Origin of the sequence: Bradyrhizobium sp. GCM10028915 (genome assembly GCF_042666195.1) — a bacterium.
Lineage (GTDB): Bacteria > Pseudomonadota > Alphaproteobacteria > Rhizobiales > Xanthobacteraceae > Bradyrhizobium > Bradyrhizobium canariense_D.
In genome coordinates this window covers 112,558-166,343 of the sequence record NZ_JBHTFN010000045.1, presented here as the reverse complement: position 1 = coordinate 166,343, position 53,786 = coordinate 112,558, and the positions used below count along the sequence as shown (strand labels likewise).

Below are 53,786 nucleotides of genomic sequence, written 5' to 3'. Positions count from 1 at the left end.
TGAACGAGGTCATTTTCATGCTTGGCGACTGGCCGGTGCGCACCGTGGACGCGCTGATCGGCTTCGGCGCCCTGGTCCTTATCCTGCTGCTCGTGATTGCCGTCGTGATCGCGCGGTCAGGGCGGCGCGGCGCGGAACTCGCGATGGCCAACGCCATCCGCGCCGACGAGCTCGAGGAGCGCATCAGCCAGATGCTGCACGCCCAGAGCGAAGCTTCGGGGCGAGTCGACGCCATGACCCAGACGCTGGCCGGCCGCCAGGCCGACATGGCGCGCGCGGTCAACGAGCGGCTGGATTCGGTGACCCACCGCGTCGGCCAGTCCATGGAGCACTCGACCCGCAACACCATGGAGAGCCTGCACGCGCTGCACGAGCGGCTCGGCATCATCGACAGCGCGCACAAGAACCTCACCGACCTCACCACGCAGGTGACGACCCTGCGCGACGTGCTCGCCAACAAGCAGTCGCGCGGCGCCTTCGGTCAGGCGCGGATGGAAGCGATCGTCCAGGACGGTCTGCCGAAGGGCGCCTACGAGTTCCAGTTCACGCTCTCGACCGGCAAGCGTCCGGACTGCGTCGTGTTCCTGCCCGACCAGCGTCCGCTCTGCATCGACGCGAAATTTCCGCTGGAGGCGATGACCGCGCTGCATGATGCACGCACCGATGAGGAAAAGCGCATCGCCACGCAGCGGCTGCGCGGTGACGTGATGAAGCATGTCAGCGACATCGCCGAAAAATATCTCGTCGCCGGCGAGACCCAGGAAATGGCGTTGATGTTCGTGCCGTCGGAATCGGTCTACGCCGAGATCCACGACGGTTTCGACGACGTGATCCAGAAGGCGTATCGCGCCCGTGTCGTGCTGGTGTCGCCGTCGCTGCTGATGCTGGCGATCCAGGTGATGCAGCAGATCATGAAGGACGCGCGCATGCGCGATGCCGCCGACCAGATCCAGACCGAAGTGATCAAGCTCGGCGACGACCTCGGCCGCCTGCGCGATCGCGTGCTGAAATTGCAGAAGCACTTTGCCGACGCGAACGAGGACGTCCGCCAGATCCTGATCTCCGCCGACAAGATCGAGAAGCGCGCGGGGCGCATCGAAGAGCTCGATTTCAGCAAGAGCGATGCCCCCGAAGCCCCGCATCTCGTGGCGACCGGCGCTGCCGAGTTGTTCCCGAGGAAGCTCCAGGCAGGGGAGTAGAATATAGAACACACTGTCGTCGCCCGGCTTGACCGGGCGACCCAGTATCCCAGAGACGGCAGATGGGCGGGCGCTGCTACTACGTGTACATTCTCGCCAGCAAGATGGGCGACACGCTCTACATTGGCGTAACGAACGATCTCATCCGCCGTGTGGCCGAACACAAATTGCAGTTAGTCGAGAGCTTCACGAAGGAATAGGGCGTTGTGAAGCTAGTCTATTTCGAGCAATTCGATGATCCCGAGAATGCGATAAAACGCGAGAAGCGCCTGAAAAAATGGACGCGCGCCTGGAAGATTGCGCTGATCGAGAAGGATAATCCCGATTGGAACGATCTCTATGCGGAGATCGCGGGCCCTCCATAACTCCGGCCTCTGGAATACTGGGTCGCCCGGTCAAGCCGGGCGACGACACCTCACTTGTGGCTCTCAGAATCTGCTAACACCACCCCATGACCGCACCCGACGCGACCTCCCCTGCCGGCCCCGGCACGGCCCCCACCTCCTGGCGTGACAGCCTTGCCGTTTACCTGCAGCCGCGGGTGCTGATCGTGCTGTTCCTCGGTTTCGCGTCCGGGCTGCCGCTGGCGCTGTCGGGCTCGACGCTGCTGGTGTGGATGCGGGAATCCGGCGTCGATCTCAAGACCATCGGGCTGTTTGCGCTGGTCGGCACGCCCTACACGCTGAAATTCCTTTGGGCGCCGCTGGTCGATGCGATGCATGTGCCGCTGTTCACGCGCGCCTTCGGGCGGCGCCGCGGCTGGCTGCTGTTCTCGCAATTGCTGCTGATCGCAGCGATCCTGCTGCTGGCGCTGACCGATCCCGCGCGCTCGCCGTTCTACGTCGCGCTCGGCGCATTGCTGGTGGCGACGGCCTCGTCGACGCAGGACATCGTGGTCGACGCCTTCCGCGTCGAGAGCCTGCCGGAGAGCGAGCAGGCCGCCGGCATGGCGTCCTATGTCGCGGCCTATCGCATCGGCATGCTGGTCTCGACCGCCGGCGCGCTGTTCATCGTCTCCGGCTTCGAGAGCACCGGCATCACCCGCACGTCCGCCTGGATGTGGGGCTATGTGGTGATGGCGGCGATGGTCCTGATCGGGACGATCACGGCGCTGGTCGCGACCGAACCCGAGCAGTCATTGCGGGCGGAAGCCGCGACGCAGACGCAGACCGCGCTCGCGCGCGTGCTGCACGCGGCAATCGGCGCCTTCTCGGAATTCCTGACGCGCAAGGACGCGCTTGCGGCACTCGCCTTCGTCGTGCTGTTCAAGTTCACCGATGCCTTTTCCGGCACGATGACCGCGCCGTTCGTGATCGACCTCGGCTTCTCCCGCAACGACTATGCGGCGATCGTGAAGGGCGTGGGCCTTGCTGCGACTCTGATCGGCGGCTTTGCCGGCGGCTTCGTCGCGCGGCGCTATTCGCTTGCGACCAGCCTCTGGATCGGCGGCGTGGTGCAGGCGCTCGCGAACCTCTCCTTCTCCTGGCTGGCCTTCGTCGGCACCAGCCAATGGGCGCTCGCCTTCGCCATCACCTGTGAGAACTTCACCAGCGCCATCGGCACGGTGATCTTCGTCGCCTATCTTTCGGCGCTCTGCCAGAACCCGCTGCACACGGCGACGCAATATGCGCTGCTCACCGCGCTTGCCGCGGTGGGGCGGACCTATCTCTCGTCAGGCGCCGGCTTCGTGGCTGATACCACCGGCTGGCCGCTGTTCTTCGTGATCTGCATGCTGGTGGCGATCCCGAGCCTGGTGCTGCTGGCCTGGTTGCAGAAGCGCGGGCATTTTGATGCGCTGGGGCCGGTGCGGGTTTAGCGCAACGCCGTCATGGCCGGGCTTGTCCCGGCCATCCACGCCTTGCTACGCGGCGCCAAAAACGTGGATGCCCGGGACGAGCCCGGGCATGACGAAAAACAGATGCGCTTATATGTGTGGCGAGCAAACGGGGCGCCCCCTACTGCTTCTTGATCAGGCTCCATTTCGTGATCACGGCCTCGCTCATCTGGCCGGGATCGCTGGCGCAGGCGACTTCGTCGACCTTGACCGAGATCTCCTTGCCGGCAAACGTCTTCAGCTGCGCTGCCTGCGCGTCGCCGCTGGGAACGAGCTGGAAGGTTTCGGGTCCGGTCTCGAGATTGCACAGCCCGCTCGGCGGCGGCAGTCGGCGCGGCTCGGAGGTGATCTGGTAGGTCGCAACCCGCTTGCCGACGTTCTTGACGTCGCGCACTTTCATCGTGTTCAGCTCGCCCGACAGCACCTCCCCGGCATTGATCGGCTTGCCGGGCTTCGACGGCGGCGGAGCCCCGTCGTCCTGTTGCGCGGAGATGGCCGGCGTCGCCAGCATCGTCAGCGTCGCGACCAAAGCCCATCGTGTGGCGAAAAGTTTCGTCATGTCGTCCGTTCCGTAAGTCTGGATGGCTAGAACAGGGTGCGCTGCCGCATCGCGGCCGATAGCGTACCTTCATCGAGATAATCAAGCTCGCCGCCGACCGGCACACCATGGGCGAGCCGGGTTACTTTTACGTTGGCGTCCTGAAGCAGGTCGGTGATGTAATGTGCCGTGGTCTGGCCGTCGACGGTGGCATTCAGCGCCAGGATGACCTCATGCACCTGTGCCTCATGCGCGCGCGCGACCAGCGCCTCGATGGTGAGGTCCTGCGGGCCGACGCCGTCGAGCGGCGACAATGTCGCACCCAGCACGTGATAGCGCCCTTGAGTGGCATTGGCCCGTTCCAGCGCCCAGAGATCGGCAACGTCGGCGACGACGACGATGATCGAGGGGTCGCGCCTCGGATCGGTGCAGACCGTGCAGGGACTTTGCGTGTCGATGTTGCCGCAGGTCTTGCAGACCTGGACCTTCTCGAGCGCGACCTGCATGGCCGAGGACAGCGGTATCATCAGCGCTTCGCGCTTCTTGATCAGATGCAACGCGGCGCGCCGCGCCGAGCGCGGACCGAGGCCCGGCAGCCGCGCGAGAAGCTGGACCAGCCGCTCGATTTCAGGACCCGCAACAGCGCCCATCCTACTGGCCGAACAGCCCCGACAGCCCCGGCGGCAGACCGAGCCCGCCGGTGAGCGACTGCATCTTCTCCTGCATGGCGGCTTCCGCCTTGCGGCGGGCCTCGCCGAAGGCGGTGACGAGCAGATCCTCGAGCACCTCGCGCTCTTCCGCCTTCATCAGCGAAGGATCGATCTTGACGCCCTTGACGTCCATCTTCGCGGTCATGCGCACGGCGACGAGACCGCCGCCGGAGATGCCCTCGACCTCGACGTTGGCGAGCTGGTCCTGCATCTCCTGCATCTTGGATTGCAGCTGCTGCGCCTGCTTCATCATGCCGAAAATATCGACCATCGGTGCTGTCCTTGGTTGGCGCGATGACTCATCGTCGCGCCTTCGCTGATTGTTTTGAGCGTGATCCAGTCGGAAAAGCGCTGCACGCTTTTTCCGGATCATGCTCTAGAGATCGTCGCCGTCGGAACCGTCGGGCGGATCGTCACTGCCATAGTCGGCGTTAATATCGGATTCCGGCGCCTCGGGGGCAAGCCTGCGGACCTCGACGACCTTCGCACCCGGAAACCGCGACAGCACCTCGCGCACGCGCGGATCGGCCTCGGCGGTGCGCGCATGTTCCTGCTTGGCCGCCTGGCTTACCGAGCGCAGCGTCGGCTGGCCCGGCTCGTTGGAGACGATCACGGTCCAGCGGCGCCCGGTCCAGAGCTCGAATTTTCGCGCGAGATCGGAAATCATGGTCTTGGAGGCGTTCGGCTCGAGCGCGACTTCCAGCCGGCCCTCCTCGAAACGAACGAGGCGCATGTCGCCTTCGAGCGCGCCCTTGGTCAGGAGGTCGCGCTTCTGCCCGGCCAGGGCAACGAGCTGGGTGAAGCTCGTGACGCGCAACACGGGCGTGGCAGCTTGCGGATCCGGCGCGGGTGTTGCCATCTGCGGACGAGCACCACCGCCGCCGAACGAGGACGGTGACGAATTCGGCATGCGAACGGGAGCCGCGGACGCCACCGGCCCGGCCGGCGCGTTGCGCGCGGCACTGCCGCCGCTCACGACCGGCGAACCACCGCCGTTCTGCTCCAGCATCTTGATCGCTTCGTCAGGCGTCGGCAGGTCGGCGACATAGGCGATGCGCACCAGCACCATCTCGGCGGCTGCGGCGGGCCGCGTCGCGGCCTGCACCTCGGTGATGCCCTTGAGCAGCATCTGCCACATCCGCGACAGCACGCGCATCGAGATCTTCGAGGCGAAATCCCGCGCGCGCACGCGCTCGGTCTCGCCATAGGCGACGTTGTCGGCGGTCGCCGGCACGATCTTCACGCGGGTGACGAAATTGACGAATTCGGCGAGATCCGAGAGCACGACGATCGGATCGGCGCCGACGTCGTACTGGTCGCGGAACTCCCTAAACGCGGACGCGATGTCGCCACGCGCCAGAGAATCGAAAAGATCGATGACACGGGTGCGGTCGGCGAGCCCCAGCATCTGCCTGACGGCATCGGCCTTCACGGTGCCTGCCGCATGCGCGATCGCCTGATCGAGCAGCGAGAGCGAATCGCGCACCGAGCCTTCCGCGGCGCGCGCGATGATACCTAGTGCTTCGGGCTCGATCTCGACGTTTTCCTTGGCCGCGATGTTGGCCAGATGCTTCATCAGCACGTCGGCCTCGACGCGGCGCAGGTCAAAACGCTGGCAGCGCGACAGCACCGTGACCGGAACCTTGCGGATCTCGGTCGTTGCGAACACGAACTTGGCGTGCTCCGGCGGTTCCTCCAGCGTCTTCAGGAAGGCGTTGAACGCCGCCGTCGACAGCATGTGGACTTCGTCGATGATGTAGACCTTGTAGCGGGCGCTGGCCGGCGCGTAGCGGACGCTGTCATTGATCTGACGGACGTCGTCGACGCCGGTGTGCGAGGCCGCGTCCATCTCCAGCACGTCCATGTGCCGGCTTTCCATGATGGCCTGGCAATGCACGCCGAGCGTCGGCATCTGGACCGTCGGGCCCTTCACCGAGCCATCCGGCATCTCGTAGTTGAGCGCGCGGGCAAGGATGCGCGCAGTGGTGGTCTTGCCGACCCCGCGGACGCCGGTGAGGATCCAGGCCTGCGGAATGCGACCGGTCTCGAATGCATTTGAGACGGTGCGGACCACGGCTTCCTGGCCGATCAGATCGTCGAATGAGGAAGGACGGTATTTCCGCGCCAGCACCCGGTAGGGCGTGCTGGCCCGGCCGGCGCTTTCAGGGTTGGGAGGGGCGCCAGCGTCGGTCATCGGTCGATCCGCAATGAAGTGTCTTTCGGCCGGCTTTGCGGAAAGGAGCGCGCTGGCGGCCCGAGCCGCCGGCGCAATTCGCTCGGAAAAACAGGTAGGAGACTGACGAGCGACCCGATCCGGACCTCGTTAGGGCTGCTTCCTTCCGGACCTGACCCGGTTGGCGAGTGGCTCGTCCACCGCCAATCTCCCGGCCCCTATTTGGGGCCAAAAGGACCGGAAAGCAAGCGGGTATCGGCTTGAACAGGCGCGGCTTCATGGTGGCTTGCCCAGCATCCGGGCAATTCCTGGTCTGCCCAGCCGACAGGCTGTGCTTTCACTGCCGGAGGCGCCTTGGTAAGAACGCTGCCGGAACTTCTTCCAACAGAAAAGCGATTGATCCCAATGGTTACACGTCGTGATGTTGCATCGATTGTCGGACTTGGCGCGATTGGCGCGGCGACGCTGGCCTCCCCTGCCGTGGCGCAGACCGCCGATACCAACGAATCGACCTTCGCCCGCATCCGCCGCACCAAGAAGATGCGGATCGGCGCGGTCGGCGGCGGCGCGCCCTATTACATGAAGGATCTTTCGACCGGCCAGTGGAAAGGCTTTTACGTCGACATCGCCAAGGCGCTCGCCGAGGACATGGAGGCCGAGCTCGAGATCACCGAGACCACCTGGGGCAATTCGGTGCTCGACCTCCAGTCCAACAAGATCGACATCTTCTTCGGCCTCAACCCGACCCCGAAGCGCGCGCTGGTGGTCGACTTCTCGGTGCCGGTCTTCAACAACGCCTTCGGCATCCTCTGCAAGAAGGACTTCAAGCCGAAGAGCTGGGCCGAGCTGAACTCGCCCGACGTCAAGATCGCGGTCGACCAGGGCTCCTCGCACGACCAGGTCGTGAGCCGCCTGACGCCGAAGGCGCAGATCTCGCGGCTGAAGACCGCCGACGACGCCACCGCCGCGCTCCAGACCGGCCGCGTCGACGCGCAGTGCCTGATCACCATGCTGTCGCTCACGGTGCTGAAGAAAAATCCCTCGCTGGGCCAGTTCGTGCTGCCGACGCCGATCTTTGCTACCACGTCGAACGCCGGCTTCCGCCGCGAGACCGACAAGACCTGGCGCGACTACGTCAACACCTGGATCGACTTCAACAAAGGCCTCGGCTTCATTCGCAACGCCATCATCACCAACATGGAGCTGGTGGGCGTGACCGAGGCGGACATTCCGCCGGGCGTTTCGCTGTAGTCTTCCACTGTCATTCCGGGGCGCCCAAAGGGCGAACCCGGAATCTCGAGATTCCGGGCTCGATGCTTCGCATCGCCCCGGACGACAATGCCGGCGGTCAAGGCGTTCGACGAGTAACACACGCATGTATCAGTGGGACTTCGGCATCCTCTGGAGCTATCGCTGGCTCTTTCTCAACGGGCTCGGCGTCACCGTAGGCTTCACCGTGGTCATCGTCGTGCTCGGCCTCGTCTTCGGCCTGTTCGGCGCGTTCGGTACCCTGTCGCGCTTTCGCGCGGTGCGCCTGCTCGCGCTGACTTTCATCGAGGCGTTCCGCTGCACGCCCATCCTGGTGCAGCTGATCTGGTTCTATTACGCGCTGCCGATCCTGGCCGGTGTCGAGATGACGCCGATCACGGCTTCCGCACTGGCGCTCTCGCTCTACGGCGGCTCGTTCTATTCGGAGATCATCCGCGGCGGCATCATCTCGATCGACCGCGGCCAGTCCGAAGCCGGTGCCGCGCTCGGTATGACCCCGGGACAGAGCATGCGGCGCATCGTGCTGCCGCAGGCGATCAAGCGCATGATCCCGGCGCTGATGAACCAGTCGATCATCCAGTTCAAGAACACCTCCCTGGTCTCGGTGCTGGCCGTGCCTGATCTGGTCTATCAGAGCCAGGTCGCCGCCCATGACAGCTACCGTCCGCTGGAAACCTACACCGCCGTCGCGGTCGCCTATGCGGCGATCCTGATCCCCCTGACCATCATGGTCCGGCGCGGCGAGAAGCGACTGGCGGTCGGCGAATGAGCGACACCTCTTCCAAGATCGAGATCCGGGCGCTGCGCAAAAGCTTTGGCAGCAACGAGGTTTTGAAGAGCATCAGCCTGGATGTCGCGAAGGGCGGCGTCGTGGCGCTGATCGGCCCGTCCGGCTCCGGCAAGTCGACGCTGCTCCGCTGCATCAACCTCCTGGTGACGCCCGACGGCGGCAGCGTTCGCGTCGGCGACACCCGCTTTTCGTTCGGCGAGGGTACGAAGCTCCCCGATGTGAAGACGCTGGCCAAATTCCGTACCACCACCGGCATGGTGTTCCAGCATTTTAATCTGTTCCCGCACATGACGACGCTGCAGAACGTGATGGAGGGACCGGTCACGGTGCGGCGCATGGCCAAGGCGGACGCCGAGAAGCTGGCGCGGGCCCAACTCGCGAAGGTGGGCCTTGCAGAGAAGGCCGACCAATATCCGGCAACGCTCTCCGGCGGACAGAAGCAGCGCGTCGCGATTGCGCGGGCGCTCGCCATGGAGCCGGACGTGATGCTGTTCGACGAGGTCACCTCCGCGCTCGATCCCGAGCTTGTCGGCGAGGTCTTGAACGTCATGCAGCAGCTGGCGTCGGAGGGCATGACCATGGTGATCGTCACCCACGAGATCGCCTTTGCCCGCGAAGTCGCCGACCGTCTGATCTTCATGCGCGACGGCGTCGTGGTCGAGGAAGGCCCGGCGCGACAGGTGATCGACAATCCGCAGGAAGGAGCGACTCGCGCGTTCCTCAGCCATTTCCACCGCACCGGCGCGCTGCCGCCGGTTACAACGGCATCGTGATGTCCGAAATCGATCGCGTCTATCTCGTCACCGGCGCCGCCAGCGGCATCGGCCGCGCCACCGCAAAACTGCTCGCGGGGCCCGGCACTGCGCTGCTGCTGCACACGCGCTCCAACGCAGCCGGCCTCGACGCCACGGCGGCGGAAGCCGAAGCGCAAGGCGCGATCGTCGCAAAATGCCTCGGCGATCTCGCCGAGGAGACCGCGGCCACCGACGCCGTCGCCGCTACGCAACGTGCCTTCGGCCGGCTCGACGGATTGATCCTGGTCGGCGGCCATGCCCGGCGCGGCAGCGCCATCGGTACGCCGGCGGATCAGTTCCGCAAGGCAATGGACGAATCGGCGCTGGCGTTCACACGGTTGGTGGACGCCGCGCTGCCGCTGCTGCGTGCAGGGCGAGATTCGCGGATCGTGGCGGTGTCGTCGTTCGTCGCTCACACGATCCGGCCGGAGTTCGCGCCCTTTGCAGCGACGGCCGCGAGCCGCTCCGCGCTCGAAGCGCTGGTGCGGCTCACCGCAGTCGAACTCGCCAGGGAGGGCATCACCGTCAACGCCGTCGCGCCGGGCCTGATCGTCAAGGACAAGCCCAGCGAAAGCCGGCTTACACCCGAGCAGATCGCCGCGACCGAGGCGCTGATTCCGATGGGCCGCCGCGGGCGACCGGAGGAAGTCGCCGAGATCATCGCCTTCCTGGCATCCCCAAAAGCATCCTACGTCACCGGCCAGGTCTGGCACGTCAATGGAGGCCTGACATGACCGAAGCCACCATCGAACGTCTCAGGCTGTTCCTGATCGAGAGCCCGATCAAGATGGCGCGCCTCCAGGGTGTCGGCAACGTCAAGGGTACGGTGAAGCGCGTGCTGCTCGAGCTCACGTCGAGCGACGGCGTGATCGGCTGGGGCGAGGCGGCACCATGGGAAGTGTTCACGGGAACGCCGGAAGCGGCGTTCGCCGCGCTCGACATCTATTTGCGACCAATCGTACTCGGCAAGCCGGTGCGCCGCATTCGCGCACTGATGGCCGAGCTCGATCGCGCGCTGGTCGGACATGCCGAAGCCAAGGTCGCGATCGAAATGGCGCTGCTCGACATCGTCGGCAAGTCGTCGGGACTTTCGGTCGCCGACCTGCTCGGCGGCCGCGTACGCGACACGATCCCGCTGTCGTTCTCGATCGCCGATCCGGATTTCGCCGCCGATCTCGAACGCATGCGGAAGATGGTTCCGGACGGCAATTTGATCTACAAGGTCAAGACCGGCGTGAAGCCGCATCGCGAGGATCTCGATCATCTCGCGGCGATCCGGAAAGAATTCGGCGACAAGGTCGATCTACGCGTCGATTACAACCAGGCGCTGGCGCCGTTCGGCGCCATCAAAATCCTGCGCGATATCGAGCAGTTTGCGCCGACCTTCATCGAGCAGCCGGTGCCGCGCAAATTTCTCGACGTGATGGCGCAGCTCACCGCGGCGCTGGAAACGCCGGTGCTCGCCGACGAAAGCTGTTTCGACCGCCGCGACATGATGGAGGTGGTGCGCCGCGAGGCGGCAGATGCCGTCTCGATCAAGCTGATGAAGGCCGGCGGCCTGTTCGAGGCGCAGGCGATCATGGCGATCGCTGACATCGCGGGCCTGCCCGGCTATGGCGGCACGCTGTGGGAGGGCGGCATCGGGCTTGCCGCCGGCACGCAGCTGATCGCCGCGACGCCGGGCATCTCGCTCGGCTGCGAATTCTACATGCCGCATCATGTGCTGACCGAGGACGTGCTGGAAGAGCGCGTCGCCAATCGCGGCGGCCACGTCGTGGTGCCGGACGGTGCCGGCCTCGGCATCCGCGTCAGCGAAGCCTCGGTCCGCGCCAATGCGCGGGTGTTGGCGGAGGGGTAAAGGCACGCCCCCACCGTCGTCCTGGCGAAAGCCAGGACCCATTGCCCCAAAGAGAAGTTGCGGCACGAGGTCGGTAACCCCGAATCTTCGCCAAACCCAATCCGATGGTAATGGGTCCTGGATCGGCGCTGCGCTTGTCCAGGACGACGATCGCGTATGCCGCCTCTGCGGAGCGCCGTCCTTCCCCAATCAGATTCCGTATCGTATGGTCGCAGCAAATATTCAGGGGTTCCGCCCCGCCATGCCCGATCCCATCGGGCCATCCGGAAACCTTTATGTCCGAACCCGCCTGGTCGCTGCACTCCCGCCTGAAAGAGGACACTATCGACATCGGCGATTTGCCGCTGTGCAAGGTCTTGGTCATCAAGGACGCGCATTATCCCTGGCTGCTGCTGGTGCCGCGACGCGCCGACGCGGTGGAGATCATCGACCTCGACGAGGTGCAGCAGGCGCAATTGATGACGGAGATCTCCCGCGTCTCGCGCGCGCTGAAGGAGATCACCCAATGCGACAAGCTCAACATCGCGGCACTCGGCAACCTCGTGCCGCAGCTTCACGTCCACATCATCGCGCGCCGCACCAGTGACGCCGCCTGGCCGCGGCCGGTCTGGGGCGTGATGCAGCCCTTGGCGCACGACGCCACCGAGGTGCAGAGTTTCATCAGCGCGCTTCGCCGCAAGATCTGGTTGGGTTGAAAGAACAAGAAATGTCAGCATTCGACTCGTTTCCACTGGGACAACCCGCCTTCGTCACCAACATTCTCGACCGCGCCGCGCATCTGCGCCGCGACGACGAAAAGCTGTTCGCGATGGAGCAGAAGCCGTCGTCGCGCGCCTATGTGGTCTATCGCGACTCACTGCTGGTGAAGCGCGAGGGCGACAAAGTGCGCGCGCTGCTCGGAATCGACGAGGCGTTGAAATGCGGCGCCAATCCCGGCACGATCTTCTTAGGCTTGCGCGGCGGCGCCGCGATGTTCGGGATGGGCCTGTCGCAGGCCGCGTCCGAGAAGCTGATCGGGCGCGAGGACTACGCCCTCAGCGAGCTGCGCGGCATGGCGATGCAGGGCGCGGTGCCGCCGCAGGAGCTGTCGGCGATCGCGATGGCGAAGTCGATGGTGAGCTGGCATCAGCGCCACGGCTATTGCGCCAATTGCGGCACGCGTACCGCGATGAAGGAAGGCGGCTGGAAGCGGGAGTGCCCGAGTTGCAAGGCCGAGCATTTCCCGCGCACCGACCCTGTCGTGATCATGCACGTCGCCGCCGGCGACAAATGCCTGCTCGGCCGCCAGAAGCAGTTTCCGCCGGGCATGTATTCCTGCCTCGCCGGCTTCGTCGAGGCCGCCGAAACCATCGAGGACGCGGTGCGCCGCGAGATTTTCGAAGAATCCGGCATTCGCTGCACCGAGGTGCAATATTACATGACCCAGCCCTGGCCCTATCCGTCGTCGCTGATGATCGGGTGCAGCGCGCGGGCGGTGAGCGAGGACATCGTCGTCGATCACTCCGAGTTGGAGGATGCGCGCTGGTTCACGCGCGAGGAGGCGGCCTTGATGCTGACGCGGACGCATCCTGACGGGCTCGCCGGCCCGCATCCGTTTGCGATTGCGCATCACCTGCTCGGCCGCTGGGTGCACGACAAGAGCTGAGACGGAGATGGCTGCACCAGGGATCGCGCCGCGCATCCTCTGCATCGGCATTCCCGTGCGCGACCTGACCTTTCGTGTCGAAACCGTGCCCGCGCGCGGCAGCAAGGCGAATGCCAGGCATCTCGCGGAGATTTGCGGCGGCAACGCACTCAATGCCGCGATCGCTATCGCTCGGCTTGGTGGCCGCGTCGCGTTCGCAGGTCCGATGGGCGATGCGCAGGAGACGTCGAGCGGCTTCATTCTCGACCGCATGACATCCGAAAATATCGACACAAGCCATATCGTGCGCATACCTGATGCGAGCACGCCCGTCTCCGCCATCATCATTGACGCGACGGGCGAGCGAACGCTCACGATCTATCGCGATCCGGCCCTGTGGACAGTCGAGCTGCCCGACGCCGACAAGCTGCTCGCCGATTGCCGGGCGGTTCTCGTCGAAAGCCGCTGCGCCGCGTTCGCAACTTCGCTCTGCACCGAGGCACGCCGGCGCGGCATTGCCGTCATCGTCGGCGTCGACCGCGCGATGTCGTTGCAGGACAGCCTGCTCACGGCCGCCTCACATCTGCTGTTCGCCAGTGACCAGTTGCAGGAGACAGCCGGCATCCCCGATGACGGCGCGGCATTGAAGCGCCTGGCCGCGCTCACGCCCGCCTTCCTCGCCGCCACCCGCGGTCCGTATGGCACGATCTGGCTGAACGAGACCGGCGCATTGGAGCAGACGCCGGCCTTCCCGGTTCAGGCCGTCGATACGCTCGGCGCCGGCGACGTCTTCCATGGCGCCTTCACGCTTCGCTTCGCCGAAGGTGGCGGCGTGCGGCAGGCGCTGCGATTCGCCGCGGCCGCCGCGGCGCTGAAATGCATCCGTCATGGTGGCGGCCTGGCCGCCCCGCAACGCGTTGAAGTTGAAGAGCTTTTGAGCATGTCGCCGGCGGCGACGTTGGAGCGGGCGCCAAGATTATAGACTTGCTATAGAAAGATTTTCTCTATATCAGGGAAAACGTCCCTTGAAATGGAACAAAGTTCTTCAAATGACCGATCTCGCCGTCCCACTCCCCGAGACCAGCCGCCGCCTCGACGCCATCGACCGCAAGATTCTGATGGTGCTGCAGGACGATGCCTCCCTCTCCGTCGCCGAGATTGGCGACCGCGTCGGCCTGTCCTCGACCCCCTGCTGGAAGCGCATCCAGCGCTTGGAGGCCGACGGCGTGATTACCAAGCGGGTGGCGCTGGTCGACCAGAACAAGATCGGGCTCGGCATCTCCGTGTTCGTGTCGGTCGAGAGCTCCGACCATTCCGACGCCTGGCTCAAGAGGTTCGCCGACGCCGTCAGCGCCATGCCTGAGGTGATGGAGTTCTATCGCATGGCCGGCGACGTCGATTACATGCTGCGCGTCGTCGTCGCGGACATGCAGGCCTATGACGTTTTCTACAAGAAACTGATCAGCGCCGTGCCGCTGAAGAACGTCACCTCGCGCTTCGCGATGGAGAAGATCAAGTCGGTCACCGCGCTGCCGATCCCGGCTGTGGTTGCGGCTTAAGGCTCACCACACGCAAACTGTCGTCGCCCCGCTTGACCGGGCGATCCAGTATTCCAGAGACGATGATGGGGTACGGATAAGCCGCGGCGTACTGGATGCCCCGGTCTAGCCGGGGCATGACAGCAGGCGAGACTAGCCTCGCGCCTCAAATCTTCTGATTGTACTCGCCGACTTCGGGATGGATGCGCAGCACGCTGTTCACCATCTCGAACATGTCGTGCATGCGCTGCTCGGAGACCGGGCTCTCGACCACGACAACGAGCTCGGGCTTGTTGGAGGAGGCACGCACCAGGCCCCAGCTGCCGTCCTCGACCGTGACGCGGACGCCGTTGACGGTGACGAGATCGCGGATCGACTGGCCGCCGATCTTGGCGCCCTTGGCCTGCAAGGCCTCGAAGTGCTTTACCACCTTGTCGATGACGCCGTATTTGGTCTCGTCGGCGCAATGCGGCGACATCGTCGGCGACGACCAGGTCTTCGGCAGCGCGTTCTTGAGATCGGCCATCGACTTGCCGGGGGCGCGGTCAAGCATATCGCAGATCGCCAGCGCCGAGACGAGACCGTCGTCATAGCCGCGTCCATACGGCTTGTTGAAGAAGAAGTGGCCGGACTTCTCGAAGCCGGCGAGCGCACCCGTCTCATGGGTGCGGCGCTTCATGTAGGAATGGCCGGTCTTCCAGTAGGTGGTTTTTGCACCCTGCTTCTGCAGCACCGGATCGGTGATGAACAGGCCGGTCGACTTCACGTCGACGATGAACTGCGCGTCCTTGTGGATCGCGGACATGTCGCGCGCCAGCATCACGCCGACCTTGTCGGCAAAGATCTCCTCGCCGGTGTTGTCGACGACGCCGCAGCGATCGCCGTCGCCATCGAAGCCGAGACCCACATCGGCCTTGTGCTGCAGCACCGCGTCGCGGATCGCGTGCAGCATCTCCATGTCTTCGGGGTTCGGATTGTATTTCGGGAAGGTGTGGTCGAGCTCGGTGTCGAGCGGGATCACCTCGCAGCCGATCGCCTCCAGCACCTGCGGCGCGAATGCGCCGGCGGTACCGTTGCCGCAGGCCGCGACGACCTTGAGCTTGCGCTTGAGCTTCGGGCGGCTGGTGAGATCGGCGATGTAGCGCGCCGGATAATTCTCGTGGAATTGATAGGAGCCGCCGGCCTTGTTCTTGAACTCGGCGCCCAGCACGATCTCCTTCAGCCGCGTCATCTCGTCGGGACCGAAGGTCAGCGGGCGGTTGGCGCCCATCTTCACGCCGGTCCAGCCATTGTCGTTGTGTGAGGCCGTGACCATGGCGCAGCAGGGCACGTCGAGGTCGAACTGCGCGAAATAGGCCATCGGCGTCACCGCGAGCCCGATGTCGTGCACCTTGCAGCCTGCTGCCATCAGGCCGGAGATCAGCGCATATTTGATCGAGGCCGAATAGCCGCGGAAATCATGACCGGTGACGATCTCCTGGCTGACGCCGAGCTCCGCGATCAGCGCGCCCAGCCCCATGCCGAGCGCCTGGATACCCATCAGGTTGATTTCCTTCTGGAACAGCCAGCGCGCGTCGTATTCGCGAAAGCCCGTGGCCTTCACCATCGGCTCGGATTCGAAGGCATAGGTGTTGGGCAGCAACACGGATTTCGGCTTGGGGAACATTGAGACGGTCTCGTGAAAAAGAGCCAGGATTTGATGCAGCCTTAGCGAATGCCGGGCTGCAGCGGAAGGCGGGAATGGCAGCTTATGGATGATAATTGCGGCAGTTTGGTAACGGGGAAATCTGTCCGCGAGAGCGATCGAAATAGAGATTTTCTTGAAATATGTGTCGCCGTCGCCTTTGGGAGGACCTTTACTGCTCCAGCACTATCTGACCGTTGGCGTATTCGAAGCGCCTGAGGCGGGAGAGGAAGGAGAGACCGAGCAGGTTCTCGGACAGCGCCTCGTCGGGCAGCACCATGGCATCGACATCGCGCACGACGAGGCCGCCGACATCGAGCATGGCGATGCGAGTGCGCGCGGCCTTGATGGTGCCGTTGGCGGTGGAGACGGTGGCGTTGTAATCGCTGCGCGAGGGACGCAGGCCGAAGCGGGCGGCCGAGGTCTCGTTCAGCGCGACCACGGAGGCGCCGGTGTCGACCATGAAGCCGATGCGCTGGCCTTCGATCCGGCCCTCGGTTTGGAAGTGGCCGCGGCCGTCGCGGGGGATGTTGAGGCTGCGGCCGCCGGCCGGCGCGGTGGACGCGACTGCGACCGTACGCGGCACCGACGTCGCCGAGGCGGAGCTCATCCTGTCCGCCATCTGCGCCATGAAGGTGCCGAGGCCGATCATGATCGCCGCGAAGATCATTATGTTACGCATCACACCACTCGAAGCCGAAGCTCGATTTCACCACGCGGAAGGCCGCTCCGCGAGCGACGCTGCGGCCAGAGCGGTGCTATTTTGACGAAAAGGATGAGCGGACGGTTAATGCGCCGGTGTCGCGGATACGACATATCCTCATCCTGAGGTGCCCGCGAAGCGCGGGTCTCGAAGGGCCCGGCCACCAGCGGGGCCGTCATCCTTCGAGACGCTTGCTACGCAAGCTCGTCAGGATGAGGAATTGGCAACGGCGCCTGGGACTAGAACGGGCTCACCGAGAAATACCGCAGCCACAGATCGGTGTAGCGGCCCTTCTCCCAGACGCGGAACATCGCCCAGTTCAGGGCCTGGCGCAGCACGTCGTTGCCCTTGCGTACGGCGATGCCAATGCCCTCGCCGAAGAAACGGCTCTCGACGAAGGGGCCGCCGGAGAAGGCGCAGCAATCGCCGGAATCCGTGCCGTTGATCCAGAACGCGAGCGCGATGGCGTCGCCGAAGATGAAATCGACCTCGCCCTTGCGCAAGGCGCCGCGCATAGCGTCGTCGTTGGGATACGGGTGCAGCTCGGCGTCGGTGAACAGGGCCTTGAGATAGGCCTCATGCGCGGAGCCGGCGATGACGCCGACCTTCTTGCCTTCGAGATATTCGGGCCGGATCTCCGGCATCACCGCGTCCTTGCGCGAAGCAAAGCGCGCAGGCACGCGGTAATAGGGATCGGTGAAGTCGACCCGGGCGCGGAGCTGCGGACTCACCGCCATCGAGGCGATGATGGCATCGCCCCGGTTGGAGGCGAGCGCATCGACCAGCGTCTCGAAGCGCCGCATCTGCACCGTGCAAGTGACCTTGATCTCCTCGCACAGCGCGCGCGCGAAGTCGACGTTGAAGCCGGCCGGATTACCGTCGGCGCCGGTGTAGTTGAACGGCGGATAGTCGGTCTCGGTCAGGAAACGGATCACGGTCAGGCGCGACAGGTCCGGCCGCTCCGGCCGCCGCCGCGGGTCCCAGAAACCCGGCACCGCCTGCGGGGCGGCTTGCGGCGCGACCTGAGGTGAGGCTTGCGGCGCCGTTGGGGGCTGCTTTGCCGGGGCCTGCGCCTGCGCGGACGGCGCAGCAGCGAGCGCGCAGACGCCGACGATCAGCCCGGTCAGCAAGCCACGGGCGGATTTGGACGATTTCGCCTGTTGCGATGGAGCCATCGGCTGAAATGAACGATTTTCGTTGGGATCGGAGGGCCTTATAGCCCATCCGGCCGGGAACGCGAGCGCGGATTGCGGTCAATAGGGGAGCCTACAGATACCGCTTCAACTCCCCTGCGGCTTCTTCCGGCGTGCGCTTCAGGTTGAACGGCGAGACGAAGCGGCCGTCGCGATCCATCAGATAGATCAGCGCCGTGTGGTCCATGGTGTAGTCGCCGTCCTTGGTCGGGACCTTCTTGGCATAGACCCGGTAGGAGGTGATCACCTTGGCGGTCTCGGCAGGATCGCCGCTCAGCCCTTCGAGGTGCGGGTCGAAGCTCGACAGATAATCCTTCATCGCGGCCGGCGTATCGCGCTCGGGATCGACCGAGATGAAGACGGCATTGACCTTGTCGGCGTCCTTGCCCATCGCGCGCAGCACTTCCGAGATCTCGAACAGCGAGGTTGGGCAGACGTCGGGACAATGGGTGTAGCCGAAGAAGATCAGGGTCGGCTTGCCCTTGAGGTTCTTGTCGGTGACGGTCTTGCCGTTCTGGTCGGTGAGCTGGAACGGGCCGCCGATCGCGGCCGGCTGCGCCACCTTGCCGACCCCGCCCATGGCCCAGAATACGATCAGCAGCCCGAGGACGAGGCTTGCGGCGAAGGCGGTCGCGATCACCAGCGGACGGGCGGTAGGGCTCATGAGCGGAAAACTTCCTGTCGCGTGTCAGAAGCAGGCGGCAAGACCGGTCCTGATCATTTCGAAGAACACCTGGCTGCCGTAGTGGAACCAGAGCGCGAGCGCGCCGAGCACGATCAGGCCGCCGACGCCAGCACCTGCCAACAGCAGCACGACCGGCGTCCGGCTGGCAGTGGGCGAATTGTCCGGTACAGGATGGGCGGGGTGCAGTGGTTGAGCCATGACAACGATCGAGATGAAGGCCGGAGTTCCCTGCCTTTCAAATAGGCGCTGGGACGGGGCCGGGCAAGCGCGGCGGGCGGGCCGGGGATCAATTGGTGCGGAGGATCTCCGTCATGCCCGGGCTTGTCCCGCCTGCGCGGCCGAAGCCGCTTCCGCGAGGCGAAGGCCCGGGCATCCACGGACTTTCCAGCCGGGCCCAAGAACGTGGATGGCCGGGACAAGCCCGGCCATCACGACAGATTAGTGAAAGGCGAATGACTGCCGCGGCCTACCGCGACGATGGCTTGTTGGCCGAGGCCTGCGCGTCGAGGTAGCAAGGCTTGTACATAGCCTGGAGCTGCCGGCCCTTCAGGAAGAGCATATGCGGGGTGAGGCCGCCGCGCTGATTTATCCAGCGCTTCACCTGCGAGGGATACATCGCATAGAGCATCTGGGTCGCTTCGGTATTGGTGACGGCGCGGCCGTTGCTGCCGAAATCCCACGCGGCGTGGAAGCCCAGTGTGGCGTGCGACGTCACGCAGATGCGGTCAGGCGGGATGGCGCCGAGGACGATGGTGCAGGCAGAGGCGCAGAGACCGTCGATGATGACGGTGTCGCCCGACTGCCGCAGGTCCTGGTATTTGTCGACGTAGGTTCCGATCCGGCCACCGCGGTCATCCGCAATCCGAACCACCGCGTGAGAAGCGCCCATGCTCGCGATCAGGAGAACCGCCGCAAGCAACCCCGTCAGAAACTTCATTGGCCCCCGCCCCAGTCGAATTCGAATCTGTGTGTCAGGTGGTGATGCCCTGCTAGGGTCCGTCGTAACCGCGGTTTTGTCTAGGCATGCCGGCTCGCTCAAAACAAATTCAAATCCAGTGTTGCGCCGGCGCTGCACTCAGCCGGTCTTTTTCCCGAAGTGGAACAAGTTAACGATGTCTTACGCGCCGTCCTCTTGATCTCAGTTGCAACCGCCGGCTTCAATCCGGGCAACTACAGGGAGGAACCTGTGGAGGGCGAAACACATGGAGGGGGAAACATATGGCCGAACAGATGGCTGAAGAGACTGACGTCATCGTTGTCGGCGCAGGACTGTCGGGCCTGGTGGCCGCAACCGAGATCGCGGACGCCGGCAAGCGCGTAATCGTGGTCGACCAGGAGGGCGAGCAGTCGCTCGGCGGCCAGGCGTTCTGGTCGTTCGGCGGATTGTTCCTGGTCGATTCGCCGGAGCAGCGCCGGCTCGGCATCAAGGACTCCTTCGACCTCGCGATGCAGGACTGGCTCGGCACCGCCGGCTTCGACCGCGACGAGGATTTCTGGCCGCGGCAATGGGCCGAAGCCTATGTGGCGTTCGCGGCCGGCGAGAAGCGTGCATGGCTGCGAGCGATGGGCCATCGCATTTTCCCCGTGGTCGGATGGGCCGAGCGCGGTGGCTATGACGCGATGGGCCACGGCAATTCGGTGCCGCGCTTTCATGTCACCTGGGGTACCGGGCCCGGCATCGTCGAGCCGTTCGAGCGCCGCGCGCGCGAGGCGGTCAGAAGCGGCCGGCTGAGCTTTCGGTTCCGCCATCGCGTCGATGCGCTCTCGATCACCAACGGTACGGTGGATGGCGTCGGCGGCGCCATTCTCGCCCCCGACAATGTCGAGCGCGGCAAGAGTTCGTCGCGCAATGTTGTCGGCGAGTTTGCGTTGAAGGCCCAAGCCGTGATCGTGGCGTCCGGCGGCATCGGCGGCAATCACGAGCTGGTGCGGCAGAACTGGCCGAAGCGACTCGGCGCGCCGCCGAAATTCATGATCTCCGGCGTGCCCGAGCATGTCGACGGCCGCATGATCGGCATCACCGAGAAGGCAGGCGCGCGGCTGATCAACCGCGACCGCATGTGGCATTATGTCGAAGGCATCCAGAACTGGTCACCGATCTGGCCGCGCCACGGCATCCGCATCCTGCCCGGCCCCTCCTCGATGTGGTTCGACGCCACCGGCACGCGCCTGCCGGCGCCGTTGTTTCCCGGCTCCGACACGCTCGGCCAGCTCCAATACATCATGTCCACCGGCTACGATTATTCCTGGTTCATCCTGACCCAGAGCATCATCAAGAAGGAGTTTGCGCTGTCGGGCTCGGAGCAGAATCCCGACCTCACCGGCAAGAGCTGGCGCATGACCATCAAGCGCGCCACCAACAAGGGCGCGCCGGCGCCGGTGGAAGCGTTCAAAAGCCATGGTGTCGACTTCATCGTGCGCGACAAGATCGAGGATCTCGTTGCGGCCATGAACAAGCTGGCCGGCAGCGACCTCCTCAAGCTCGAGCACATCAGGATGCAGATCGAGGCGCGCGACCGAGAGATCGCCAACCCTTACGTCAAGGATGCGCAGGTGATGAACATTCACAATGCGCGGCGCTATATCGGCGACAGACTGATCCGCACCGCCTCCCCTCACCGCATCCTCGATCCCGCGCAAGGGCCGCTGATCGCGGTCAAGCTCAACATCCTCACCCGCAAGACGCTCGGCGGTTTCGAGACCGACCTCTCTTCGCGCGTGTTCGGCGAGGAGGGCAGCGTCATCCCCGGCCTCTATGCAGCCGGCGAAGCCGCCGGCTTCGGCGGCGGCGGCGTGCACGGCTATCGTTCGCTGGAAGGCACGTTCCTCGGCGGCTGCCTGTTCTCGGGCCGCAATGCGGGCCGGGCCGCGGCGAAGGCCGTGGGCTAGATGATGCGGCCGCGGCTGCGCATCGGGGCGTTTGTTGCGGCATTAGCCGCTGCCTCGGCTGCGTCCGCGGATACGATCGATATTGACGGTGTGAAGCGGTCCTACACTGTGCAACTGCCGTCGAAGCGGCTCGTGCCGCTCGTCGTCCTGCTGCACGGCAAGACGCAGCGCGGCGCCGACATGATGACGCGGACGGCGTGGCCGCAGGTCGCAAAGCGCGAAGGGTTTGCGGTGGTCTTTCCTGATGGCCTCAACCACGCATGGGCCGATGCGAGGACCAAGGCGGGACCGGCGCTCCGTGGCCCGCCCGCAGGCACCGACGACGTCGCCTTCATCGCAAAGCTCGTCGAGAAGCTGGTGGCGAACGGCACCGCCGATCCTCGCCGCGTCTATGTCACCGGCATCTCCAATGGCGGCGCCATGGCAATGACGCTGGTCTGCGCCCGCGCCGATCTGTTTGCTGCCGGCGCGAGCGTGAGCATGAACCTCACTGATGAGACCGCTGTCACGTGCCATCCGTCGCGGCCGTTGCCGATGCTGCTGATGAACGGCACCGCCGATCCGCTGGTCCCCTACGAAGGCGGCCGCGGATCGAGCTATTATGCCGCAGACGGTTTTTGGTCCACCGACGAGACGCTTGCGTTCTGGCGCAAGCTCAACGGCTGCGAGACCGATAATGCCGACATGACCGATTTGCCCGACAGGGCGCCAGCAGACCAGTCCACGGTGACGCGGATCTCCTCGCGCTGTCCTGAAGGGCACGACGTCGTGCTTTATCGCATCAATCAAGGCGGTCATCGCATGCCCGGATTTTTTCCGGATGCCCGCTTCCCGAAGGTCGCCGCCAGCTTGCTCGGGTCGCAGAACGGCGACATCGACGCAGCCGAAACGATCTGGACGTTCTTCGGCCAGTTTCCCTGAAGTGCAACTCAGGCATCGCCGACGACGCATGCGTGCCTGGCAACGCATGCGTGCCCGGCAACGCATGCGTGCCTGGGGTGGCACAGGGCAAGCCGCTGCGCTAGACAGGGCCGCCATTCAAAGGAGACCCGCAATGAGCATTCAGCGTCTTGAAACCGGCCCGCGCATGAGCCAGGTCGTCGTGCACGGTAACACAGTCTATCTCGCCGGTGTCGTCGCCAACAACGCCGCCGGCGAAAGCGTGACGAAGCAGACCCAGGACATTCTGGCGACTATCGACAGCCATCTCGCCAAGGCCGGCACCGACAAGTCCAAACTTCTTTCGGCCACGATCTACATCACCGACATGAAGACGTTTGGCGAGATGAACGCGGTGTGGGACGCCTGGGTCTCGCCCGGCAACACGCCGGCACGCGCCACCGTCGAAGCCAAGCTCGCGGCGGCACAATACACCGTCGAAATCATGGTCACGGCGGCCAAGTAAGTTCGCGACAAACATTTGCGCGCGCTTGTCGGCGCATGATCCGATCGGGAAACCGCTTCACACTTTCCCGCATCATGCGCATGACCTCCGAGGTAATCGATCAGCGCGCGCAAACCTTCGATAATCATGTCAGCCGAACGACACGGCGCCATCGAAGGAGACGACAATGACCGATCCCATCACCATCGCTCGCCGCTACATCGATCTCTGGAACGAACGTGCAGCTGACCGCCGGCGCGAACTGCTGAGCCAGAACTGGACGGCGGATGCGAGCTATGTCGATCCCCTGATGAAGGGCGACGGCCATGACGGCGTCGATGCGCTGATCGCAGGCGTGCAGCAGCGCTTCCCTGATTTCAAATTCAAGCTGATCGGCGAGCCCAACGGCTACGGCGACCATGTCCGCTTCAGTTGGGGCCTTGGTCCTAACGGCATCGACAGCCCGATCAAGGGGACGGATTTCGCCGTGCTGAAGGACGGCCGTATCAGGAGCATCACGGGATTTCTGGACCAGGTGCCCGCCGGCACGTGAGCGCGCGCTGCTCGTTGCTGCGCCCTCTCCCCCGGTAAGGGAGAGGGCACACTTTCGTTCGTCGCACAGGCGCTAGTTATTCGCGCTCGCGGAATCGTCCATCGCCTTGAAGGCTTCCTCCAGCTGCAGCGAGATCGGCACGTTCAGCCGTTCGCCGGTCGGAAGCCGTGCGGTGAACCATTTGTTGTAGAGCGGAACGAGGTCGTGGTTGGAGCCGAGCTTGCGGAAAGTGCGATCGACCACCGCCGCCAGTTGCGGTTCGCCCTTGCGGAACATGATGCCGTAGGGGTCGTAGGACAGGTAATCGCCGGTGACGCGGAACTTGTCCTGTGCCTTGTGACGCACGATCAGGCTGGACAGCAGGATGTCGTCGGTCGCGAACGCATCGGCCTTGCCGTCGACGAGCATCTGGTATGACTGTTCGTGATCGGCACCGACAACGATGTTCAGTCCCAACGATGACTTCTTGTCGGCCGCCTGGATCGCCTGCTCGTTGGTGGTGCCCTTCGTCACCACGACGGTCTTGCCCTTCAGATCAGTCAGTGACTGGACGCTGGACGCCTTCGGCACCATCAGCTTGGTGCCGGCGACGAACATCAGCGGCGAGAAGGCGACGCGCTTGCCGCGCTCGGCATTGGCCGTGGTCGAGCCGCATTCCAGGTCGATCTTGTTCTGGAGCACGGCGTCGATGCGGTCATCGGAGGTGACCTTGACGTAGGCGATCTTCAGATTGGGATCGTCGACCTCGACGCCGATCTCCTCGACAATAGCCTCGCAAAGCTCGAGGCTGTAGCCGATCGGCCGGTTGGCCTGGTCGAGGAAGGAGAACGGCGGCGAGCTCTCGCGATAGCCGAGGCGCACGGTGTGCGCGGTCTTGATCGCCGACAGCGTCGGGCTAAGCCCTTCGCTGCCACCGGTCTGGGCGGAGGCACCCGTGGCCAGCAGGCACGCTGCCAGCAACAGGCCGCCCGATATCGCCATTGAAAGGCGCATGATGCACTCCGATCAATGGCCGGCCATCGCAGGCACTTCGCCGGGGATCATGTTCCCCGGCACGGCATCGCCAGGTTCAAGCTCGTGCTCGGGCCCGAGCTCGCCTTCCCACTTGGCCACGACCGAGGTCGCGAGCGTGTTGCCGATCACGTTGGTGGCGCTGCGGCCCATGTCGAGGAAGGTGTCGATGCCCATGATCATCAACAGCCCCGCCTCGGGGATGCCGAACTGCGAGAGCGTCGAGGCGATCACCACGAGGGAGGCGCGCGGCACGCCGGCCACGCCCTTCGAGGTGATCATCAGCGTTGCCAGCATCGCGAGCTGGGTGCCGAGCGGCATGTCGATGTGATAGCTCTGCGCGATGAAGACGCTCGCGAAGGTGCAGTACATCATCGTGCCGTCGAGATTGAAGGAATAGCCGAGCGGCAGCACGAAGCTCGATATCCGCGACGAGGCGCCGAACTTGTTCAACCCCTCCAGAGTTTTCGGATACGCCGCTTCCGAGCTCGCGGTGGAGAACGCGATCATCAGCGGTTCGCGGATCAGCTTCAGCAGATGGGCGTAGCGCGGCCCGATCACGATGAAGCCCACGACCACCAGGATGCCCCACAGGAGCGCGAGCGAGAGATAGAAGCCACCCATGAAGACGATGAGCTTCCAGAGCACTAGCAGGCCGTTCTTGGCAACCGTCGCGGTGATGGCGGCCCAGACCGCGAACGGCGCGAACAGCATCACATAGCCCGTCACCTTGAGCATGATGTGGCCGATGTCGTCGATCAGCGCCAGGATCGGCTTGGAGCGCTCGGGCATCGAGCCCATCGCCACCGAGAAGAACACGGCGAAGATCACGATCTGCAGGATCTCGTTCTGCGCCATCGCATCCGCGATCGAGGTCGGGATCAGATGGGTCAGGAATTTTTCGATCGAGAAGGCGGAAACCGGCAGGCCGGTCGACTGCGCCTTGTCAGGCAGCGTACCCGGGAAATTCGCGCCGGGCTGGAGCAGATTGACCATCACGAGGCCGAGCATCAGCGAGACGAAAGAGGCGCTGACGAACCAGCCCATGGTCTTGGCGAAGATGCGGCCGAGCTTGGAGCCCGAGCCCATATGAGCAATGCCGCCGACCAGGGTCGCAAATACCAGCGGCGCGATGATCATCTTGATCAGGCGCAGGAAAATCACGGCGATCAGGTTGATGGACGAGGCCCAGTCGCCCCGCGTGTCGGGCAGGAAATTGTAGATCGCCGCGCCCATGATGATGCCGAGCACCATCGCCACCAGAATGAATTGCGTAAACCTGTTCGACATTGAACACCCCCGCTACACCGACCGCTTCATGATGTCGCAGATATGACGACTGCGCAACACGCTTGGCGTGCGATCGTCGGGCGGATGTTCCCGTTGCGAAACTGGCGCCCGCGATCTAGCCTTCATGCAGCGCACAACGAAAGCGGCTTGCACGTTTTTCTTGCGGCCGCTGCATCAATAATCGTCAAACGACCGAGGGGAAACATCATGAGCGGCAGCATCAATCGTCAGATTCTTTTGGTGGAAAAGCCCAGCGGCAAGCTCGGTCCCGAGCACTTCAAGCTGGTCGAAGGTGCGGTGCCCGAGCCGAAGGACGGCGAGGCCTTGCTGCGCGTGCGTTACATCTCGCTCGACGCCGCCAACCGCGCCTGGATGCACGGCGCGACCTATCGTTCAGCGGTGGAGGCCAACAGCGTGATGGCCGGCGGCGCCATCGCCGAGGTCATCAGCTCGAAGGCGCCGGAGCTTGCGCCGGGCGACATCGTGTTCGGCGACACCGGCTGGCAGGAGTTGGCGACAGTGCCCGCCAAGCATCTCACCAAGATGCCGAAGCTCGAGCCGATGACGCATCTGCTCAGCGTGTTCGGCATTGCCGGCCTCACCGCCTATTTCGGCCTGCTGGAGATCGGCAAGCCCAGAGAGGGCGAGACGGTCGTGGTCTCCGCGGCCGCGGGCTCGGTCGGCTCGATCGTCGGGCAAATCGCGAAGATCAAGGGATGCCGGGTCATCGGCATCGCCGGCGGCGCCGACAAGTGCAGCTGGCTGACCTCCGAACTCGGCTTCGATGCCGCCGTCGACTACAAGGACGGCGCGGTGTTCAAGGCGTTGCGCGCGGCGGCTCCGAAGGGCATCGATGTCTATTTCGACAATGTCGGCGGCGACATTCTCGAAGCCTGCCTGCCGCAGATGAACAATTACGGCCGCATCGCCTGCTGCGGTGCGATCTCGCAATATGACGGCGCGCCCTCGGCACACGGCCCGCGCGGCGTGCCCGGCCTGATCGTGGTGAAGCGGCTCGTCATGCAAGGCTTCATCGTGATGGACTACATGAAAGAGAGTCAGCGAGCGCTCGCCGACCTCCAGGCCTGGGTCACATCCGGCAAGCTGAAGGTGCAGGAGGACATCATCGACGGCCTCGAGAACACGCCGAAGGCGCTGGTCGGATTGCTGGCGGGCGAGAACCGCGGCAAGCGGATGATCAAGCTCTGACGACGTAGTTACGTCGCAATTGCAAAGCCAATATCTACTTGCGGTAGAGGTCGCGGCGGCCAATGATGTCGCGCGCGGCATCACCCGCGACGATTGTTTGCATCACATTTGAAAAAATTGTCGGCGTTGCCGACAGGGCAGGAATACTCGGATGTTCAACACGTTGAAACATGCGTCGGCACGCGGGGCGTTGCTGGCGGCGGCTCTCTTCGCAACTGCAGCAGGCGCATTCGCACAAGCGCCGACCGAGGCGCAAAAGAGCGCGATCCGCTCCGCATGCCGCTCGGATTTCATGGCGCACTGCGCGAGCGTCACGCCCGGCGGCGTGGAAGCCTATCAATGCCTGCAGAAGAACATGTCCAGCCTGTCCTCGGGATGCCAAACCGCGGTCCGCGCCGTCGAGCCTGCTGCGGCGCCGAAGACCGAGGCTGCACCCAAAGAGGCTGCACCCAAAGAGGCTCCACCCAAGGCGGAGGCCGCGCCTGCCGCGCCGAAGGCTGAAACCGCCCCCGCCGCAAAGCCGGCATCTGGAGCAGCGCCGAAGGACGCGGCAGCCAAACAGCCGAGCAGCGCGCAGGTCGCTGCCGTCAAGAGCGCGTGCCGCGCCGATTATCCCAAGGTGTGCGCCAGCGTGCCGCCAGGCGGCGCGCCTGCGCTCGAATGCCTCGAGAAGAACAAGGCAAAGGTTTCGCCGGCCTGCGAGAAGGCCGTGAGCGCCGCGGCCGGCGGCGGTGGCACGGCAGCAACGGCGGCACCTCCGGGCGCGGCTCCCGCGGCGGCGGCAGCACCGGCAGCCGCGCCCGCCGTGATCGCGTTGCGCCCGCTGCGGCCGCGCGAAGAGCTGTTCATCGTCCGCTCCGCCTGCGGTGCCGACATCCGCACGCTGTGCGCCGGCGTAGCGCCTGGCGGCGGCCGCATCGTGCAGTGCATCGCCAGCAACGCCGCGTCGCTGTCACCTGCCTGCAAGGACGTGCTGGCGCCGTTCGCGGCACGCTAGAGAAGCGTGCCATCCGGCGGTCCGCTGCACCACCGTGCTCGTGGGCGGCGTACGGGTGAAGCGCTGCGTCTGACGGGGCGGATGGCCAAGCCGCCACGGTTTGGCTATGCTTCGCAAGGTCACTGCTTCGGACACGCGCCAAACGCGCGTCCGGACGTGAGCTGTGGTGTGCCGCGCGGCTTGCCGATAATTCCGCTGGCGCGGGTGGCCGGAGCACATTAGTCTACCCCTAGATAGTAAGTATACTGTCAATTAGGGAGGCAGACGTTGCGGATCGCCGTGATTGGCGGGGGGCCCGGTGGGCTCTACTTCGCCTATCTCTGGAAGAAGCGTCACCCCGAGGATCAAGTCGACCTGTTCGAACAGAACCCGGCCGACGCGACCTGGGGCTTTGGCGTGGTGTTTTCTGATCAGGCCCTGGAATTCCTGCGCGCCGACGACCCCGAGACGGTCGACGCGATCTCGCCGCACATGGAGAGCTGGGAGAACATCACGCTGAACCTGAGCGGCGACAGCGTGGCCATCGACGGCGTCGGCTTCTCCTCGATCGGCCGGCTCGAGCTCTTGCGATTCCTGCAGCAGCGCGCGATCAATGCCGGCGTCACCCCGCGCTTCGACACGCCGATTCATGCGATCGATCAGCTCAACGGGCACGATCTGATCGTCGCTGCCGACGGGCTGAACTCGCTGGTACGCCGCGCCTTCGAGGGCGATTTCGGCACCTCGCTGTCCTACTCCTCGAACAAGTTCGTCTGGTACGGCACCTCGAAGCGCTTCGAGACGCTGTCGCAGACCTTCGTCAAGACCGACCGCGGTGCCTTCAACGCCCATCACTACCGCTACTCGCCGACCATGAGCACCTTCCTGGTCGAATGCGACCATGCGACGTGGCAGGCCTACGGTTTCGCCTACAAGGACGTGGAGCAGTCCAAAGGTGTCTGCGAGGAGGTGTTCGCCGACACGCTCGGCGGCCGCTCGCTGGTTTCCAACAAATCGGTCTGGCGCAACTTCCCCTGGGTCTGGAACGAGCACTGGTCGTTCAAGAACATGGTGCTGCTCGGTGACGCCCTGCACTCGGCGCATTTTTCGATCGGCTCCGGCACGCGGCTCGCGATCGAGGACGCCATTGCACTGGTCAAGGCGCTGGAATCGGACGCCCATCTCTCGACCGCCCTGCATCGCTACCAGGCCGCGCGAAAGCCGGTGGTGCAGAAGCTCGTCAATGCCGCGCGGACCAGCGCTTTCTGGTACGAGCACTTTGCTCAGCACATGCAGCAGGGCCTGATGGACTTTGCCTATAGCTACATCACCCGCTCCGGCCGCATCGACGACTCCCGCCTGCGCGCGATGTCGCCGGGCTTCATGGCGCGCTACGAAGCCGCCAAGAACGGTGGGGACGAGGCATGAGCCGGCAGATTCACGACCAGGTGCCCGCCGACTGCGCGGGCGCGCGCGAGATCGGCTTTTCCGTTCCGCAGGTCTACAATGCCAGCCGCGTGCTGTTCGACAATGTCGGCAAAGGCCACGGTGACAAGCTCGCGCTCATCGGCCCCGCGAGCACGCGCACCTACGCGGAGCTCTGCGCGGAAGCCGGGCGCTGGGGCAACGGCTTTGCCTCGCTTGGCCTCAAGCGCGGCGATCGCGTGCTGTTGTTCCTCGATGACACTCCGGCCTACCCGGCCGCGTTCTTCGGCGCGGTGCGCGCCGGCTTCGTGCCATTGCTGATCAACACGCTGACACCGCCGGATCTGCTGCAATTCTATCTCGCCGATTCCGGCGCGACTGTTGCGGTGGCGGACGCCGAGTTCTGTGCACGTTTCAACGCCGAGGCCTGCAAGGACACGGCCCTGCATACCCTGGTCGTCGTCAATGGCCCGGCGAGCGATCACGCCGCGCCGAACGCCGTTTCCGCCGCCGGCTGGCTCCCCCAGTTTCCGACTGAGCTCGCGGAAGCCGACACGCATCGCAACGAGATGGCGTTCTGGATGTATTCGTCCGGATCGACCGGCCGCCCCAAGGGCATCGTGCATCTCCAGCACGACATGGCCTATAGCGAAGTCGCCTTTGCGCAGAACGTCTTGAAGCTGACGCCGGATGACATCTGCTTCTCGGTGCCAAAAATCTTCTTCGCCTATGGCTTCGGCAACGCGATCACCTTCCCGTTCTCGGCGGGCGCGACGACACTGCTGTTGCCCGGCCAGCCGAAGCCCGTGGCAATCTTTTCGGCGATCGAGCAGTACAGGCCGACGGTCTTCTTCGGCCTGCCGACGCTTTATACATCGCTGACCAAGGCCGAGGGTGCGAACAAGACCGACTTCTCCTCACTGCGCATGGCGCTCTCGGCCGCCGAGGTGCTCTCGGCCGACGTCTTCAACGGCTGGAAGACGCTCACCGGTCTCGAGATCGTGGAAGGCCTCGGCTCGACCGAGGTGCTGCACATCTATCTCTCCAACCGCCCCGAGCGGAAGAAGCTCGGCGCCGCCGGCCTGCGCGTGCCCGGCTACGAGGTCGCGCTGCGCGACAAGGACGGCCGCGATGTCGCCGACGACGAGGAAGGCATCTTGTGGGTGCGCGGCGATTCCAACACGCCGCTGTACTGGAACCGGCCGGACAAATCCGCCGAGACCATCCGCGAAGGCGGCTGGATCTACACCGGCGACCGCTTCGTCCGCGATGGCGATGGCTTTCACTTCTTCCGCGGCCGCGCCGACGATCTCATCAAGATCTCCGGCCAATGGGTCTACCCGCTCGAGGTTGAGCTTTGCCTCGCCGACCACCCGGACATCCGCGAATGCGCGGTGTTCGCCGCCGAGCTGCCGGACCGGCGCATGACGCTTAAGGCAGTGGTGGTGATGAACACCCGCGCGGCGGATCAAAGCGAAACGACCCGGCGGCTGCAGGATTACGTGAAGGGCAAACTGCTTCCTTACAAATATCCGCGCGAGGTGATCTTCATCGACGAGCTGCCGAAGACCGGCACGGGGAAGATCGACCGGCAGGCGTTGCTGAGGATGTGAGCCACCGCTGCCATCGCCCGCGAAGGCGGGCGATGACAACCAGGATTAAGGTGCCTTCCCCAGATGCTCCATCGCGTCCTCCGCCCGGAGCGGCACCCGCGACGCCTCGTTGTTGAGATCGACGAGCTGCGCCAGGAGCCCCATAAGCGCCTTGCGGTCCGCTGGCTTGAGCGGCTCGAGCATCCGCGCCTGGGCGCGTTCGACGGCGGGAATGATGTCGCGCAGGATCGCCGCGCCTGATTTGGTCAAATAGAGCAGCTTGATCCGCTTGTCTTCCGGCGCCGGCCTGCGCTCGACGAAATCCTTGGCCTGAAGCCGCTCGATCACGCTGCCGAGCGTGGAGCGATCGAAGGCGATCACCGCGGACAGCCGCGTCGCGTCGATGCCGGGGTGGGTGTGGATCGCGATCAGCGCCGCGTATTGCACCGGCGTGAGGTCGAACGCCTTGCACTCCTCCATGAAGATCGAGACCGCGATCTGCTGCATGCGCCGGAACAGATAGCCCGGCGCCGCATAGACCGCGTCTATCGTGATTGGAGGGGCAGGCTTACTCGGCATCGGGCTGCTTCTCCGGCGCGGCGTTGACGAACGCCGGCAGGGCCTTGGCCGCAGCTTCCGCTTCAAGCAGGCGCGGATAGGCGGAGACGTCGACGCCGAAGCGGCGCGCATTGGCGAGCTGCGGCACAAGACAGAGATCGGCGAGCGTCGGCACATCCCCGAAGCAGAACGGGCCCGGCTCGTTTCTGATCAGCGTCTCGCACGCCGCGAGCCCCTCGCGGTTGACCCAGGCCGCCCAGTCCTGAACCTTCTCCTCGGCAAGGCCGAGCTCGCGCAGCCGCGCCAGCACCTTCAAGTTCTGCACGGGGTGAGTGTCGCAGGCGATCGCCAGCGCGAACGCCCTCACCTTGGCGCGCTGCAACGCATCCCTCGGCAACAGGGGCGGGTTGGGATGGGTCTCGTCGAGCCATTCGATGATGGCGACCGATTGGGTCAGCACTGCGCCCGCATCGTTCTCCAGCGCCGGCACCAGGCCTTGCGGATTGATGGCGAGATAGGCTGGCGCACATTGCTCGCCCTTGCGAAGATGATGCGGCAGGTGCTCGGCACCGCGGCCTTTGAGGTTCAGCGCGATGCGTACCCGGTAGGCGGCGCTGGAGCGGAAATAGCCGTGCAGCTTCATCGGAACCCTCCCGTTTCGTTCTTGTTCGCACGTTGACGCTACCCAGATCGTAAGTATACTGTCAATCAACAAAGCGACGGGAGCCGCACCATGGAAGCCGTGACCAAGACGCCGGAACGCGAGGCGTTCTACAAGAAGATCGACGGCGAGAATCTCACCGCGCTCTGGACGGTCATGAGCGATTTGATCACGCCGGAGCCGAAGAGCGCCTGCCGGCCGCATCTGTGGAAGTTCGACATCATCCGCGACTACATGACCGAAGCCGGCAAGCTGATCACGGCGAAAGAGGCCGAGCGGCGCGTGCTGGTTCTGGAAAACCCCGGCCTGCGCGGACAGTCGAAAATCACCACGTCGCTCTATGCCGGCGTGCAGATGGTGGTGCCCGGCGACGTCGCGCCCGCGCACCGGCACAGCCAATCGGCACTGCGCTTCGTGCTCGAAGGCAAGGGCGCCCACACCGCCGTGGACGGCGAGCGCACCGCGATGGAGCCCGGCGACTTCATCATCACGCCGTCGATGACCTGGCACGATCATTCCAACGAGACCGACCAGCCGATGTTCTGGCTCGACGGTCTCGACATTCCGCTGGTGCAGTTCTTCGACTGCTCTTTCGCGGAAGGCTCCAACGAGGATCAGCAGAAGATTACAAGGCCGGCCGGCGACAGCTTTGCACGCTACGGCCACAATCTGCTGCCGGTCGACGTGAAGCGGAGCTCGAAGACTTCCCCGATCTTCAGCTATCCCTATGCCTACACGCGCGAGGCACTGGAGAAGGCTCGCGCGAGCCAGGAGTGGGATGCCTGTCACGGGCTGAAGCTGAAATTCAGCAACCCCGAGACCGGCGACTTCGCGATGCCGACCATCGGCACGTTCATCCAGCTGCTGCCGAAGGGCTTCAAGACCGCGCGCTATCGCGCGACGGACGCGACGGTGTTCTGTCCGATCGAGGGCCACGGCCGTACCCGCATCGGGGATGCGACGTTCGAATGGGGCCCGCGCGATTTGTTCGTGGTGCCGAGCTGGCAATGGGTCACGCACGAGGCTGATATGGATGCGGTGCTGTTCAGCTTCTCGGATCGCCCCGTGCAGCAGAAGCTGGATTTGTTCCGGGAGGATCGCGGGAATGCGTGAGGTACGCTGCTGGTAGCATCGTCATTGCGAGCGCAGCGAAGCAATCCAGAATCTTTCCGCGGCGACAGTCTGGATTGCTTCGCTGCGCTCGCAATGACGGAGTAAACCTCACCGCCAGTGCAACAGCCGCGTCTCCAGCCAGTTGATCACCCTCCCCACCATCAACCCAAACACCGACAAAATCACCACGCCCGCGAGCAGCTGATCCGTCTGCATCAAATTGCCAGCCTGCAGCACGAACGCGCCGATGCCGTACTGCGCGCCGATCATCTCGGCGCTGACGACGAGCAGCAGCGCCACCGACGAGGTGATACGGAAGCCGGCGAGGATCGCGGGCAGCGCGCCCGGCCAGACCACCTTGCGCACGATGGTGGCGAACGGCACGTTGAAGCTCTGCGCCATGCGGATGAGGTTGCGCGGCACCGCGTCGACGCCGCTATAGACCGAGATCGCGGTCGAGAAGAACACCCCGAGCGCAATGGTCGCGATCTTCGGCTCTTCACCGATGCCGAGCCAGAGGATCAACAGCGGCAGCAGCGCGATCTTCGGGATCGGGAACAGCGCCGAGATGAAGGTGATGCCGACGCTGCGCGCCAGACGCGACAGGCCGATGGCAAAGCCAACGGCGACACCGGCTGCCGTGCCGAGCAGCCAGCCGACACCGATGCGCAGGAGCGACGCGGAAAGGTGCTGCCACAGCGCACCCGAGATCGCGAGCTGGTAGATCGCCCGCGCGATCGCCGATGGCGGTGGCAGGAATAGCGGATTGACCAGGCCGGTGCTGCCGGCGGCCTGCCAGATCGCAATGACCAGCGCGAGCGCGATCCAGCCGCCGAAACGGCTGCTCGCCGGCACGAAGCCGGCGCCGCGAAAGCGGACGCGCCGGACCGCTTCATCCTTCGTCGATGTTCCCGCCGGAGCGCGATCAAGCATGCTGGACCTCGCGCTCGGCATCGATCGCCTCGTTGCGGATCAGCGACCAGATCTGGTTCTGAAGCGCGAGCAGCTTTTCACGGGCTGCAATGTCACCGCGCTCAGTGCGCGTCATCGGCACGCTCACGACCTCGCGAATACGGCCAGGGCGCCGCGACAGCACCACGATGCGGTCGGCAAGCCTCGCCGCCTCTTCGAGATTATGCGTGACATACACGGCGCCCATGCCGCCATCGGCGAGCAGCCGGACGAAATCCTCCATCAGCAGTTCGCGGGTCTGCGAATCCAACGCCGACAATGGCTCGTCCATCAGGAGAATGGCCGGCCTGACCGCGAGCGCGCGCGAAATGCCGACGCGCTGGCGCATGCCGCCGGAAAGCTGCTTTGGATAGGTTTTGCGAAAATCGGTCAGGCCGGTGCGGCGCAAGGCGTCCTCGACCAGCGCGCGGCGCTGCACGGCCGAGAGCTGGGTGTGCAGCAGCGGGAATTCGACGTTCTCCTCCACATTCGCCCAGGGCAGCAGCGCAAAGTCCTGGAACACGAAGGTGAGCGGATTGAGGCTGTCCGCCGGCGGCGATCCACGCAGCTCGGGCGCGCCGGAGGTCGGCAGCAACAGCCCGCCGAGGATCGACAGCAACGTGCTCTTGCCGCAGCCCGACGGCCCCACGATCGCCACCACCTCGCCCGCGCTGACGGTGAACGAGACGTTGTCGAGCACGGCGAGATCGCCGAAGCGATGGGTGATGTGGTTGGCGATCAGGTCCATGGACTGCGTTCTACTCTCAATCCGCCTTCACGAATTCCTTGGCGATGATCGCATTCGCGTCGAAGCCCTTGTCGGCAAAACCCTGCTCCTGGAGCCATTTGATCTGGTTGTCGACGTTCTTCACATCCAGCTTGCCGTCGGGATCGATATAGGCGCAGTTGCCGACCACCTGCTCGACCGGGAGGTTCGTATATTTGGCGATGATCTCCAGCAGCGGCTTTGTCTTGTCATTGATCGGCGCGACACCGTCCTTCATCGCGGCGAGGATGACGTCGTGATATTCGCGGTCGGCCTTTGCCAAGGCGCCGAGCAGCTTCGTCACCAGCACCTTGTTGGTCAGCGTCTTCGGCGAGGCGAACACCGCGCCCAATTGCCAGGGTGTCTCGTCGCCGACCCAGCCGAGAAACTTCGCACCACCGTCGTCCATCAGCTTTCGCGCGGTGGAGATCGGCAGCAGCGCTGCATCCACGGTCTCGCCCTTCAGCGCGGCCGCCGCATTCGACAGCGATTGCAGCGGCACAATCTTCACGTCGGCGAGCTTGAAACCGTATTTGTCCGCAAGCAGGCCGAGCGAATAGTGAAAGGAGGAGCCAACCTGCGTCATCGCCACGCGCTTGCCCGCGAGGTCCTTCGGCGTCTTCAGACCGCTCGCATAGGCGTTGTTGCTGGCGAAATAGCCGATCAGGGGATAGCCGGCCTTCTCGCGGCTCATGCCGCCGATCACCTTGAGCACGCCCTTGCCGGCGAGATTGTAAAGACCTGCGGTGAAGGCGGTGACGCCGAAATCGATGTCGCCCGAGGTCGTCGCCACCGCGATCGGCTGCGCCGCGTCGAAGAATTTCAGCTCGACCTCGAGGCCGGCCTCGCGGAAATAGCCCTTGTCCTGCGCGATGAACACCGGCGCGGAGGAGGATAGCCTGAGCACGCCGATCCTGGCCTTCAGCGCGTCCTCGGCTCGGGCCGTGCCCATTGCTGTGATCGCCATCAGGCCAGCTAGCGCGAGCCGCACAATCCCGATCATTTCGTTTCCTCCGCCGTCGATATCTTGCAGTCGGTTACAGGCCTTCAGGCACGGGCTGGTCCCGTCCGATAAAGGCGCCCTGTTGTTTCAACGTTTCCTGCAGCTTTTCAACGGGGATGTCACGCGGGATCCGGTTTCCGGAGAGCGCCAGCGCTGCCGCGGAACCGGCCGCCTCCCCCATCACGAAACAGGCACCGGAGACCCGGGCCGCCGATTGGCCCTCATGGGTCATCGAGGCGCAGCGGCCGGCGACCAGCAGATTATCGACGCCTTCGGGCACCAGCATGCGGTAAGGCAGCTCGTTATAGCCGCGCGATTCCGGGATCGGCGGGAAGGTGAAGACGACGTCGCCGGGGACATGGGCCTCGATCGGCCAGCCATTGACCCCGATGGAATCCTCGAACGAAGCGCAGCCGAGCACGTCCTCGCCGCTGAGCTGATAGCCGCCCGTGATGCGGCGGGTTTCGCGGATGCCGAGCTGCGGCGGCAGGTCGACGATGTAGGATTTTTCAAAGCCCGGCACGGTGCGCAGGAATTCGAACGCAGCCAGCGCCTGCTTGCGGCCCTCGATCTCGCCGCGGGTGAGATCATCAGGCTCGATGCCGTTGATGGCATGGCCGTCCTCGCGCGCCACTTGCGTAAAATTCACCCGCCATTCGATGCCGGACTTCTGCGGCCGCACGATCGCGCTCTTGCGCGGGAATGTGTGGGTGCCGGCGGCGGTGGCCTGCTCCATCAATTGCGGAATGGTCCGCCAGGCTTCGCCTGCCCTCTCCGGGTCGATGTTGTTGAGACGGAGCATCATCGAGGGATACATCGGATGACCGTGCTCGTCGCCGAATTCGAACGGCGCGCCGGCCCAAACCGCGAGATCGCCGTCGCCGGAGCAATCGATGAAGATCTCCGATCGCACCGCCTGCCGGCCGGCCTTGGTCTCGACCATCAGCGCATCGATGCGGCTGTTAGCGCCCATCACCACACCGGCACCAAGCGCGTGGAAAAGGATGTGCACCTTGTGACTGGCGAGCAGTTGGTCGGCCGCGATCTTGTAGGCGGCGGTGTCGTAGGCCTGGGCGAAGACCTTGCCGAGAATCAGATGCGGCGCGTTGAGGCCGTTCAAGCGATCGATCCGCGCCAGCAACTCCGACGCCATGCCCTGCACCAGCCGGTGGGCCTCGCCGTGGACATTGCCGTGCAGGCCGCAGAAATTGGTGACGCCTGCGGCGGTGCCCATGCCGCCAAGGAAGCCGTACCGCTCGATCAGCAGCGTCTTCCGTCCCGCGCGTGCGCTTGAGGCCGCCGCCACGATGCCGGCCGGACCGCCGCCGAGGACGACGACTTCATATTCGCCGTAAAGCGGCACCTGGCGCGCCGGTTCTTCGATCGTCATGGCCTGCATGGCGCGTCCTGTCCCTGAAATCCTTTGCTTGGGCCGGACTATGAATTAACCCGGATCGAGCTACAATCCGCCAAAATAGGCGATCACCTTTCTCGAATCGCGAAAGGCCGAAGATGGACATCCTGGTAAACCTTCAGGCGTTCCTCGCGACCGCCGACGCCACCGGCTTCTCCGCGGCCGCGCGAAAACTCGGCGTCTCGACGTCGGTGGTCGCCAAGCGCGTCACGCAGCTGGAGGCGCGGATCGGCACGCCACTGTTTCATCGCTCGACCCGGCAATTGCGGCTGACCGAGGCCGGCCAGCGCTACGTGCATCGCGCCCGCGGCGTCGTCACCGACGCCGCCGATCTGCTGTCGCGCATGGGCGAGAAGGGCCACGATCTCGTCGATCATCTGCGCATCAAGGCCCCGACCTCGCTGACGGTCGCGCGGCTTGCGGACGTCTTCACCGCCTTCCAGACCCAGAACCCGCGGCTCAAGCTCGAGATCGTGCTGTTCGACCGTCCGGTCGATCCCGTCACCGAAGGCTTTGACATCGCCATCGGCGCCTTCCCGCATTCCTTTGGCGGTGTCGTCGACGAACCCTTGTGCCCGCTGAAGCGGCTGCTCTGCGCCTCGCCTGCCTATTTGAAGAAACACGGCACGCCAAAACATCCGCGTGATCTGGTCGATCATCGCTGCCTCAGCTTTCTACCGACCGGCCCCGAATGGATCTTTGACGGGCCGCGCGGCCGCATCAGCGTCCAGGTCAGCCCGCTGCTGTCCTGCAACGAGGGCCAAGTGCTGGCGCGCAGCGCCATCGCCGGCAACGGCATTGTGTTGATATCGGACTATCTCGTCGCGAGCGCCTTGCGCGACGGCGCGCTCAAGCCGGTGCTGCGCGAGTTTCCGATTCCGGAATTGTGGGTGAAGGCTGCGATCCCTGAACGGCGGCGCAATGCCGCCGCGGTACAGGCGCTGCTCACTTTGCTGAAAAGGTCACTCGCGACGTCGCTGTAAAAGCCCGTAGCCCGGATGGAGCGAAGCGTAATCCGGGCTACTCGCGTTCAGCTTTTAGCACCTGCCCAATTCGCGGCGCGCTTTTCCGCGAACGACGCCAGCCCCTCCGCGGCTTCCGCGCTCTGTCGCTTCAGCGAATGCAGATGCACGAGCCGCTTGTAAGCCGCATCGTCCACCGCCATGCCGCCGAACGAACTTTCCAGCGCGAGCCGCTTGGTCTCGGCCATCGCCTCCGATCCGTTGGCAAGCAACTGCTCGACCACCTTGGCGCCGGCGGCGTCGAGATCGGCGAGCGGCACCACCTCGTGGACGAGGCCGATACGACGGGCGTCCTCGGCGCCGAAACGTTCACCTGTCAGCGCGTAGCGGCGGACTTGCCGTACACCAATGGCATCGCAGAGCTGCGGGATGATGATGGCCGCGGTCAGGCCCCAGCGCACTTCGGTGATCGAGAACAGCGCGTTGTCGGCCGCGATCACAACGTCGCAGGCCGCGATCACGCCGGTGCCGCCGCCAAAGCAGCCGCCCTGCACCAGCGCGACCGTCGGGATAGCCAGCGTATTGAGCCGCTGCACGGCCTCGAACGTCGCCCGCGACGCGGCCTCGTTCGCCTCGCTCGATTGCGGCCGCACGCCGTTGATCCATTTGAGGTCGGCGCCAGCCTGGAAATGCTTGCCATTGCCCTTGAGCACGACGACGCGAAGGTTGGGCTTGCTGCCGAGATCGTCCATGGCCGCGAGCACGCCTGCGATCAACGCGCCGTCATAGGCATTGTTAACCTCCGGCCGGTTCAACGTGACGGTCGCAACCCCACGCGCATCCAGGGTCCACAGGACGGGGCTGTCGGTCATCGGTGTTCCTCCGCTCGTTTGTTTGGCGCGCACTATGACCGAGGCTCCGCGCCCTGATCCATATCTTTCGAGCGTAGGGCAGCCGCGTCCATCGCATGGCGGCTTGTGTCATGCTGCCGCGGGGCGGCATCAAGGGATCAGGGACGGACATCACATGCGCATCTGCATTTTCGGCGCGGGCGCCGTCGGCAGCCATCTTGCAGTTCGGCTGGCCCGCGCCGGCCACGAGGTCTCGTGCGTGATGCGGGGCGCGCACCTGGAGGCGGTCCGGGCCAACGGCCTCAAGCTGCGCGTCGGCGATTCCGAGGTCTCCGCCAAGGTGAACGCCTCCGGCGATTCGGCCCAGCTCGGCCCCCAGGATGTCGTGATCAGCACCTTGAAGGCAACCGCGTTGACCGGGCTGGTCTCCAGTCTCAAACCGCTGCTGCAGGACGACACCGCGATCGTCTTTGCGCAGAACGGCATTCCCTGGTGGTACGGGATCGGCCTGCCGCCGCGGCACCCGACCCCGCCGGACATCTCCTTCCTCGACCCGGGCGGGCGCTTGCGCGCCTGCATTCCGAAGGAGCGGATCGTCGGCGGCGTGGTCTTCTCCTCGAATGAGGTGATCGCGCCCGGCGTGGTGCAGAACCTGACGCCGGACCGCAACCGCCTGCTGATCGGCGAATGCGACGATCGCAATTGCGAACGCATCACGATGCTCCGCGGTGTCTTCAGCGACGCACGACTGGAATCGCCGCCGGTCGCCGAGATCCGCGAGGCGATCTGGTCAAAGCTGCTGACCAACATGTCGCTGTCGGTGCTGTGCCTGCTCACCGGCCAGACCGCGCGCGGCGTGCGCGATGACCCTGCGTTCGCCGAGGTCATCCCGCGGATGCTGAACGAGGCCAACGAGATCGCTCAGCATTTTATCCCCGAGGTCAAGCGCGTATCACGCAGCGGCCCCGCCCCCAACCACAAGCCGTCGCTGCTGCAGGATTACGAGCTCGGCCGCGCCATGGAGATCGACGTCCTGGTAAAGGCGCCCCAAGCCTTCGCGCGCACCGCCGGCCTGTCGACGCCGACGCTCGACTTGATCGCCGCGCTCGCGATCCAGAAGGCGCGCGACAAGGGGCTATATTCGGCGTGAGATTTCAGGCGAGGCTGTCGATCCAGGCCGCGAGCGTATCAAGCACCTCTGTCAGCGCCTCTTCATTGGTGCGGCCGGACTTTTTCAGCACCGCGAAGGAGTGATCGCCGCCTTCAATCTCATGCAGCGTCGCCTTCGGGGCAAGAGCGGCGATGACCGGCTTGAGGAGGCCGAGATCGGCGAGCCCGTCGCGGGTGCCTTGCAGGAACAGCATCGGGATCTCGACATGGGCGAGATGCTCGGCGCGCTCCGTCGACGGCTTCTTGTCGGCGTGCAGGGGAAAACCGAGGAAGGCGAGCCCTTTGACATCAGGCAGCGGAGCCTTGGACTGCGCCTGCGAGGTCATGCGCCCGCCGAAGGATTTTCCACCCGCAACGAGCATCACACCAGGGCAGAGCCGCGCGGCTTCCTCGACTGCCACGCGGATCGTGGCGTGGGCGACCGCAGGCTGGTCGGGACGGCCCTGCTTGTTTTCCATGTAAGGAAAATTGAAGCGGAAGGTCGCGATGTCGCGAGCAGCGAGCCCCTCCGCAATCTTGTCCATCGATGCATGCCGCATCCCTGCACCGGCACCATGCGCCAGGACGTAACAGGCGCGCGCCTTGTCCGGCTGCGTCAGGATCGCGGAGACCGTGCCGATGCGCGCGATGTCGAGCTTGAGCTCTTTGGTTTTGACGGTTTGAATTTTGACAGCCACAATCAACCATCCCGATAGACGCTGCTCCGGCCGCCTTGGTAGCGTCACCGGCACAGCCTGAAAACACAATAATTGCCGCCAAAGGCTGGCCTAACCAGGCCGGCAAGCCGCATTGACCGAGGTGACCATGTCCTACCGCTCCTCCTGGATGACCGAAGAGCTCGAAATCTTCCGCGACCAGTTCCGGAAGTATCTTGCCAAGGATCTGGCCCCGCATGCCGAAAAATGGCGCGAGCAGAAGATGGTCGACCGCTTTGCCTGGCGCGGGCTCGGCGAGATGGGCGCGCTGCTGGCAAGCGTGCCGGAGGAATATGGCGGCCTGGGCGCCACCTTCGCCTATGATGCCGCCGTGCTCGACGACCTCGAAAGCACGGTGCCGGAGCTGACGACCGGCGTCTCCGTGCACAGCGCCATCGTCGCGCACTACATCCTCAATTACGGCTCGGAGGAGCAGAAGAAGCGCTGGCTGCCGAAGATGGCTTCAGGCGAGATGGTCGGCGCCATCGCCATGACCGAGCCCGGCGCCGGCTCGGATTTGCAGGCCGTCAAAACCACGGCCAGGAAGCAGGGCAATTCCTACGTCATCAACGGACAGAAGACCTTCATCACCAACGGCCAGGCTGCCGATCTCGTCATCGTGGTTGCGCGCACCGGCGATGTCGGCGCCAAGGGCATTTCGCTGATCGTGGTCGAAACCTCAGGCGCGGATGGATACAAGCGCGGGCGCAACCTCGACAAGATCGGCCTGCATGCCTCCGACACGTCCGAGCTGTTTTTCGACAACGTCGCGGTGCCGCCGGACAATTTGCTCGGCGGCGAGGAAGGCCAGGGCTTCGTGCAGCTGATGCAGCAATTGCCGCAGGAGCGCCTCGCGCTCGCGGTCGGCGCGGTCGCCGCTATGGAGCGCGCGATAAAACTCACCGTCGACTACACCAAGGAGCGCAAGGCCTTCGGCAAGCCGCTGATGGATTTCCAGAACACCGCCTTCAAGCTCGCCGAGCGCAAGACCGAAGCGATGATCGCGCGCGTCTTCGTCGACTGGTGCATCGAGCGGCTGGTCGCCAAGGACCTCGATACCGTCACGGCGTCGATGGCGAAATACTGGTGCTCGGAGAAGCAGGTCGAGACCGCCGACGAATGCCTGCAGCTGTTCGGCGGCTACGGTTACATGCAGGAATATCCGATCTCGCGCATCTTCATCGATTCCCGCATCCAGAAGATCTATGGCGGGACGAACGAGATCATGAAGCTGTTGATCGCGAGGTCGTTGTAATCAAGCCGGCGTGAACGGCCTGCCGCTCATTTCGGATGCCACCACCGGCCGCCGATCACGACGCCTTCGGAGACGATCTTGCGGTCGCCGATCAGGTGCTCGCCGACGACGTCCTCATAGTCGAACTGGCCTTCCCTCACCGAGATCAGCGTGGCGTCGCCGACGCTGCCCGGCTTGAGGCTGCCGAGCTCGGGGCGCCGCAGCGCCATCGCGGCGTTGACGGTCGAGGTTGCGATGACGTCGGACAGCGGCATGCCCATGCACAGGAATTTCGACAGGGTCGTCACCTGATCGAAGGCCGGGCCGTCGATGCAGAGCTGATGAATGTCGGACGAGATGGTGTCGGGATAGAAGCCGTTGGCGAGCATCGCACGCGCGGTCTTGAATGCGAACGAGCCCTTGCCGTGGCCGATGTCGAACAGCACGCCGCGCTCGCGGGCGTCGAGCACCGCCCGCTTCACCGTGCCCTGCGCGGTCGCAGGCGTGTTGGGGAAGGGACGGAACGCATGGGTGAGCACGTCGCCGGGGCGCAGGCGCGCCAGCACCTCCTCGTAGCTCGGCGGCGGATGATCGATATGCGCCATCAGGGGCATGCCGACCTCGTTCGCGACCTCGAGCGCGATGTCGAGCGGCACGACGCCCGACGTGCCCGAGGAATGCAGCCCCACGCGCACCTTGATGCCGACGATGAGATCGCGGTTGGCGTCGGCCACCTTGGCCGCCTCGATCGGATTCATCAGCCGCAGCTCCTCGCTCTCGCCGACCATGATCCGGTGCGAGAAGCCGAAAATGCCGGCATGCGAGACATGCAGATAAGCGAGAATGCGGACCTGGCTCGGCTCGATCACGTGCTTGCGGAAGCCCGCGAAATTGCCCGGCCCTGCACTGCCGGTATCGACCGCGGTGGTGACGCCGGAGAGACGGCAGAACTCCTCGGCGTCGATGCCGAGCGACGTGCCGCCCCAATAGACATGGGTGTGGAGATCGATCAGCCCCGGGGTCACGATGAACTGCGAGACGTCGCGCACGTCCGTGCCCGGATCGGCCTTGAGCCCACTGCCGATCGCCGCGACCTTGCCGCCGGAAAAGGCGACATCCGTCACAGCATCGAGCTTCTGGGACGGGTCGACCACACGGCCGCCGCGCAGGATCAAGTCAAAAGGCATTGTCGTCTCCGGATATGGCAGCGAGGCGGGGCGGCAGTCAGCCCGGGCCAGGAAGGAAGCTTCGCGCTTCTAGCAATTTTTGCGCCGACGAGCGTGGCAAACGCGACGATTGCTCACTGAAAAACTGGCGATCCCGGGAAGACTCGAACTTCCGACCTACGGTTTAGGAAACCGTCGCTCTATCCGGCTGAGCTACGGGACCGCGGAACCCGCAGAGCGGGTTACCGGGGCTTCATATCAAAGCGGAGGGGGGATCGGAAGCCCTCCGCGTTGCTCAATGCGGAGGGCTGCCGGTCATCTCATGCCCGGATATTGTTGTCCTTGACCACCTTGCCCCAAATGGCGACCTGCTTGTCGAAGAAGGTCTTGAAGGCGGGAGCGTCCTCGAGCAGCAGCGTCATCTGCTGCGTTTCCTTGAGCTGGGCGGCGGTGGCGGGCTCGCTCAGGATCTCCTTGGACGCCGTCGCGAGGCCTGCGATGATGTCCGGCGGCGTGCCCGTGGGCGCGAAGATGCCCCACCAGGCCAGCGTCTCGAAATCCGGAAAGCCCGCCTCGATCCCGGTCGGCGTATCCGGCAGGCCCGGCAGCCGCTCGCGGCCGAGCTGCAGGATCGGACGCAGCATGTTGGTGCCGAGTTGGGCTGCGACCAGCGCCGCCGATCCCGCGATCAGGTCGACATGGCCGCCGAGCACGTCGTTCATCGCGGGACCACCGCCGCGATAGGGCACGTGCATGATCTCGACGCCGGCCTTGTTGCCGAGCACGGTCATGGCGAGATGGCCGAGCGTGCCGATGCCGACGGAGGCGTATTTCACCGCGCCGGGCGTCGCCTTGCAGGCCGCCACCACGTCGGCAAAGCTCTTGTAGGGGCGGCCTGCACCGGCAGCGATCACGTAAGGCGCGGTGCCGACCAGCAACACCGGCATTAGCTCGCGCTCGACATCGACGGGCGGCTTGTCGAGGATGGAGGGGATCACCGCGTGGGAATCGAAGGTGACCAGGAACGTCGAGCCGTCAGGCGGGCTCTTGGCGACCTGCGCCGCGCCGAGCGCGCCTGCCGCGCCCGACTTGTTCTCGACAATGACGATGCGGTTGAGCTTGGTTTGCAGATGGCTCTGGAGCAGCCGCGCCATCGCATCGGTGGATCCGCCCGGCGGAAACGGCACCACCAGTGTGATTTTTGAAGCCTGCGCCAACGCCGGCGTCATCGCGAGAATAGCCGGCGCTGCCAGCAGCGTCCGTCGTGTGATCGTCATGGTATCCCTCCCCTGTTTTCTCGCGCCCGGCTTTTGCTCTTTGGCGCTTTAAGTGGTCCCGAAACCGGATCCCGCTTTTCTGTATTCTGGCCGCGGCGGACTGAAGATGTCCAGCACGCGGGCGCCGTCGGGGCCGGCGCGCATGGTGTGCGGCACATTACCCGGCGTGCGCCAGAAGTCGCCTTTCTTCACGGCAATCTCCTCATCACCCTGGACGCGGATGGCGGAGCCGTCGAGCAGCACGCCCCACTGCTCCTCGGGATGATGGTGCAGCGTGCCTTGCGCATGCGGCGCCAGCGTCACCACCGACAGCATCGCCTGCTCGCCGGAGAAGATGCGCGTGGTCACCCCTGCCGCGAGCTCGCGAAACAACCCGTCGCCGTTATCGTCGAGATTGTGGAATTCGTCCTGCTGGCTCACGCCGCCCTCCTCTTCCTTCTCGCTGATCAGGATTTGCCATACGCGCCTTGATAACGGCCCTCGCGGATCGCCTTCAGCGTCTCCTCCTCGCGCGCGACCTGGGCTCGCACGGCGTCGAGCAGCGCCGCGGCACCGGCGGCGGCAAACGACACCACGCCGTCCTCGTCTCCGACGACGATGTCGCCGGGCGAGATCACGCTGCCGCCAATCGAAACAGGCACGTTGATCTCGCCGGGGCCGTTCTTGTAAGGGCCGCGGTGGATCACCGCGCGGGCATAGCAGGGAAAGTCATCGGCAGCGAACGCCGCGACGTCGCGGATCGCGCCGTCGATGACGTAGCCTTCGGCTTTGCGCCATTGCGCGATGTTCTTCATGATCTCACCGACCAGCGCGCGGGTCTCGTCGCCGCCGCCATCGACCACGATGACGTCGCCGGGGCCCACCAGCTCGAGCGCGCGGTGGATGGCGAGATTGTCACCGGGACGGGTGCGGACCGTGAGGGCCGTGCCCACCAGCTTGGCACCGCGATGATAGGGTTTGAGCCCCACGGCGCCCGGCAGCCGGCCGAGATTGTCCGAAATGACCGAGGTCGGCGCACCGCGAAAGCCCTCGATGATCGCGGCCGGCGGCTTCGGCACAGCGTTCGCGGCGATGGTGATGGTCATAATCTCGGTCCTTCCCATGAATTCTCTTAATCGGCGTCCGCCCGCGCCTTCGCCGGCCAAATCCGGAACGCGCGCCCCTCCTTCATCCACGCCGCGCGCTCGTCGCGCAACAGCGTGCGGCGAACTTTACCGGAATCGTCGCGTGGTGGGACGGTGACGATCTCGAAGCTCTCCGGGTGCTTGTAGCGGCTGAGCCTGTCTTTGAGGAAATCCGCCATTCCGTCGGCGATGGCTTGGCCGTCCGCATCGCTCTCCGGCTCGATGATGGCGTGCACGCGCTGGCCGAGTTCAGGATCGGGCAATCCCACCACAACGCAGGAGCGCACGCCAGGGCTCTCGGAGACGGCGGCTTCGACCTCGGCGGGATAGATGTTGGCGCCGCCGCGCAGCACCATGTCGGCGAGGCGGTCACCGAGATAAAGGTAGCCTTCCGCATCCAGCCTGCCGATATCGCCCAGCGATTCCCAGCCGTCGGCGCGGCGCTTCGGCTCGGCGCCGAGATAGTGATAGGTGGCGTCATTGCCGTCATTGTTGAGGAAGTAGATCTCGCCGGTCTCGCCCGGCGCGACGTCGTTGCCGTCCTCGCCGATGATGCGCAAGCGCGCCGTCTCGCCGATCTTGCCGACCGAGCCCTGGTGCGTCAGCCATTCCGTGCCGGAGATGATGCAGGAGCCCTGTCGCTCGGTGCCGCCATAGAGCTCCCAGATCCGCTCAGGCCCGAGCCAGGCGATCCAGTTCTCCTTCAGCCAGGGTGGCATCGGAGCGGCCATGTGGAAGACGGTTTGCAGGCTCGACACATCATAGGCGTTGCGCACGTGCTCCGGCAGCGCCCAGATCCTGTGCATCATGGTCGGCACGAAATTGACCCATTGCACGCGCTCGCGCGCGATTTGCCGCAGCGCCTCCTCGGCATCGAATTTGACGAGGCCGGTGAGCTGGCCGCCGGTGAACAACGCGTAATGCGACACGATGAACGGCGCATTGTGATAGAGCGGACCGGGATTGAGCAGCGAGACCCCGAAGGGGATGCTGAGCGGCGGCGCGGCGATCGTGTCGATCACCGCCGGCTGGTGATCGAGGATCACCTTCGGGCGGCCGGTCGATCCGCCGCTGGTCATGGCTTTCCAATAGCGCGCCACCGGTGCGGTGAGCGGCTCGTCCGAAAATCCTTCCGGCTCGAAATCCGCGGGCAGACGGTTCGGCGCGTTCCAGTCGGCTTCGCCGCCCACCACCAGCGCCGGCTTCAGGATGTCGAGCACCGCGGCGGCTTCGCCGCGCGGCAGCCGCCATGACAGCGAGGTCGGCGTCGCTCCGCATTTCCACACCGCAAACGAGGTCTCGAAGAACGCATTGCCGTTCGGCAATCCGATCGCCACGAAGTCGCCGGGCTTGACGCCCTTGACCATGAACGCCCGCGCGCGCCGGTTGGCGCCGCGTTCGAGCGCGTCCCATGTCAGCGTATCCCGCCCGTGACGAACGGCGATCGTGCCTTGCGGTTTGCGCTCGGCGTACCAGCGCGGCACGTCGGACAGGGGCAGCAGCATCAGGCGTTTCCACTTCGTTTTCTTGGCGTCGCCGATGAGGCGAGCGCAGGATGAAGTGACGCTGTGACTCCTGCGCCACGTCAAGCAAAAAATGTCAGCATCGCAGCCATGAAATTCCCGGGTTCCATGGGTGACAAGCAGGCCATAAAGGGGCAAAAATCAGCCCGACTCAGTTCGGGTTGAGTTTTGCAAGGAATGCTCTCGTAGAATGTCGGACGTAGTTGCATCGCATCGTGCGGCGCTGGTCGTTGCCGCAGCAGGATTTTTCCTGCTGGCGCCGTCGCATGCCCAGGCACAATGGTGGAAGCGCGCGCCTGTCGACTTCGAGGCCTGCGCCGACGCCGCCGAGAAAGCTACGACCAAATCCGAGAAGACGGCTGCGCTTGCCGACTGCAACGCCAAATTCGCCGGCCGGCGCAAGGCGGGCGGCGGCTATTCCTATTACGATTTCCTCCAGGACCGCAGCTTCGACATCGCCGGGCCCAATCCGACGCCGGAGGAGCAGAAGAAGATCGACGAATCCTACACCGCCTATCTCGCCAATCAGCGCCGCAGCAATGAAGCCGCGCAGGCCACCGCGCGCCAGCAGCGCGAGCAGCAGGAACAACAGGTGCAGCAGCTCCAGCGGGTCGCGTTGCGAACCGAGGTCGAGCGCGTGCCCGTGCCGGTCGAGCGGCCGAAAGTCCAGCAGGCCGCCATCGGCGACGCGCGGCCGCGGCCGAAGGGCACACCCTGCACCAAGGGCTCGTTCTCCTGCGAATGGCCGCGGCTGTCGGATGGATTGAACGACATCAAGAAGCTGTTCAGCCCGACGCCGAGCAAGCCCGCGAAGAAGGGCTGAGCTGCGCCGCCGTCATTGCGAGCGCAGCGAAGCAATCCAGCATCTCTCCGCGGAGGCAGTCTGGATTGCTTCGCTACGCTCGCAATGACGAACTGGGCGGGGATCCGTCTCCTAGCCTCAGTTCGTGTGCTTCTTCTTGCTGCGCTTCGGTTGAGCAACCGGCGCATTCACCGGCGCCGTTGTTGCCGGTGAACTACCCAACTGCGAACGACTCTCCTTCAGGCGCGCGTCATAGCCGGGCGAATTCGTGACGGTCGGCGGCCTTGCCTGAGCAAACGTGGAAGCTGCACATAAGGCGGCGAGCACGACCCCGATCGTCAAACAACGTTTCATCGCACGTCTCCCGTCAGCCGGCGTGAACTCATGCAGCGCCGCGAACCTGCTGCGGCGTCAGCCGCGGCGGACCCTTGCCCGCGGCCTCAGCCTCGTTGATCAGCGCAACAATGCGGCGCGACAGCGGCACGTCGACACTGTTCTGTTCGGCGAGGGCGATGATCGCGCCCTGGAGATAGTCGATCTCGGTCTTGCGGCCCTGCTTCAAATCCTGCCACATCGAGGAACGCGCCTCGGGATCGATCTTCATGGTCCTTCCCAGGATCAGGTCGAAAATCGGATCAGGCAGTCTCAGCAAGGCGGGCGTCCAGGACGACGGGATCGGCGTCGCCGAGACCGGTGTGATGCCGGCGGCCCTCATCGCAGCCAGCCCCTCCACCATCTGATCGGCGAACAGCCTTCGCCATTCGCGGTTCGCCAATTGCGCAGCGAGCGGCATATCGGACAAGGCGCTGAGCGCGTTGTTCAAATTGATGATCAGCTTGCCCCATTGCACGCCGGTGATGTCGCGGCTCGCGCGCATCGTGAGCCCCGGCACCGACAGCGCTGCGGCCGTGTTCGTATCATCCTGGCCAACATGAATGTCGCCGGAGGTCGAGCGGTGGAAGCGGCCCTCGCCCATCCCGACCACGTTGAAAGGCACCATGCCGGCGAGCACGCGGCGGTCGCCGAGGCGCTCGCGCAGCACCGCAACATTGCCGACGCCGTTTTGCAGCGAGACGATGACAGCGTCCTGCGGCGCATGCTGCGCGATGTGCTCGGCGACAGCGGCCGTGTCGGCGCTCTTCACCGTGACCAGCACGATGCCGGCGCTGTGCAAGATCGCGGGATCTTCCGATAGCGCGAGTTGGCCCGGATCGAGCTTCTTCTCGGAGCCGTCGAAATCGGTCAGAAGCAGACCGAACCGCTCGATCTCGGCCTTCACCCGCGGTCGCACCAGGAACGCGACGCGGCGACCGGCAGCCGCCAGGGTGCCGCCGACAAAACATCCGATGGCGCCCGCGCCGGCCACCACGATCGGTCGATCCGTCATCATCTTGGCTTGCCCCCTCAACGATCCGCCCTCGATAGCAGAGGCTGTGTCTGCTGCCCATTCCCGGAGTTGCGGCGCAATCGCCTTGTAACCGTCATGACGGCCTCATATGTTTTCGAACGGGGCTTGTTACCGGCAACAAAGCGCCAAGGGAGAACGCCATGGGTTTGCTCGACGTCCTCAACGGCATGCAGAACGGCCCGCGCGGGCCAAGCACGCCGAGTTCACAATCCTCATCCAGCGGCGGCATGTCGCCGATGACCATGGCGCTCCTTGGCCTTCTCGCCTGGAAGGCATTCAAGCATATGAGCGGCAACCAGAGCGGCAGCGCGCCGCAGCCGTCCCCCGCACCGACGCCGACGCATCTCCCCCCGCCGGTGAATGCAGGCGCTGGCGGAGGCCTCGGTGACCTGTTGAAGGGTGGCCTTGGCGGCCTGCTCGCGGGCGGCGCGGCCGGCAGCGTGCTCAGCGGCGGGCTCGGCGATCTCCTGAACCAGCTCCAGCAGGGCGGTCATGGCGACGCAGCCAATAGCTGGGTCGGCAAGGGCGAGAACAAGCCGATCGCACCAGGCGATCTCGCCAATGCGCTCGGCGCCGACCAGATCGAGAGCCTGTCCGCCCAGAGCGGCCTGCCGCGTGACGAACTGCTCTCGGGCCTCAGTCAGTATCTGCCGCAGGTGATCGACCACCTGACGCCGGACGGACGGCTGCCGACCGAGCAAGAGATCGCGGGCAGAGTCTGATTTGGTCTAGTCAAACGAGGGGAGCACGGACATGAGCATGGGTGGCTTGTTGTGGATCATCGTCGTCGGCTTCATCGCCGGCCTCATCGCGCGCTGGCTGGCGCCGGGACCGAACAATCCGAGCGGCTTCATCCTCACCACCATCCTAGGCATCGCCGGCGCGTTTCTCGCGACCTTCCTCGGCCAGGCCCTCGGGCACTACAGTCCCGACCAGGGCGCGGGATTCATCATGGCCACCATCGGCGCCGTGGTGGTGCTGTTCATCTGGCACCGGCTGGTGGCGAGCGGTGTGATCAAGGGGTGACGCTTCAAAACGCCGAAAGCGGCACACCGCCACCTCATCGTCATGCCCGGGCTTGACCCGGGCATCCACGTCTTTTGATCCGCGCGGCGACATGTGGATGGCCGGGTCAAGCCCGGCCATGACGGGAGAGAGCGGAGGCCGGGTCAAGCCCGGCCACGACGTGGAGAGAATTTGCCGCGCGATCACGTCACCAAATGCATCCCCGCATCCATGCGGACGACTTCGCCGGTCATGTTGCTGGAGGCCGGCATCGCCAGGAAACAGACGAGCTGCGCGATGTCTTCCGCCGATGACGCGACCTTCAGCGGCACCTTGGCCACCACGCTGTCGCGCACCTGCTTGGCGCCCGCCTCGCCGCGGCCCTTGGTGAACCAGGGCGTATCGATATAGCCCGGGCATACCGTGTTGACGCGGATCAGCGGCGCCAGCGCGCGCGACAGCGACAGCGTCATGGTGTTGAGCGCGCCCTTGCTCGCGGCGTATGCGATCGACGATCCGACGCCGCTGATGCCGGCGACCGAGGAGATGTTGACCACGGCGGACGGCCGCCCAGAAGCTTTGGCGCCGGCCTCGAGCAGGCTGCGCGCCGCGCGCACCATCTGGAACGGGCCGATGGTGTTGACGCCGTACAGGCGCTGGAAATCTTCCGCCGACAATCCGTCGAGATCGGCATGGACGACATGCTTGGTGGTGCCGGCATTGTTGACGAGCACGTCGAGCCGGCCCCAGCCGCCAGCTGCCGCGACGATCTTGCGGCAATCGTCATCCTTCGAGACGTCGCCCTGCGCGACCAGAACTTCCGGTGAGCCCGCCTTGCGGCAATGCTCCGCGGTCGCCTCCGCTTCCTTCTGGCTTGAGGAATAGTTGATGACGAGCCGCGCCCCGCTCCGTGCGAGAATTTCCGCGGTCGCAGCACCCAGGCCGGAGGCGGACCCCGTCACGATTGCGCACAAACTGTCCTTTGCCATCCGGATTTCCTTCCCCTTGATTGAGTATCGACGTTCTGTTTAGCGAGTTTGCCGCGCCCTGCAAATCGAGCAAACTCCGCTAAGCGGAATTAGCTCATCGCCCATGCCCGCGCCGCAGGTTGACCTGCGATCAGCGCTTGTCAGGGCCATGGCTTTTTTGGATCATCGGGCGCAAGAAGAACCTGCGCGCCCGCCCCACTGGGGCCGGATGCGCCAATGGCAAAAACACGGGGAACGCTGTGGCGAAGAGTGACAATATCGTCGTCGAGACCGCGGAGAAAATCTTCGCCGATCTCGCCGATCCGCAGACCGTCAACAACGACAAGAAGGATTCGTGGCAGGCGCCGCTGTGGCACGCGCTGAGCGAGGCCGGCCTGCCGCTGGCCTGGGTGCCCGACGATCTCGGCGGCTCCGGCGCGAGCCTGGCCGACGGCTTTGCGCTGCTGAACGCGGCCGGCCGTTTCGCTGTCGCGGTTCCCCTGGCCGAGACCATGCTGGCCGGCTGGCTGCTGGCGCAGGCGAAGATCGGATCCCCGGAGGGTGAGATGACGGTGCTGCCGGCATCCCCGAAGGACCGTATCACGCGCGATGCCGATGGTGCGCTCTCCGGCCGCGCCCGCGGCGTGCCCTTCGCAAAGGCGGCAAAGCACTTCGCGGTGCTGGCCCACGGCAAGGACGGCGCCTCGATCGCGCTGGTCGACGCGAGCAAGGGCCGGATCGAGACCGGACTCAATGTCGGCTACGACCACAGCGACACCGTCACGCTCGACAAGGTCCAGCCCGTCACCATCAAGCCCGCCCCGAGCGGCTTTGACCAGACCACAATGATGCTGATGGGCGGCGTCGCCCGCAGCCTTCAGATCGCGGGCGCGCTGGAATCGATGCTCGACATCTCCGTGCGCTATTCCAACGAGCGCGTCGCCTTCGAGAAGAAGATCTCCAAATTCCAGGCGGTGCAGCACAATCTCGCCCGCCTCGCCGGCGAGTCGGCTGCTGCGCTTGCGGCTGCGACTTCCGCGGCCGACGCCATCGCCAATGCAAAGTCGTTCGATGACGCGGTCTATCTCGAAGCCGCCTCCGCAAAGATCCGCTGCGCGGAAGCTGCGGAGAAGGGCGGCGCCATTGCGCACCAGGTCCATGGCGCGATCGGCTTCACCCTGGAGCACATCCTGCACCGCTATTCGCTGCGGGCATTGGCCTGGCGCGACGATTTCGGTTCGGAAAGCCACTGGGCCGTCGAGCTCGGCAAGCTCATTGCCAACCGTGGCGCCGACGAATTGTGGCCGCTCGTGGCTTCGCGCTGATCAGGGACGAGACAACAATGACCGCTGCCCTCCGTTTCGATCCGATCCGCCTGCCCGAGAAATGCGAGCAATTGCGCAAGGAAGTACGCGCCTTCCTCGCGGAGGAAATCGCCGCCGGCACCTTCGATCCGCACAAGCCCAACCGCGAAGACACCGACGCGCCGGAATTCTCCCGCCGGGTCGGCGCCAAGGGTTGGCTCGGCATGACATGGCCGAAAAAATATGGCGGCCAGGAGCGCTCGTTCCTCGAACGTTACGTGGTGACGGAGGAAATGCGCGTCGCCAACGCGCCGACGCGGCGCTTCTTCGTCGCCGATCGCCAGAGCGGGCCGGTGCTGCTGAAATACGCCCCAGAGCACATCAAGATGGACATCCTGCCGCGCATCTGCCGCGGCGAGATCTGCTTCGCGATCGGCATGAGCGAACCGAACTCCGGCTCGGACCTGTTTGCCGCGAAGACCCGCGCGACCAAGACCGACGGCGGCTATCTCATCAATGGCACCAAGATCTGGACCTCGTCGGCGCATATCGCCGACTACATGATCGCGATCTTCCGGACGTCGCAGCCGACCAAGGAAAACCGACGTCACGGCCTGACCCAGTTTCTGGTCAAGATGAAGCAGCCGGGCATCCAGGTGAACCCGATCGGCCAGATCACCGGCCAGTACGAGTTCAACGAGGTCGTGTTCACCGATTTCTTCGTGCCTGACGATCATGTGCTCGGCGAAGTGGACGGCGCCTGGAAGCAGGCGACCAGCGAGCTCGCTTATGAGCGTTCGGGCCCCGAGCGCTTCCTGGAGACCTATTACGTGCTGACCGAGCTGGTTCGCGCCGTTGGTCCCAATCCGGATACCCGCAGCGCCGAAGGCATCGGCCGGCTGGTGGCGCA

Annotated in this window: 56 protein-coding genes, 1 tRNA gene, 1 other RNA gene and 1 pseudogene (2 of these 59 only partly in view); 29 read left to right on the top strand and 30 right to left on the bottom strand. The window is 64.9% G+C overall.

Annotated features, from left to right (window positions below; translation table 11 throughout):
* The 3 genes and pseudogenes from ACFQX9_RS27260 to ACFQX9_RS27250 all read left to right on the top strand — a co-directional run.
* Positions 1–1,199, top strand: partial view of a DNA recombination protein RmuC gene (locus tag ACFQX9_RS27260; protein ID WP_377791104.1) — the 3' portion only. It extends 1 nt beyond the left edge of the window; 1,199 of the gene's 1,200 nt are visible here — the last part of the coding sequence; only part of the start codon is in view: it crosses the left edge, with 2 bases visible at positions 1–2; its stop codon occupies positions 1,197–1,199.
* 62 nt (positions 1,200–1,261) lie between these two features.
* A pseudogene (locus ACFQX9_RS27255) lies at positions 1,262–1,564 on the top strand (GIY-YIG nuclease family protein).
* Between the two features lie 86 nt (positions 1,565–1,650).
* The gene (locus tag ACFQX9_RS27250) at positions 1,651–3,015 is read left to right on the top strand and encodes an AmpG family muropeptide MFS transporter (protein WP_377791103.1); all 1,365 of its coding nucleotides are present in this window, start codon (positions 1,651–1,653) and stop codon (positions 3,013–3,015) included.
* 139 nt (positions 3,016–3,154) lie between these two features.
* Here the strand turns inward: ACFQX9_RS27250 and ACFQX9_RS27245 are convergent, their stop codons facing one another.
* From ACFQX9_RS27245 to ffs, 5 genes are all read right to left on the bottom strand, one after another.
* Positions 3,155–3,592 (bottom strand): hypothetical protein, encoded by a 438-nt coding sequence (locus ACFQX9_RS27245; protein ID WP_026232439.1) that lies wholly within the window; start codon positions 3,590–3,592, stop codon positions 3,155–3,157.
* 26 nt (positions 3,593–3,618) lie between these two features.
* Positions 3,619–4,221 carry a recombination mediator RecR gene (gene recR, locus ACFQX9_RS27240; RefSeq protein WP_018453017.1) on the bottom strand — a complete coding sequence of 201 codons (603 nt, stop codon included), beginning with the start codon at positions 4,219–4,221 and terminating at the stop codon, positions 3,619–3,621.
* 1 nt (position 4,222) lies between these two features.
* On the bottom strand, positions 4,223–4,552 hold the full coding sequence (locus ACFQX9_RS27235) for a YbaB/EbfC family nucleoid-associated protein (RefSeq protein ID WP_007597704.1): 330 nt from the start codon (positions 4,550–4,552) through the stop codon (positions 4,223–4,225).
* Between the two features lie 105 nt (positions 4,553–4,657).
* Positions 4,658–6,475 carry a DNA polymerase III subunit gamma/tau gene (locus ACFQX9_RS27230; protein WP_247820943.1) on the bottom strand — a complete coding sequence of 606 codons (1,818 nt, stop codon included), beginning with the start codon at positions 6,473–6,475 and terminating at the stop codon, positions 4,658–4,660.
* Positions 6,476–6,569: 94 nt separating this feature from the next.
* An RNA gene (gene ffs, locus ACFQX9_RS27225) (signal recognition particle sRNA small type) lies at positions 6,570–6,666 on the bottom strand.
* A gap of 193 nt (positions 6,667–6,859) precedes the next feature.
* Here ffs and ACFQX9_RS27220 point away from each other — a divergent pair.
* The 9 genes from ACFQX9_RS27220 to ACFQX9_RS27180 all read left to right on the top strand — a co-directional run bounded on the left by ACFQX9_RS27220 (position 6,860) and on the right by ACFQX9_RS27180 (position 14,348).
* Complete coding sequence (locus ACFQX9_RS27220) at positions 6,860–7,705, top strand: transporter substrate-binding domain-containing protein (protein WP_204512757.1); 846 nt, start codon at positions 6,860–6,862, stop codon at positions 7,703–7,705.
* A gap of 124 nt (positions 7,706–7,829) precedes the next feature.
* Positions 7,830–8,492, top strand: coding sequence for an amino acid ABC transporter permease (locus tag ACFQX9_RS27215; RefSeq protein ID WP_018453014.1), 663 nt, complete (start codon positions 7,830–7,832; stop codon positions 8,490–8,492).
* Positions 8,489–9,286: an amino acid ABC transporter ATP-binding protein gene (locus ACFQX9_RS27210; RefSeq protein ID WP_085351590.1), complete on the top strand. Its 798-nt coding sequence runs from the start codon at positions 8,489–8,491 to the stop codon at positions 9,284–9,286. Before ACFQX9_RS27215 ends, ACFQX9_RS27210 begins: the two co-directional genes overlap by 4 nt.
* Entirely contained in the window at positions 9,286–10,041 is a 756-nt protein-coding gene (locus ACFQX9_RS27205; protein ID WP_085358793.1) for an SDR family NAD(P)-dependent oxidoreductase, read from the top strand. The genes ACFQX9_RS27210 and ACFQX9_RS27205 overlap by 1 nt, the downstream gene beginning before the upstream one ends.
* Positions 10,038–11,165, top strand: a complete 1,128-nt coding sequence (locus tag ACFQX9_RS27200) for a muconate cycloisomerase family protein (RefSeq protein WP_085358795.1) — start codon at positions 10,038–10,040, stop codon at positions 11,163–11,165. Before ACFQX9_RS27205 ends, ACFQX9_RS27200 begins: the two co-directional genes overlap by 4 nt.
* A gap of 275 nt (positions 11,166–11,440) precedes the next feature.
* A complete protein-coding gene (locus tag ACFQX9_RS27195; protein ID WP_018453010.1) occupies positions 11,441–11,860 on the top strand; it encodes an HIT domain-containing protein in 420 nt (139 codons plus the stop codon).
* Between the two features lie 11 nt (positions 11,861–11,871).
* Positions 11,872–12,810 (top strand): NAD(+) diphosphatase, encoded by a 939-nt coding sequence (gene nudC, locus ACFQX9_RS27190; protein WP_018453009.1) that lies wholly within the window; start codon positions 11,872–11,874, stop codon positions 12,808–12,810.
* Between the two features lie 7 nt (positions 12,811–12,817).
* Positions 12,818–13,771 carry a sugar kinase gene (locus ACFQX9_RS27185; protein WP_377791102.1) on the top strand — a complete coding sequence of 318 codons (954 nt, stop codon included), beginning with the start codon at positions 12,818–12,820 and terminating at the stop codon, positions 13,769–13,771.
* 67 nt (positions 13,772–13,838) lie between these two features.
* Complete coding sequence (locus ACFQX9_RS27180) at positions 13,839–14,348, top strand: Lrp/AsnC family transcriptional regulator (RefSeq protein WP_018453007.1); 510 nt, start codon at positions 13,839–13,841, stop codon at positions 14,346–14,348.
* Positions 14,349–14,493: 145 nt separating this feature from the next.
* Here the strand turns inward: ACFQX9_RS27180 and ACFQX9_RS27175 are convergent, their stop codons facing one another.
* The 6 genes from ACFQX9_RS27175 to ACFQX9_RS27150 form a co-directional block, all read right to left on the bottom strand.
* Positions 14,494–15,993: a phosphomannomutase/phosphoglucomutase gene (locus ACFQX9_RS27175; protein WP_085351595.1), complete on the bottom strand. Its 1,500-nt coding sequence runs from the start codon at positions 15,991–15,993 to the stop codon at positions 14,494–14,496.
* Between the two features lie 190 nt (positions 15,994–16,183).
* Positions 16,184–16,693: a TIGR02281 family clan AA aspartic protease gene (locus ACFQX9_RS27170; RefSeq protein WP_247820940.1), complete on the bottom strand. Its 510-nt coding sequence runs from the start codon at positions 16,691–16,693 to the stop codon at positions 16,184–16,186.
* A 260-nt stretch (positions 16,694–16,953) separates the two neighbouring features.
* On the bottom strand, positions 16,954–17,889 hold the full coding sequence (locus tag ACFQX9_RS27165) for a transporter substrate-binding domain-containing protein (protein ID WP_018453004.1): 936 nt from the start codon (positions 17,887–17,889) through the stop codon (positions 16,954–16,956).
* Positions 17,890–17,980: 91 nt separating this feature from the next.
* A complete protein-coding gene (locus tag ACFQX9_RS27160) occupies positions 17,981–18,571 on the bottom strand; it encodes an SCO family protein (RefSeq protein ID WP_018453003.1) in 591 nt (196 codons plus the stop codon).
* A 24-nt stretch (positions 18,572–18,595) separates the two neighbouring features.
* Positions 18,596–18,790: a hypothetical protein gene (locus tag ACFQX9_RS27155; protein WP_377791101.1), complete on the bottom strand. Its 195-nt coding sequence runs from the start codon at positions 18,788–18,790 to the stop codon at positions 18,596–18,598.
* A gap of 268 nt (positions 18,791–19,058) precedes the next feature.
* The gene (locus tag ACFQX9_RS27150; protein ID WP_018453000.1) at positions 19,059–19,529 is read right to left on the bottom strand and encodes a hypothetical protein; all 471 of its coding nucleotides are present in this window, start codon (positions 19,527–19,529) and stop codon (positions 19,059–19,061) included.
* Positions 19,530–19,822: 293 nt separating this feature from the next.
* On the opposite strand from ACFQX9_RS27150, the gene ACFQX9_RS27145 reads away from it, so the two are divergent.
* From ACFQX9_RS27145 to ACFQX9_RS27130, 4 genes are all read left to right on the top strand, one after another.
* Positions 19,823–21,481 (top strand): FAD-binding dehydrogenase, encoded by a 1,659-nt coding sequence (locus tag ACFQX9_RS27145; protein WP_204514025.1) that lies wholly within the window; start codon positions 19,823–19,825, stop codon positions 21,479–21,481.
* The gene (locus ACFQX9_RS27140; protein ID WP_377791100.1) at positions 21,482–22,402 is read left to right on the top strand and encodes an alpha/beta hydrolase family esterase; all 921 of its coding nucleotides are present in this window, start codon (positions 21,482–21,484) and stop codon (positions 22,400–22,402) included.
* Positions 22,403–22,535: 133 nt separating this feature from the next.
* On the top strand, positions 22,536–22,886 hold the full coding sequence (locus ACFQX9_RS27135) for a RidA family protein (protein ID WP_007599359.1): 351 nt from the start codon (positions 22,536–22,538) through the stop codon (positions 22,884–22,886).
* A 166-nt stretch (positions 22,887–23,052) separates the two neighbouring features.
* Positions 23,053–23,418 carry a nuclear transport factor 2 family protein gene (locus ACFQX9_RS27130; protein WP_377791099.1) on the top strand — a complete coding sequence of 122 codons (366 nt, stop codon included), beginning with the start codon at positions 23,053–23,055 and terminating at the stop codon, positions 23,416–23,418.
* Between the two features lie 72 nt (positions 23,419–23,490).
* Here ACFQX9_RS27130 and ACFQX9_RS27125 read toward each other — a convergent pair whose 3' ends face one another.
* On the bottom strand, positions 23,491–24,411 hold the full coding sequence (locus tag ACFQX9_RS27125) for an amino acid ABC transporter substrate-binding protein (RefSeq protein WP_247820938.1): 921 nt from the start codon (positions 24,409–24,411) through the stop codon (positions 23,491–23,493).
* 12 nt (positions 24,412–24,423) lie between these two features.
* Positions 24,424–25,719, bottom strand: coding sequence for a dicarboxylate/amino acid:cation symporter (locus tag ACFQX9_RS27120; protein ID WP_247820937.1), 1,296 nt, complete (start codon positions 25,717–25,719; stop codon positions 24,424–24,426).
* Between the two features lie 207 nt (positions 25,720–25,926).
* On the opposite strand from ACFQX9_RS27120, the gene ACFQX9_RS27115 reads away from it, so the two are divergent.
* The 4 genes from ACFQX9_RS27115 to ACFQX9_RS27100 all read left to right on the top strand — a co-directional run bounded on the left by ACFQX9_RS27115 (position 25,927) and on the right by ACFQX9_RS27100 (position 30,942).
* A complete protein-coding gene (locus ACFQX9_RS27115; RefSeq protein ID WP_018452994.1) occupies positions 25,927–26,928 on the top strand; it encodes an NADP-dependent oxidoreductase in 1,002 nt (333 codons plus the stop codon).
* A 151-nt stretch (positions 26,929–27,079) separates the two neighbouring features.
* The gene (locus ACFQX9_RS27110) at positions 27,080–27,925 is read left to right on the top strand and encodes a cysteine rich repeat-containing protein (protein ID WP_377791098.1); all 846 of its coding nucleotides are present in this window, start codon (positions 27,080–27,082) and stop codon (positions 27,923–27,925) included.
* Between the two features lie 267 nt (positions 27,926–28,192).
* On the top strand, positions 28,193–29,332 hold the full coding sequence (locus ACFQX9_RS27105; RefSeq protein ID WP_018452992.1) for an FAD-dependent monooxygenase: 1,140 nt from the start codon (positions 28,193–28,195) through the stop codon (positions 29,330–29,332).
* A complete protein-coding gene (locus tag ACFQX9_RS27100; RefSeq protein ID WP_018452991.1) occupies positions 29,329–30,942 on the top strand; it encodes a benzoate-CoA ligase family protein in 1,614 nt (537 codons plus the stop codon). The genes ACFQX9_RS27105 and ACFQX9_RS27100 overlap by 4 nt, the downstream gene beginning before the upstream one ends.
* 45 nt (positions 30,943–30,987) lie before the next feature.
* Here ACFQX9_RS27100 and ACFQX9_RS27095 read toward each other — a convergent pair whose 3' ends face one another.
* A complete protein-coding gene (locus ACFQX9_RS27095) occupies positions 30,988–31,500 on the bottom strand; it encodes a MarR family winged helix-turn-helix transcriptional regulator (protein ID WP_018452990.1) in 513 nt (170 codons plus the stop codon).
* The gene (gene maiA, locus ACFQX9_RS27090) at positions 31,490–32,122 is read right to left on the bottom strand and encodes a maleylacetoacetate isomerase (RefSeq protein WP_018452989.1); all 633 of its coding nucleotides are present in this window, start codon (positions 32,120–32,122) and stop codon (positions 31,490–31,492) included. Before maiA ends, ACFQX9_RS27095 begins: the two co-directional genes overlap by 11 nt.
* Before the next feature lie 90 nt (positions 32,123–32,212).
* Here maiA and gtdA point away from each other — a divergent pair, with 90 nt between their 5' ends.
* Entirely contained in the window at positions 32,213–33,253 is a 1,041-nt protein-coding gene (gene gtdA / locus ACFQX9_RS27085) for a gentisate 1,2-dioxygenase (protein WP_018452988.1), read from the top strand.
* Between the two features lie 108 nt (positions 33,254–33,361).
* Here the strand turns inward: gtdA and ACFQX9_RS27080 are convergent, their stop codons facing one another.
* Genes ACFQX9_RS27080 through ACFQX9_RS27065 form a run of 4 tightly spaced genes read right to left on the bottom strand, consistent with a single transcriptional unit; the run spans position 33,362 to position 37,372 of the window.
* Positions 33,362–34,186 carry an ABC transporter permease gene (locus tag ACFQX9_RS27080; RefSeq protein ID WP_018452987.1) on the bottom strand — a complete coding sequence of 275 codons (825 nt, stop codon included), beginning with the start codon at positions 34,184–34,186 and terminating at the stop codon, positions 33,362–33,364.
* Entirely contained in the window at positions 34,179–34,952 is a 774-nt protein-coding gene (locus ACFQX9_RS27075) for an ABC transporter ATP-binding protein (protein WP_247299209.1), read from the bottom strand. Before ACFQX9_RS27075 ends, ACFQX9_RS27080 begins: the two co-directional genes overlap by 8 nt.
* Positions 34,953–34,968: 16 nt before the next feature.
* Positions 34,969–35,973, bottom strand: coding sequence for an ABC transporter substrate-binding protein (locus ACFQX9_RS27070; protein ID WP_018452985.1), 1,005 nt, complete (start codon positions 35,971–35,973; stop codon positions 34,969–34,971).
* Between the two features lie 34 nt (positions 35,974–36,007).
* Positions 36,008–37,372 carry an FAD-dependent oxidoreductase gene (locus ACFQX9_RS27065; protein WP_018452984.1) on the bottom strand — a complete coding sequence of 455 codons (1,365 nt, stop codon included), beginning with the start codon at positions 37,370–37,372 and terminating at the stop codon, positions 36,008–36,010.
* 113 nt (positions 37,373–37,485) lie between these two features.
* On the opposite strand from ACFQX9_RS27065, the gene ACFQX9_RS27060 reads away from it, so the two are divergent.
* Positions 37,486–38,370: a LysR family transcriptional regulator gene (locus ACFQX9_RS27060; RefSeq protein WP_204512773.1), complete on the top strand. Its 885-nt coding sequence runs from the start codon at positions 37,486–37,488 to the stop codon at positions 38,368–38,370.
* A 47-nt stretch (positions 38,371–38,417) separates the two neighbouring features.
* On the opposite strand, the gene ACFQX9_RS27055 is transcribed toward ACFQX9_RS27060, so the two are convergent.
* Complete coding sequence (locus ACFQX9_RS27055; RefSeq protein ID WP_085351611.1) at positions 38,418–39,221, bottom strand: enoyl-CoA hydratase-related protein; 804 nt, start codon at positions 39,219–39,221, stop codon at positions 38,418–38,420.
* A 154-nt stretch (positions 39,222–39,375) separates the two neighbouring features.
* Here ACFQX9_RS27055 and ACFQX9_RS27050 point away from each other — a divergent pair, with 154 nt between their 5' ends.
* Complete coding sequence (locus tag ACFQX9_RS27050; RefSeq protein WP_377791097.1) at positions 39,376–40,350, top strand: ketopantoate reductase family protein; 975 nt, start codon at positions 39,376–39,378, stop codon at positions 40,348–40,350.
* 4 nt (positions 40,351–40,354) lie between these two features.
* Here ACFQX9_RS27050 and ACFQX9_RS27045 read toward each other — a convergent pair whose 3' ends face one another.
* Positions 40,355–41,053 carry an alpha/beta family hydrolase gene (locus ACFQX9_RS27045; RefSeq protein ID WP_018452980.1) on the bottom strand — a complete coding sequence of 233 codons (699 nt, stop codon included), beginning with the start codon at positions 41,051–41,053 and terminating at the stop codon, positions 40,355–40,357.
* Between the two features lie 121 nt (positions 41,054–41,174).
* On the opposite strand from ACFQX9_RS27045, the gene ACFQX9_RS27040 reads away from it, so the two are divergent.
* Positions 41,175–42,320 carry an acyl-CoA dehydrogenase family protein gene (locus ACFQX9_RS27040; protein WP_085394763.1) on the top strand — a complete coding sequence of 382 codons (1,146 nt, stop codon included), beginning with the start codon at positions 41,175–41,177 and terminating at the stop codon, positions 42,318–42,320.
* 26 nt (positions 42,321–42,346) lie between these two features.
* Here the strand turns inward: ACFQX9_RS27040 and ACFQX9_RS27035 are convergent, their stop codons facing one another.
* The 6 genes from ACFQX9_RS27035 to ACFQX9_RS27010 form a co-directional block, all read right to left on the bottom strand.
* Positions 42,347–43,486 (bottom strand): amidohydrolase/deacetylase family metallohydrolase, encoded by a 1,140-nt coding sequence (locus tag ACFQX9_RS27035; protein WP_377791096.1) that lies wholly within the window; start codon positions 43,484–43,486, stop codon positions 42,347–42,349.
* Between the two features lie 125 nt (positions 43,487–43,611).
* A tRNA-Arg gene (locus tag ACFQX9_RS27030) sits at positions 43,612–43,688 on the bottom strand.
* Between the two features lie 97 nt (positions 43,689–43,785).
* On the bottom strand, positions 43,786–44,742 hold the full coding sequence (locus ACFQX9_RS27025; RefSeq protein WP_085351615.1) for a tripartite tricarboxylate transporter substrate-binding protein: 957 nt from the start codon (positions 44,740–44,742) through the stop codon (positions 43,786–43,788).
* A gap of 48 nt (positions 44,743–44,790) precedes the next feature.
* Positions 44,791–45,162 (bottom strand): cupin domain-containing protein, encoded by a 372-nt coding sequence (locus tag ACFQX9_RS27020; protein ID WP_018452976.1) that lies wholly within the window; start codon positions 45,160–45,162, stop codon positions 44,791–44,793.
* A 26-nt stretch (positions 45,163–45,188) separates the two neighbouring features.
* Positions 45,189–45,827 carry an RraA family protein gene (locus ACFQX9_RS27015; RefSeq protein WP_377791121.1) on the bottom strand — a complete coding sequence of 213 codons (639 nt, stop codon included), beginning with the start codon at positions 45,825–45,827 and terminating at the stop codon, positions 45,189–45,191.
* 26 nt (positions 45,828–45,853) lie between these two features.
* A complete protein-coding gene (locus ACFQX9_RS27010) occupies positions 45,854–47,371 on the bottom strand; it encodes an AMP-binding protein (RefSeq protein WP_377791095.1) in 1,518 nt (505 codons plus the stop codon).
* 208 nt (positions 47,372–47,579) lie between these two features.
* Here ACFQX9_RS27010 and ACFQX9_RS27005 point away from each other — a divergent pair, with 208 nt between their 5' ends.
* Positions 47,580–48,212, top strand: coding sequence for a hypothetical protein (locus ACFQX9_RS27005; protein ID WP_085384088.1), 633 nt, complete (start codon positions 47,580–47,582; stop codon positions 48,210–48,212).
* A gap of 117 nt (positions 48,213–48,329) precedes the next feature.
* On the opposite strand, the gene ACFQX9_RS27000 is transcribed toward ACFQX9_RS27005, so the two are convergent.
* Complete coding sequence (locus ACFQX9_RS27000; protein ID WP_377791094.1) at positions 48,330–48,545, bottom strand: hypothetical protein; 216 nt, start codon at positions 48,543–48,545, stop codon at positions 48,330–48,332.
* A 28-nt stretch (positions 48,546–48,573) separates the two neighbouring features.
* Positions 48,574–49,581, bottom strand: coding sequence for a 2-dehydropantoate 2-reductase (locus tag ACFQX9_RS26995; RefSeq protein WP_085351619.1), 1,008 nt, complete (start codon positions 49,579–49,581; stop codon positions 48,574–48,576).
* A 158-nt stretch (positions 49,582–49,739) separates the two neighbouring features.
* Here ACFQX9_RS26995 and ACFQX9_RS26990 point away from each other — a divergent pair, with 158 nt between their 5' ends.
* The gene (locus ACFQX9_RS26990) at positions 49,740–50,321 is read left to right on the top strand and encodes a YidB family protein (RefSeq protein WP_377791093.1); all 582 of its coding nucleotides are present in this window, start codon (positions 49,740–49,742) and stop codon (positions 50,319–50,321) included.
* A 31-nt stretch (positions 50,322–50,352) separates the two neighbouring features.
* Positions 50,353–50,625: a GlsB/YeaQ/YmgE family stress response membrane protein gene (locus ACFQX9_RS26985; RefSeq protein ID WP_377791092.1), complete on the top strand. Its 273-nt coding sequence runs from the start codon at positions 50,353–50,355 to the stop codon at positions 50,623–50,625.
* A gap of 182 nt (positions 50,626–50,807) precedes the next feature.
* Here ACFQX9_RS26985 and ACFQX9_RS26980 read toward each other — a convergent pair whose 3' ends face one another.
* Entirely contained in the window at positions 50,808–51,593 is a 786-nt protein-coding gene (locus ACFQX9_RS26980) for an SDR family NAD(P)-dependent oxidoreductase (protein WP_085358831.1), read from the bottom strand.
* A 239-nt stretch (positions 51,594–51,832) separates the two neighbouring features.
* Here ACFQX9_RS26980 and ACFQX9_RS26975 point away from each other — a divergent pair, with 239 nt between their 5' ends.
* Entirely contained in the window at positions 51,833–52,897 is a 1,065-nt protein-coding gene (locus tag ACFQX9_RS26975; protein WP_377791091.1) for an acyl-CoA dehydrogenase family protein, read from the top strand.
* A gap of 17 nt (positions 52,898–52,914) precedes the next feature.
* On the top strand, positions 52,915–53,786 hold the 5' portion of the coding sequence (locus tag ACFQX9_RS26970) for an acyl-CoA dehydrogenase family protein (protein ID WP_085351673.1). 289 nt of this gene lie beyond the right edge of the window; only the first 872 of its 1,161 coding nucleotides appear in the window; it begins with the start codon at positions 52,915–52,917; its stop codon lies beyond the right edge, outside the window.

Excerpts from the sequence above, each read along its gene's own strand:
- ACFQX9_RS27115 (WP_018452994.1), top strand. The coding sequence starts at position 25,927 with ATGAGCGGCAGCATCAATCGTCAGATTCTTTTGGTGGAAAAGCCCAGC.
- recR (WP_018453017.1), bottom strand. The coding sequence starts at position 4,221 with ATGGGCGCTGTTGCGGGTCCTGAAATCGAGCGGCTGGTCCAGCTTCTC.
- ACFQX9_RS27110 (WP_377791098.1), top strand. The coding sequence starts at position 27,080 with ATGTTCAACACGTTGAAACATGCGTCGGCACGCGGGGCGTTGCTGGCG.
- ACFQX9_RS27005 (WP_085384088.1), top strand. The coding sequence starts at position 47,580 with ATGTCGGACGTAGTTGCATCGCATCGTGCGGCGCTGGTCGTTGCCGCA.
- ACFQX9_RS27160 (WP_018453003.1), bottom strand. The coding sequence starts at position 18,571 with ATGAGCCCTACCGCCCGTCCGCTGGTGATCGCGACCGCCTTCGCCGCA.
- ACFQX9_RS27010 (WP_377791095.1), bottom strand. The coding sequence starts at position 47,371 with ATGCTGCTGCCCCTGTCCGACGTGCCGCGCTGGTACGCCGAGCGCAAA.
- ACFQX9_RS27145 (WP_204514025.1), top strand. The coding sequence starts at position 19,823 with ATGGCTGAAGAGACTGACGTCATCGTTGTCGGCGCAGGACTGTCGGGC.
- ACFQX9_RS27135 (WP_007599359.1), top strand. The coding sequence starts at position 22,536 with ATGAGCATTCAGCGTCTTGAAACCGGCCCGCGCATGAGCCAGGTCGTC.
- ACFQX9_RS27180 (WP_018453007.1), top strand. The coding sequence starts at position 13,839 with ATGACCGATCTCGCCGTCCCACTCCCCGAGACCAGCCGCCGCCTCGAC.
- nudC (WP_018453009.1), top strand. The coding sequence starts at position 11,872 with ATGTCAGCATTCGACTCGTTTCCACTGGGACAACCCGCCTTCGTCACC.
- ACFQX9_RS27165 (WP_018453004.1), bottom strand. The coding sequence starts at position 17,889 with ATGGCTCCATCGCAACAGGCGAAATCGTCCAAATCCGCCCGTGGCTTG.
- ACFQX9_RS27050 (WP_377791097.1), top strand. The coding sequence starts at position 39,376 with ATGCGCATCTGCATTTTCGGCGCGGGCGCCGTCGGCAGCCATCTTGCA.
- ACFQX9_RS27035 (WP_377791096.1), bottom strand. The coding sequence starts at position 43,486 with ATGCCTTTTGACTTGATCCTGCGCGGCGGCCGTGTGGTCGACCCGTCC.
- ACFQX9_RS26995 (WP_085351619.1), bottom strand. The coding sequence starts at position 49,581 with ATGATGACGGATCGACCGATCGTGGTGGCCGGCGCGGGCGCCATCGGA.
- ACFQX9_RS27150 (WP_018453000.1), bottom strand. The coding sequence starts at position 19,529 with ATGAAGTTTCTGACGGGGTTGCTTGCGGCGGTTCTCCTGATCGCGAGC.
- ACFQX9_RS27070 (WP_018452985.1), bottom strand. The coding sequence starts at position 35,973 with ATGATCGGGATTGTGCGGCTCGCGCTAGCTGGCCTGATGGCGATCACA.
- ACFQX9_RS27055 (WP_085351611.1), bottom strand. The coding sequence starts at position 39,221 with ATGACCGACAGCCCCGTCCTGTGGACCCTGGATGCGCGTGGGGTTGCG.
- ACFQX9_RS27205 (WP_085358793.1), top strand. The coding sequence starts at position 9,286 with ATGTCCGAAATCGATCGCGTCTATCTCGTCACCGGCGCCGCCAGCGGC.
- ACFQX9_RS27235 (WP_007597704.1), bottom strand. The coding sequence starts at position 4,552 with ATGGTCGATATTTTCGGCATGATGAAGCAGGCGCAGCAGCTGCAATCC.
- ACFQX9_RS27140 (WP_377791100.1), top strand. The coding sequence starts at position 21,482 with ATGATGCGGCCGCGGCTGCGCATCGGGGCGTTTGTTGCGGCATTAGCC.
- ACFQX9_RS27185 (WP_377791102.1), top strand. The coding sequence starts at position 12,818 with ATGGCTGCACCAGGGATCGCGCCGCGCATCCTCTGCATCGGCATTCCC.
- ACFQX9_RS27230 (WP_247820943.1), bottom strand. The coding sequence starts at position 6,475 with ATGACCGACGCTGGCGCCCCTCCCAACCCTGAAAGCGCCGGCCGGGCC.
- ACFQX9_RS27080 (WP_018452987.1), bottom strand. The coding sequence starts at position 34,186 with ATGCTTGATCGCGCTCCGGCGGGAACATCGACGAAGGATGAAGCGGTC.
- ACFQX9_RS27130 (WP_377791099.1), top strand. The coding sequence starts at position 23,053 with ATGACCGATCCCATCACCATCGCTCGCCGCTACATCGATCTCTGGAAC.
- ACFQX9_RS26990 (WP_377791093.1), top strand. The coding sequence starts at position 49,740 with ATGGGTTTGCTCGACGTCCTCAACGGCATGCAGAACGGCCCGCGCGGG.
- ACFQX9_RS27170 (WP_247820940.1), bottom strand. The coding sequence starts at position 16,693 with ATGCGTAACATAATGATCTTCGCGGCGATCATGATCGGCCTCGGCACC.
- ACFQX9_RS26985 (WP_377791092.1), top strand. The coding sequence starts at position 50,353 with ATGAGCATGGGTGGCTTGTTGTGGATCATCGTCGTCGGCTTCATCGCC.
- ACFQX9_RS27200 (WP_085358795.1), top strand. The coding sequence starts at position 10,038 with ATGACCGAAGCCACCATCGAACGTCTCAGGCTGTTCCTGATCGAGAGC.
- ACFQX9_RS27025 (WP_085351615.1), bottom strand. The coding sequence starts at position 44,742 with ATGACGATCACACGACGGACGCTGCTGGCAGCGCCGGCTATTCTCGCG.
- ACFQX9_RS27120 (WP_247820937.1), bottom strand. The coding sequence starts at position 25,719 with ATGTCGAACAGGTTTACGCAATTCATTCTGGTGGCGATGGTGCTCGGC.
- ACFQX9_RS26980 (WP_085358831.1), bottom strand. The coding sequence starts at position 51,593 with ATGGCAAAGGACAGTTTGTGCGCAATCGTGACGGGGTCCGCCTCCGGC.
- ACFQX9_RS27040 (WP_085394763.1), top strand. The coding sequence starts at position 41,175 with ATGTCCTACCGCTCCTCCTGGATGACCGAAGAGCTCGAAATCTTCCGC.
- ACFQX9_RS27245 (WP_026232439.1), bottom strand. The coding sequence starts at position 3,592 with ATGACGAAACTTTTCGCCACACGATGGGCTTTGGTCGCGACGCTGACG.
- ACFQX9_RS27000 (WP_377791094.1), bottom strand. The coding sequence starts at position 48,545 with ATGAAACGTTGTTTGACGATCGGGGTCGTGCTCGCCGCCTTATGTGCA.
- ACFQX9_RS27210 (WP_085351590.1), top strand. The coding sequence starts at position 8,489 with ATGAGCGACACCTCTTCCAAGATCGAGATCCGGGCGCTGCGCAAAAGC.
- gtdA (WP_018452988.1), top strand. The coding sequence starts at position 32,213 with ATGGAAGCCGTGACCAAGACGCCGGAACGCGAGGCGTTCTACAAGAAG.
- ACFQX9_RS27015 (WP_377791121.1), bottom strand. The coding sequence starts at position 45,827 with ATGACCATCACCATCGCCGCGAACGCTGTGCCGAAGCCGCCGGCCGCG.
- ACFQX9_RS27215 (WP_018453014.1), top strand. The coding sequence starts at position 7,830 with ATGTATCAGTGGGACTTCGGCATCCTCTGGAGCTATCGCTGGCTCTTT.
- ACFQX9_RS27075 (WP_247299209.1), bottom strand. The coding sequence starts at position 34,952 with ATGGACCTGATCGCCAACCACATCACCCATCGCTTCGGCGATCTCGCC.
- maiA (WP_018452989.1), bottom strand. The coding sequence starts at position 32,122 with ATGAAGCTGCACGGCTATTTCCGCTCCAGCGCCGCCTACCGGGTACGC.
- ACFQX9_RS27060 (WP_204512773.1), top strand. The coding sequence starts at position 37,486 with ATGGACATCCTGGTAAACCTTCAGGCGTTCCTCGCGACCGCCGACGCC.
- ACFQX9_RS27155 (WP_377791101.1), bottom strand. The coding sequence starts at position 18,790 with ATGGCTCAACCACTGCACCCCGCCCATCCTGTACCGGACAATTCGCCC.
- ACFQX9_RS27065 (WP_018452984.1), bottom strand. The coding sequence starts at position 37,372 with ATGCAGGCCATGACGATCGAAGAACCGGCGCGCCAGGTGCCGCTTTAC.
- ACFQX9_RS27095 (WP_018452990.1), bottom strand. The coding sequence starts at position 31,500 with ATGCCGAGTAAGCCTGCCCCTCCAATCACGATAGACGCGGTCTATGCG.
- ACFQX9_RS27220 (WP_204512757.1), top strand. The coding sequence starts at position 6,860 with ATGGTTACACGTCGTGATGTTGCATCGATTGTCGGACTTGGCGCGATT.
- ACFQX9_RS27125 (WP_247820938.1), bottom strand. The coding sequence starts at position 24,411 with ATGCGCCTTTCAATGGCGATATCGGGCGGCCTGTTGCTGGCAGCGTGC.
- ACFQX9_RS27250 (WP_377791103.1), top strand. The coding sequence starts at position 1,651 with ATGACCGCACCCGACGCGACCTCCCCTGCCGGCCCCGGCACGGCCCCC.
- ACFQX9_RS27195 (WP_018453010.1), top strand. The coding sequence starts at position 11,441 with ATGTCCGAACCCGCCTGGTCGCTGCACTCCCGCCTGAAAGAGGACACT.
- ACFQX9_RS27100 (WP_018452991.1), top strand. The coding sequence starts at position 29,329 with ATGAGCCGGCAGATTCACGACCAGGTGCCCGCCGACTGCGCGGGCGCG.
- ACFQX9_RS27175 (WP_085351595.1), bottom strand. The coding sequence starts at position 15,993 with ATGTTCCCCAAGCCGAAATCCGTGTTGCTGCCCAACACCTATGCCTTC.